59 protein-coding genes (2 of these 59 cut by a window edge) are annotated in these 54,712 nt (G+C 63.2%); 37 read left to right on the top strand and 22 right to left on the bottom strand.

The window, feature by feature from the left end:
- On the bottom strand, positions 1-123 hold the start of the coding sequence (locus E4662_RS09870) for an adenosylcobinamide-GDP ribazoletransferase (RefSeq protein WP_136441369.1). It extends 645 nt beyond the left edge of the window; only the first 123 of its 768 coding nucleotides appear in the window; it begins with the start codon at positions 121-123; its stop codon lies beyond the left edge, outside the window.
- Entirely contained in the window at positions 120-1,121 is a 1,002-nt protein-coding gene (cobT, locus tag E4662_RS09865; RefSeq protein WP_136441368.1) for a nicotinate-nucleotide--dimethylbenzimidazole phosphoribosyltransferase, read from the bottom strand. Before cobT ends, E4662_RS09870 begins: the two co-directional genes overlap by 4 nt.
- Positions 1,122-1,248: 127 nt before the next feature.
- Here cobT and alr point away from each other — a divergent pair, with 127 nt between their 5' ends.
- From alr to E4662_RS09825, 8 genes are all read left to right on the top strand, one after another.
- Complete coding sequence (alr, locus tag E4662_RS09860) at positions 1,249-2,286, top strand: alanine racemase (protein WP_136441367.1); 1,038 nt, start codon at positions 1,249-1,251, stop codon at positions 2,284-2,286.
- Positions 2,283-3,065 (top strand): MlaE family ABC transporter permease, encoded by a 783-nt coding sequence (locus tag E4662_RS09855; protein WP_136441366.1) that lies wholly within the window; start codon positions 2,283-2,285, stop codon positions 3,063-3,065. Before alr ends, E4662_RS09855 begins: the two co-directional genes overlap by 4 nt.
- Positions 3,066-3,126: 61 nt before the next feature.
- Positions 3,127-3,873, top strand: coding sequence for an ABC transporter ATP-binding protein (locus E4662_RS09850; protein ID WP_136441365.1), 747 nt, complete (start codon positions 3,127-3,129; stop codon positions 3,871-3,873).
- The gene (locus E4662_RS09845) at positions 3,870-4,253 is read left to right on the top strand and encodes a hypothetical protein (protein ID WP_136441364.1); all 384 of its coding nucleotides are present in this window, start codon (positions 3,870-3,872) and stop codon (positions 4,251-4,253) included. The genes E4662_RS09850 and E4662_RS09845 overlap by 4 nt, the downstream gene beginning before the upstream one ends.
- Complete coding sequence (locus tag E4662_RS09840; protein WP_136441363.1) at positions 4,250-4,720, top strand: paraquat-inducible protein A; 471 nt, start codon at positions 4,250-4,252, stop codon at positions 4,718-4,720. Before E4662_RS09845 ends, E4662_RS09840 begins: the two co-directional genes overlap by 4 nt.
- Before the next feature lie 96 nt (positions 4,721-4,816).
- Positions 4,817-5,629 (top strand): DNA repair protein, encoded by an 813-nt coding sequence (locus tag E4662_RS09835; RefSeq protein ID WP_206080282.1) that lies wholly within the window; start codon positions 4,817-4,819, stop codon positions 5,627-5,629.
- A 68-nt stretch (positions 5,630-5,697) separates the two neighbouring features.
- On the top strand, positions 5,698-7,062 hold the full coding sequence (gene radA / locus E4662_RS09830; protein ID WP_136441362.1) for a DNA repair protein RadA: 1,365 nt from the start codon (positions 5,698-5,700) through the stop codon (positions 7,060-7,062).
- Positions 7,063-7,120: 58 nt separating this feature from the next.
- Positions 7,121-7,714, top strand: a complete 594-nt coding sequence (locus tag E4662_RS09825; protein WP_136441361.1) for a CvpA family protein — start codon at positions 7,121-7,123, stop codon at positions 7,712-7,714.
- Between the two features lie 5 nt (positions 7,715-7,719).
- On the opposite strand, the gene E4662_RS09820 is transcribed toward E4662_RS09825, so the two are convergent.
- Positions 7,720-9,057: a methyl-accepting chemotaxis protein gene (locus E4662_RS09820; RefSeq protein ID WP_168797949.1), complete on the bottom strand. Its 1,338-nt coding sequence runs from the start codon at positions 9,055-9,057 to the stop codon at positions 7,720-7,722.
- Positions 9,058-9,234: 177 nt separating this feature from the next.
- On the opposite strand from E4662_RS09820, the gene purF reads away from it, so the two are divergent.
- The 7 genes from purF to E4662_RS09785 all read left to right on the top strand — a co-directional run bounded on the left by purF (position 9,235) and on the right by E4662_RS09785 (position 15,647).
- Positions 9,235-10,719, top strand: coding sequence for an amidophosphoribosyltransferase (gene purF, locus E4662_RS09815; protein ID WP_136441359.1), 1,485 nt, complete (start codon positions 9,235-9,237; stop codon positions 10,717-10,719).
- Positions 10,720-10,891: 172 nt separating this feature from the next.
- Entirely contained in the window at positions 10,892-11,215 is a 324-nt protein-coding gene (locus tag E4662_RS09810) for a hypothetical protein (RefSeq protein ID WP_136441358.1), read from the top strand.
- A gap of 123 nt (positions 11,216-11,338) precedes the next feature.
- The gene (locus tag E4662_RS09805; protein ID WP_136441357.1) at positions 11,339-11,800 is read left to right on the top strand and encodes a YHS domain-containing (seleno)protein; all 462 of its coding nucleotides are present in this window, start codon (positions 11,339-11,341) and stop codon (positions 11,798-11,800) included.
- 155 nt (positions 11,801-11,955) lie between these two features.
- Entirely contained in the window at positions 11,956-12,618 is a 663-nt protein-coding gene (locus E4662_RS09800) for an SDR family NAD(P)-dependent oxidoreductase (RefSeq protein WP_136441356.1), read from the top strand.
- A 377-nt stretch (positions 12,619-12,995) separates the two neighbouring features.
- Positions 12,996-13,781 carry a 5'/3'-nucleotidase SurE gene (surE, locus tag E4662_RS09795; protein WP_136441355.1) on the top strand — a complete coding sequence of 262 codons (786 nt, stop codon included), beginning with the start codon at positions 12,996-12,998 and terminating at the stop codon, positions 13,779-13,781.
- Positions 13,778-14,419 (top strand): protein-L-isoaspartate(D-aspartate) O-methyltransferase, encoded by a 642-nt coding sequence (locus E4662_RS09790; RefSeq protein WP_136441354.1) that lies wholly within the window; start codon positions 13,778-13,780, stop codon positions 14,417-14,419. Before surE ends, E4662_RS09790 begins: the two co-directional genes overlap by 4 nt.
- A gap of 58 nt (positions 14,420-14,477) precedes the next feature.
- Positions 14,478-15,647 carry a LysM peptidoglycan-binding domain-containing M23 family metallopeptidase gene (locus E4662_RS09785; RefSeq protein WP_136441353.1) on the top strand — a complete coding sequence of 390 codons (1,170 nt, stop codon included), beginning with the start codon at positions 14,478-14,480 and terminating at the stop codon, positions 15,645-15,647.
- 137 nt (positions 15,648-15,784) lie between these two features.
- Here the strand turns inward: E4662_RS09785 and E4662_RS09780 are convergent, their stop codons facing one another.
- Positions 15,785-16,705 (bottom strand): LysR substrate-binding domain-containing protein, encoded by a 921-nt coding sequence (locus E4662_RS09780; protein WP_136441352.1) that lies wholly within the window; start codon positions 16,703-16,705, stop codon positions 15,785-15,787.
- Between the two features lie 103 nt (positions 16,706-16,808).
- Positions 16,809-17,927, bottom strand: a complete 1,119-nt coding sequence (locus tag E4662_RS09775; protein WP_136441351.1) for a DUF6456 domain-containing protein — start codon at positions 17,925-17,927, stop codon at positions 16,809-16,811.
- Between the two features lie 232 nt (positions 17,928-18,159).
- On the opposite strand from E4662_RS09775, the gene E4662_RS09770 reads away from it, so the two are divergent.
- On the top strand, positions 18,160-18,453 hold the full coding sequence (locus E4662_RS09770; protein ID WP_136441350.1) for a DUF6477 family protein: 294 nt from the start codon (positions 18,160-18,162) through the stop codon (positions 18,451-18,453).
- Between the two features lie 82 nt (positions 18,454-18,535).
- Here E4662_RS09770 and E4662_RS09765 read toward each other — a convergent pair whose 3' ends face one another.
- Positions 18,536-20,080: a trimethylamine methyltransferase family protein gene (locus E4662_RS09765; protein WP_136441349.1), complete on the bottom strand. Its 1,545-nt coding sequence runs from the start codon at positions 20,078-20,080 to the stop codon at positions 18,536-18,538.
- Between the two features lie 268 nt (positions 20,081-20,348).
- On the opposite strand from E4662_RS09765, the gene E4662_RS09760 reads away from it, so the two are divergent.
- From E4662_RS09760 to E4662_RS09735, 6 genes are all read left to right on the top strand, one after another.
- Positions 20,349-21,038, top strand: coding sequence for an outer membrane protein (locus tag E4662_RS09760; protein ID WP_136441348.1), 690 nt, complete (start codon positions 20,349-20,351; stop codon positions 21,036-21,038).
- Positions 21,039-21,129: 91 nt separating this feature from the next.
- Positions 21,130-22,689, top strand: coding sequence for a glutamine-hydrolyzing GMP synthase (gene guaA / locus E4662_RS09755; RefSeq protein ID WP_136441347.1), 1,560 nt, complete (start codon positions 21,130-21,132; stop codon positions 22,687-22,689).
- A 222-nt stretch (positions 22,690-22,911) separates the two neighbouring features.
- Positions 22,912-23,790, top strand: coding sequence for a sulfotransferase family 2 domain-containing protein (locus E4662_RS09750; RefSeq protein WP_136441346.1), 879 nt, complete (start codon positions 22,912-22,914; stop codon positions 23,788-23,790).
- Between the two features lie 4 nt (positions 23,791-23,794).
- The gene (locus E4662_RS09745) at positions 23,795-24,076 is read left to right on the top strand and encodes a putative quinol monooxygenase (protein ID WP_136441345.1); all 282 of its coding nucleotides are present in this window, start codon (positions 23,795-23,797) and stop codon (positions 24,074-24,076) included.
- A gap of 168 nt (positions 24,077-24,244) precedes the next feature.
- Complete coding sequence (gene bmt, locus E4662_RS09740) at positions 24,245-25,258, top strand: betaine--homocysteine S-methyltransferase (RefSeq protein ID WP_136441344.1); 1,014 nt, start codon at positions 24,245-24,247, stop codon at positions 25,256-25,258.
- Positions 25,259-25,298: 40 nt separating this feature from the next.
- Positions 25,299-25,589, top strand: coding sequence for an N-(5'-phosphoribosyl)anthranilate isomerase (locus E4662_RS09735; protein ID WP_136441343.1), 291 nt, complete (start codon positions 25,299-25,301; stop codon positions 25,587-25,589).
- 10 nt (positions 25,590-25,599) lie between these two features.
- On the opposite strand, the gene E4662_RS09730 is transcribed toward E4662_RS09735, so the two are convergent.
- Complete coding sequence (locus E4662_RS09730) at positions 25,600-26,685, bottom strand: PA0069 family radical SAM protein (RefSeq protein ID WP_136441342.1); 1,086 nt, start codon at positions 26,683-26,685, stop codon at positions 25,600-25,602.
- Positions 26,686-26,859: 174 nt separating this feature from the next.
- Here E4662_RS09730 and E4662_RS09725 point away from each other — a divergent pair, with 174 nt between their 5' ends.
- From E4662_RS09725 to E4662_RS09720, 3 genes are all read left to right on the top strand, one after another.
- Positions 26,860-27,564, top strand: coding sequence for a corrinoid protein (locus E4662_RS09725; protein WP_136441341.1), 705 nt, complete (start codon positions 26,860-26,862; stop codon positions 27,562-27,564).
- Positions 27,565-27,691: 127 nt separating this feature from the next.
- A complete protein-coding gene (locus E4662_RS24065; RefSeq protein ID WP_168797948.1) occupies positions 27,692-27,865 on the top strand; it encodes a hypothetical protein in 174 nt (57 codons plus the stop codon).
- On the top strand, positions 27,846-28,493 hold the full coding sequence (locus E4662_RS09720; RefSeq protein WP_136441340.1) for a DUF1638 domain-containing protein: 648 nt from the start codon (positions 27,846-27,848) through the stop codon (positions 28,491-28,493). Before E4662_RS24065 ends, E4662_RS09720 begins: the two co-directional genes overlap by 20 nt.
- 109 nt (positions 28,494-28,602) lie before the next feature.
- Here the strand turns inward: E4662_RS09720 and E4662_RS09715 are convergent, their stop codons facing one another.
- The gene (locus E4662_RS09715) at positions 28,603-30,423 is read right to left on the bottom strand and encodes an ABCB family ABC transporter ATP-binding protein/permease (protein WP_136441339.1); all 1,821 of its coding nucleotides are present in this window, start codon (positions 30,421-30,423) and stop codon (positions 28,603-28,605) included.
- A gap of 59 nt (positions 30,424-30,482) precedes the next feature.
- On the bottom strand, positions 30,483-31,895 hold the full coding sequence (locus tag E4662_RS09710; protein ID WP_168797947.1) for a LysM peptidoglycan-binding domain-containing protein: 1,413 nt from the start codon (positions 31,893-31,895) through the stop codon (positions 30,483-30,485).
- 148 nt (positions 31,896-32,043) lie between these two features.
- On the opposite strand from E4662_RS09710, the gene E4662_RS09705 reads away from it, so the two are divergent.
- Positions 32,044-32,595, top strand: coding sequence for an LOG family protein (locus tag E4662_RS09705; RefSeq protein WP_136441337.1), 552 nt, complete (start codon positions 32,044-32,046; stop codon positions 32,593-32,595).
- On the opposite strand, the gene rarD is transcribed toward E4662_RS09705, so the two are convergent.
- From rarD to E4662_RS09665, 8 genes are all read right to left on the bottom strand, one after another.
- The gene (rarD, locus tag E4662_RS09700) at positions 32,538-33,452 is read right to left on the bottom strand and encodes an EamA family transporter RarD (protein WP_136441336.1); all 915 of its coding nucleotides are present in this window, start codon (positions 33,450-33,452) and stop codon (positions 32,538-32,540) included. The two genes, E4662_RS09705 and rarD, sit on opposite strands and share 58 nt — an antisense overlap.
- Positions 33,453-33,577: 125 nt before the next feature.
- Positions 33,578-34,177 carry a superoxide dismutase gene (locus E4662_RS09695; RefSeq protein ID WP_136441335.1) on the bottom strand — a complete coding sequence of 200 codons (600 nt, stop codon included), beginning with the start codon at positions 34,175-34,177 and terminating at the stop codon, positions 33,578-33,580.
- Positions 34,178-34,296: 119 nt separating this feature from the next.
- Positions 34,297-34,719 (bottom strand): PH domain-containing protein, encoded by a 423-nt coding sequence (locus E4662_RS09690; RefSeq protein WP_136441334.1) that lies wholly within the window; start codon positions 34,717-34,719, stop codon positions 34,297-34,299.
- A 131-nt stretch (positions 34,720-34,850) separates the two neighbouring features.
- Positions 34,851-35,417, bottom strand: a complete 567-nt coding sequence (locus tag E4662_RS09685) for a sarcosine oxidase subunit gamma (RefSeq protein WP_136441333.1) — start codon at positions 35,415-35,417, stop codon at positions 34,851-34,853.
- Positions 35,410-38,436, bottom strand: coding sequence for a sarcosine oxidase subunit alpha family protein (locus E4662_RS09680; RefSeq protein ID WP_136441332.1), 3,027 nt, complete (start codon positions 38,434-38,436; stop codon positions 35,410-35,412). The genes E4662_RS09685 and E4662_RS09680 overlap by 8 nt, the downstream gene beginning before the upstream one ends.
- A gap of 79 nt (positions 38,437-38,515) precedes the next feature.
- Entirely contained in the window at positions 38,516-38,845 is a 330-nt protein-coding gene (locus tag E4662_RS09675) for a sarcosine oxidase subunit delta (RefSeq protein WP_136441331.1), read from the bottom strand.
- Positions 38,839-39,561: a hypothetical protein gene (locus E4662_RS09670; RefSeq protein WP_136441330.1), complete on the bottom strand. Its 723-nt coding sequence runs from the start codon at positions 39,559-39,561 to the stop codon at positions 38,839-38,841. The genes E4662_RS09675 and E4662_RS09670 overlap by 7 nt, the downstream gene beginning before the upstream one ends.
- A complete protein-coding gene (locus E4662_RS09665) occupies positions 39,561-40,826 on the bottom strand; it encodes a sarcosine oxidase subunit beta family protein (RefSeq protein ID WP_136441329.1) in 1,266 nt (421 codons plus the stop codon). The genes E4662_RS09670 and E4662_RS09665 overlap by 1 nt, the downstream gene beginning before the upstream one ends.
- Positions 40,827-41,007: 181 nt before the next feature.
- On the opposite strand from E4662_RS09665, the gene ccmI reads away from it, so the two are divergent.
- The 3 genes from ccmI to E4662_RS09650 are packed head-to-tail and all read left to right on the top strand — an operon-like array spanning position 41,008 to position 42,942.
- Entirely contained in the window at positions 41,008-42,225 is a 1,218-nt protein-coding gene (gene ccmI / locus E4662_RS09660) for a c-type cytochrome biogenesis protein CcmI (protein WP_136441328.1), read from the top strand.
- The gene (gene ruvX, locus E4662_RS09655) at positions 42,222-42,686 is read left to right on the top strand and encodes a Holliday junction resolvase RuvX (protein ID WP_136441327.1); all 465 of its coding nucleotides are present in this window, start codon (positions 42,222-42,224) and stop codon (positions 42,684-42,686) included. Before ccmI ends, ruvX begins: the two co-directional genes overlap by 4 nt.
- A gap of 13 nt (positions 42,687-42,699) precedes the next feature.
- Positions 42,700-42,942, top strand: a complete 243-nt coding sequence (locus tag E4662_RS09650) for a DUF1289 domain-containing protein (RefSeq protein WP_136441326.1) — start codon at positions 42,700-42,702, stop codon at positions 42,940-42,942.
- A 5-nt stretch (positions 42,943-42,947) separates the two neighbouring features.
- Here E4662_RS09650 and E4662_RS09645 read toward each other — a convergent pair whose 3' ends face one another.
- The 3 genes from E4662_RS09645 to dusA all read right to left on the bottom strand — a co-directional run bounded on the left by E4662_RS09645 (position 42,948) and on the right by dusA (position 46,100).
- A complete protein-coding gene (locus tag E4662_RS09645) occupies positions 42,948-44,108 on the bottom strand; it encodes a calcium-binding protein (protein WP_168797946.1) in 1,161 nt (386 codons plus the stop codon).
- Positions 44,109-44,277: 169 nt separating this feature from the next.
- Complete coding sequence (locus E4662_RS09640) at positions 44,278-45,099, bottom strand: sulfite exporter TauE/SafE family protein (RefSeq protein WP_136441324.1); 822 nt, start codon at positions 45,097-45,099, stop codon at positions 44,278-44,280.
- Positions 45,096-46,100, bottom strand: coding sequence for a tRNA dihydrouridine(20/20a) synthase DusA (gene dusA, locus E4662_RS09635; RefSeq protein WP_276606303.1), 1,005 nt, complete (start codon positions 46,098-46,100; stop codon positions 45,096-45,098). The genes E4662_RS09640 and dusA overlap by 4 nt, the downstream gene beginning before the upstream one ends.
- A gap of 57 nt (positions 46,101-46,157) precedes the next feature.
- Between dusA and E4662_RS09630 the strand changes: the two genes are divergently transcribed.
- Both E4662_RS09630 and E4662_RS09625 read left to right on the top strand, forming a co-directional pair.
- Positions 46,158-47,042 (top strand): phosphodiesterase, encoded by an 885-nt coding sequence (locus E4662_RS09630; protein ID WP_240705162.1) that lies wholly within the window; start codon positions 46,158-46,160, stop codon positions 47,040-47,042.
- A gap of 67 nt (positions 47,043-47,109) precedes the next feature.
- Positions 47,110-48,042 (top strand): aldo/keto reductase, encoded by a 933-nt coding sequence (locus E4662_RS09625; protein WP_136441322.1) that lies wholly within the window; start codon positions 47,110-47,112, stop codon positions 48,040-48,042.
- 119 nt (positions 48,043-48,161) lie between these two features.
- On the opposite strand, the gene E4662_RS09620 is transcribed toward E4662_RS09625, so the two are convergent.
- Positions 48,162-48,455 (bottom strand): hypothetical protein, encoded by a 294-nt coding sequence (locus E4662_RS09620; RefSeq protein WP_136441321.1) that lies wholly within the window; start codon positions 48,453-48,455, stop codon positions 48,162-48,164.
- 163 nt (positions 48,456-48,618) lie between these two features.
- Here E4662_RS09620 and phnC point away from each other — a divergent pair, with 163 nt between their 5' ends.
- From phnC to E4662_RS09590, 6 genes are all read left to right on the top strand, one after another.
- Positions 48,619-49,428: a phosphonate ABC transporter ATP-binding protein gene (gene phnC, locus E4662_RS09615; protein WP_136441320.1), complete on the top strand. Its 810-nt coding sequence runs from the start codon at positions 48,619-48,621 to the stop codon at positions 49,426-49,428.
- Positions 49,429-49,524: 96 nt separating this feature from the next.
- Positions 49,525-50,436 carry a phosphonate ABC transporter substrate-binding protein gene (phnD, locus tag E4662_RS09610; protein WP_136441319.1) on the top strand — a complete coding sequence of 304 codons (912 nt, stop codon included), beginning with the start codon at positions 49,525-49,527 and terminating at the stop codon, positions 50,434-50,436.
- Positions 50,437-50,557: 121 nt separating this feature from the next.
- Complete coding sequence (gene phnE / locus E4662_RS09605; RefSeq protein WP_136441318.1) at positions 50,558-51,433, top strand: phosphonate ABC transporter, permease protein PhnE; 876 nt, start codon at positions 50,558-50,560, stop codon at positions 51,431-51,433.
- The gene (gene phnE, locus E4662_RS09600) at positions 51,430-52,743 is read left to right on the top strand and encodes a phosphonate ABC transporter, permease protein PhnE (protein ID WP_136441317.1); all 1,314 of its coding nucleotides are present in this window, start codon (positions 51,430-51,432) and stop codon (positions 52,741-52,743) included. The genes phnE (E4662_RS09605) and phnE (E4662_RS09600) overlap by 4 nt, the downstream gene beginning before the upstream one ends.
- A gap of 15 nt (positions 52,744-52,758) precedes the next feature.
- Positions 52,759-53,400, top strand: a complete 642-nt coding sequence (locus E4662_RS09595; RefSeq protein ID WP_136441316.1) for an SDR family NAD(P)-dependent oxidoreductase — start codon at positions 52,759-52,761, stop codon at positions 53,398-53,400.
- Between the two features lie 2 nt (positions 53,401-53,402).
- Entirely contained in the window at positions 53,403-54,020 is a 618-nt protein-coding gene (locus tag E4662_RS09590) for an LbetaH domain-containing protein (RefSeq protein ID WP_136441315.1), read from the top strand.
- Positions 54,021-54,119: 99 nt separating this feature from the next.
- Here E4662_RS09590 and E4662_RS09585 read toward each other — a convergent pair whose 3' ends face one another.
- Positions 54,120-54,712: the 3' portion of an NAD(P)/FAD-dependent oxidoreductase gene (locus tag E4662_RS09585; RefSeq protein WP_136441314.1), read on the bottom strand. It continues 634 nt past the right edge of the window; the window shows 593 of its 1,227 coding nt (coding positions 635-1,227); the start codon falls outside the window, past its right edge; it ends in the stop codon at positions 54,120-54,122.

The following is a 54,712-nucleotide window of genomic DNA, read 5'->3' as shown; positions in this document are numbered from 1 at the left end:
ATACTTCGTCGCCCGGATCAGAAGATCGTCGGAAAACTCCAGATCGCGCGGCACCGGCAGGCGGGTCAGAAACTGGACCGCCAACAGGAACAGGGTTTTCTCCAGTCGAAGATCGAGCCTCATTCCGCCTCCGACACCCCGGCCTCCGCAAAGGACGCCATGTCGTTCAGCATGGCGACAGACGCCCGCACCAAGGGCCAGGCCAGCGCCGCACCGGTGCCCTCACCCAGCCGCATATCCAATTGCAACAAGGGCTTGGCCCCCATCGTATCAAGCACAACCCGATGCCCCGGCTCGCCGGACAAATGGCAGAAAACCATGGCGTCGCGGGCCTTCGGCTCGATCCGCGCGGCCGCCAGCGCCGCAACCGAGGCGATATAGCCGTCGACCAGCACCATGCGCTGCGCCTCCGCCGCGCCAAGCATCGCCCCCGCCATCATGGCAATCTCGAAGCCGCCGAACTCCGCCAAGGCCTCCATCGGGCCAAGCTGGGCAGAAACCCGCGCGCTGGCGCGGCTGAGTGTCTCGTGTTTGCGGATCAGCCCATCGTCATCCATACCGGTGCCGCGCCCGACCAGCGATGTCAGCGGCGCTTCGGTCAGCCGGTGCGCGACCAGAGCCGCCGCCGAGGTATTGCCGATGCCCATCTCGCCAAAGGCGCAGGCGTTCCAGTCGCCTTCCGCCCCGATCTCGCGCCCGATAGACAAGGCCTTTTCACATGTGTCCACGCGCATGGCCGGGCCAATCAGGCTGTTTCCGGTGCCCTCGCCCAACGGCTCATCGCGCACCTGCGGCATATCAAACCGTCCGCCCACGACCCCGGCATTGACCACCGTCAGATCAAGCCCGTTTGTCCGGGCAAACACATTGGCCGCCGCCCCGCCACCCGCGAAGTTCAGCACCATCTGCCGCGTCACTTCGACCGGATAAGCCGAGACGCCAGAGCGGGCAATGCCATGATCACCGGCGAAAATCACCAGCCGCGCACGCTCCATCACCGGATCCAGCCGCCCCTGCAGACGGGCCACCTTGGCCGCGAGGATCTCGATCTGGCCCAAGGCCCCCAAGGGCTTGGTTTTGCCGTCAATCTTGGCGCTGAGCTGCTGTTCAAACTCTGTCATGCCCAATCCCTAACGCCGGGCAAAGGTGCCCACAAGAGAGCATAAAGCCCCGGACTGACGATTTCGCAGAAGCACCCGGCGCATTTCCCCCTTGACGCGGCGGCGCTCCATGACAAACAGGGAGGCCATGGCACAAGCACGTCTTACAATCGATCTCGGCGCCCTGTGCGCCAACTGGAGCGCCCTTGCGGGCAAAAGCCGCGCGGAGACCGGCGCGGTGGTCAAGGCCAACGCCTACGGACTGGGTATCGACGCCATCGCCCCGGCGCTGGCACAGGCCGGCGCGCGGCGGTTCTTTGTGGCCGTGGCCGAAGAAGGCGCGGCCCTGCGCCGTGTGCTTGGTCCCGGCCCCGAGATCAACGTCTTTTCCGGCCATATGGCAGGCGATGCGGCGCTGATCCGCGAGGCCGGTCTGACCCCGATGATCAACTCCATCGACCAGATGCTGCGCCATGTGGAAAGCCTTCCGGGCCATCCGTTCGGCATTCAGCTTGACAGCGGCATGAACCGGCTCGGCATGGAACCCGCCGAATGGAGCGCCCTGCGTGACATCGCGCTGGCGCAAAACCCGACGCTGCTGATGAGCCATCTGGCCTGCGCCGATGAGCCAACCCACGCGATGAACCCGCGGCAATTGGGGGCATTCCGCGCCATGACCGATGGTCTTGATGTGCCGCGCGCACTCTCGGCGACCGGCGGCATTCTGCTGGGGCCGGAGTATCACTTCGACGTCACCCGCCCCGGCATCGGCCTCTATGGCGGGCTGCCCTTTGTTGATGCGCGCCCCGTCGTCACCCTTTCGATCCCCGTCATCCAGGTGCGCGAGATCGAGCCGGGCGAAACCGTTGGCTATGGCAACAGCTTCACTGCGCCTGCCCCAATGCGCGTTGCCACCATCGCCAGCGGCTATGCGGACGGCATCTTGCGCGCCATGGGGCCCAACGCGCAGCTCTGGGCGGGCGAGACCCGCTGCAAGGTTCTGGGCCGCATTTCCATGGACCTGATCGGCGTCGATGTGACAGCCCTCGATCATGAACCGGACGCGCTGGAACTGCTGGGCCAGCACCAATCTGTCGACACGGTCGCGGAGTGGGCCGGAACCATCGGCTACGAAATCCTGACCTCGCTTGGCAACCGCTACGCCCGCGAGTACGTGGGCGCATGATCCTGCTCTCGCCCCTTGGTGCATTGGGCCGCACCAGCCTCGGCTTTCTGGCCAGCATCGGCCGTGTCGCGCTCTTTGCGCTCGCCACCCTGCGCCACATGGTCAGCCCGCCCTTCTATGGCCGCGAATTTGCCGTTGCTCTTCTGAACATCGGCTGGCTCTCCCTGCCCGTGGTCGGCCTCACCGCCATCTTCACCGGCGCGGCGCTCGCCTTGCAGATCTACGCCGGCGGCGCGCGCTTCAACGCCGAAGCGGTGGTGCCACAGATCGTCGCCATCGGCATGGTGCGCGAACTTGGACCCGTCCTCGTCGGCCTGATGATCGCGGCCCGCGTGACCTCCTCGATCGCCGCCGAGATCGCCACCATGAAGGTGACCGAGCAGATCGACGCGCTTGTCACCCTCTCCACAAACCCGATGAAATACCTCACCGCACCGCGTGTTCTGGCCGCGCTTCTCGTGGTGCCCTGCCTCGTGGGCGTGGGTGATATCATCGGCATCTTCGGCGGCTATGCCGTCGCCACCGGCTCGCTCGGCTTCAACGCTGCCGCCTATATCAAGAACACCGTGGATTTCCTCGAGCCGCTCGACATCATCTCAAGCCTCGTCAAAGGCTGCGTCTTCGGCGGCATCGCGGCGCTCATGGGCTGCTACTACGGCATGAACTCGGGCCGCGGCGCGCAAGGCGTGGGCCGCGCCACCAAAGGCTCGGTCGAAGCCGCCGCCGTCCTCATCCTCGCCGCCAACTTCCTGCTGACAGGGATATTCTTCTCGCTATGACCCCCTGTTTCTTCTCTGTCCAAATATCCATGTCTCCGGCTGCCCCGGGCGAGGCGCTAACATGATCGCGCTTTCGGACGTCCATAAAACCTTCGGCAGCAACGCCGTACTCAAAGGCGTGAACCTGACGATTGAATCGGGCACCTCCATGGTGATCATCGGCGGCTCCGGCACCGGCAAATCCGTGCTGCTGAAGTCCGTCCTTGGCCTTGTTCATCCGGATTCAGGCCTGATCACCCTTGACGGCAAAGACGTGACCAAAGGGGACCGGGACGCGTTCCTCGCCCGCTTTGGCATGCTCTTTCAGGGCGGCGCGCTGTTTGACTCGCTGACCGTCTGGCAAAATGTCGCCTTTCGTCTTTTGCGCGGCTCGCTCAAGCGCCCCAAATCCGAGGCGCGCGAGATTGCCATCGAAAAACTGCGCCGCGTCGGCCTCAAACCCGATGTGGCGGACCGTTTCCCGGCGGAATTGTCGGGCGGCATGCAAAAACGCGTCGGCCTTGCCCGTGCCATCGCCGCCGAGCCCGAAATCATATTCTTTGATGAGCCGACAACCGGGCTTGACCCGATCATGTCCGGTGTCATCAATGATCTGATCCGGGAAATCGTTGTTGAGATGGGCGCAACCGCCATGACCATCACCCATGACATGACCTCCGTGCGCGCCATCGCCGATCACGTGGCCATGCTGCACGGTGGCGTGATCCAATGGACTGGCCCCGTGAAAGACATGGACCAATCCGGCGATCCCTATCTCGACCAATTCATCGCAGGCCGCGCGGAAGGCCCGATCGAGGCCGTCAGATGAGTTTTCTTGAACCCGATCCCGTGCTCCTTTGGGCGATCTTCTTCAACAAGTTCGTCTATCTGGAAATCCTCGCAGGGCTCGCTTTGGTGCGCGTGATCCTCGGCCATGGACCCGGCCGATGGCCCGCCCTCATCGCGCTCCTTCTGGCGCTTGCCGCGCTGGCGACGATCTTTGCCCCGGCTGTCGGCCTCAACTCCGGCCCGCTTTACGTGCAGGCCGACAGTCTGATGCGCCACGGCGGCGGGTTGACCGCGCTGCTTGTGCCTTCGGCTTTCCTGGCCCTTTCCGGGTTCATCAAGACGGCCAAGACCCATTGGCTCGACGCCATTCACTTCCTCATGCTTGCCGTTCTGTTTGGATTGACCTGGTACGCCGCATGATCCGCTGGGCGAACCTCGCGCTGCTGATCCTCTATCCCATCGCCTGGGTCGCGCCGCTCCTGCGCGCGGGACTGCTGCCGCTGTTTTCCCTGAGCGAGATTTCCGTCCTCTCCGGCCTTCAAAGCCTGTGGGAAAGCGACATTTTCCTTGCGCTGGTAGTCACCGTTTTTGCGCTGTTTGCGCCCATGTTGAAAACACTGGGCCTTGCCCTGATCCAGTTTCACCTGCTGGACCGCCGCGCACTCTGGGCCGTCAATCTGCTGGGAAAGTTTGCCATGGCGGACATCTTTTTGATCGCCGTCTACATCACCTTGGCCAAGGGCATGGGTGTCGGGCGGGTCGAAACAGCCTGGGGCCTCTACCTCTTTACGGGCTGCATCCTCGCCTCTGTTTTGCTGGGTGTTCTGGAGAGCCGCAAGGGTGCCAATCCCGAGCAAATGAGCCCGCCTCAAACACCTTTGGGGTGAAAACCGCGCCACAATTCCCTTTGTGAATCCTTAACGTCGGCATAAACTTGCCGATGCGACAATTTTTATATTGGATTTTACAGGAGTTAGCCAGCCATGCCCCAACAGCTCCGGGACATCGCGATTGTGATTCGCATGGTCCTGCAACGGCTGGCTTTCGCTCTGATCGTCGCCGCCGCCCTCGGCCTGCTTGGCTATACCGCTGCCGCCGCGATGAACTATGCCCCCTGGCTCACGCTCTCGCTGACCTTTGGCGAGGCCTCCTACCCGCAGGCCGGGATGATGGTGCAGATCGGCCTCACCGCTCTGGCGGTGCTGCTTTGCTTCTTCCTGCCGTCCAACGCCCGGATCATGGCGCTCGAAAACTCGCATCGCCAGTTCTTCATGAACCAGAAAGACGTGGCCCGCGCCTATGCACTGGCCCATCGCAAGGACCGCGAAGAGACCTTTCAGATGAAAGGCGAGTTCGATTCCATCCGGGAGCGCATCGCCTTCCTGCGCGACCACCCGGATCTGGCCGATCTTGAGCCGTCGATCCTAGAACTGGCCTCCCAGATGAGCCATGTCAGCCACGAACTGGCGGAAACCTATTCGGATCGCAACCTCACCCGCGCCCGCGATTTCCTGATCGCGCGCCAGCAGGAGATCGACCTTTTCAACCAGCGCATCGACCGCGCCAAGGCCATGGCGGTCGACATTCGCCGCTGGACCGAGCAGGTCGAAATGGAAGAGAGCATCGCCAAGGCGCAGCTCGAACGGTTGCGCGACGAGTTGCACGGATTGCTGCCGGAACTCAGTGCTGACGACCCGGAACCGATGGCCAATGCCCCCGGCGAAGACGCGCCCGCCACGTCCGGGCCAAACTCGCCGGAGAACACCGTGACCTATTGGGACCGCGCAGCGGAGTAGCCCCATTGGCCTTGCCCGCGCTTTGCGGCATAACGCTCTGACGTCTCGCTCAGAACTCCGGATCCCCCATGGCCAAACCGACCCTGACCTTTGTCTGCCAATCCTGTGGCGCAGCCTTCTCCAAATGGTCGGGCCGCTGCGATTCCTGCGGCGAATGGAACACCATTCAGGAAGAGAAACCGCTCTCCGAAGGGCCGGGCAAACAGAGCCTGTCCGCGCGCGGCCGGGCCGTTCCCCTGACCGATTTGGCCACACAGGAAGCCCCGCCGCCGCGCACCGCCTCGACGCTCTCCGAACTGGATCGCGTGCTGGGCGGCGGGCTTGTCCCGGCAAGCGCCGTGCTGGTCGGCGGCGATCCGGGCATCGGCAAATCGACGCTTCTTTTGCAGGCCGCAGCCGCCTTCGCCAAAGCCGGGCTCAAGGTCATCTATATCTCCGGCGAAGAGGCCAGCGCTCAGGTCCGTTTGCGCGCACAGCGCCTTGGCCTCGCCCAGGCCAGTGTCAAACTCGCGGCCGAGACCAACCTGCGCGACATCCTCACCACGCTTGATCAGGAGCGCCCGGACCTTGCCATTGTCGACTCGATCCAGACCATGTGGTCCGACACGGTCGGCAGCGCCCCCGGCTCCGTCAGCCAGGTCCGAGCCGCCGCCCATGAGCTCACGTCGTTTGCCAAGAAACGCGGCAGCGCGGTGATCATGGTCGGCCATGTGACCAAGGATGGACAGATCGCCGGGCCTCGGGTTGTCGAACATATGGTCGACACCGTGCTCTATTTCGAAGGCGAGCGAGGCCATCAGTTCCGCATCCTGCGCTCGGTCAAGAACCGCTTTGGTCCCGCTGACGAGATCGGCGTGTTCGAGATGACTGGCTCCGGCCTTGCGGAGGTGGTGAACCCCTCCGCCCTCTTCCTATCTGAGCGCGGCACCCCTGCCCCCGGCTCCGTCGTGTTCTCCGGCATCGAAGGCACGCGACCCGTTCTTGTCGAACTGCAGGCGCTTGTCGCGCCTTCCCCGCACAGCCAGCCCCGACGCAGTGTCGTGGGCTGGGATGGTTCGCGTCTGGCGATGATTCTCGCCGTGCTCGAATCGCGCTGCGGCATCCCGTTTGCCGGGCTGGACGTCTATCTTAACGTAGCGGGAGGCATGAAAATCAGCGAACCGGCTGCGGATCTGGCTGTGGCCGCTGCGCTACTATCCGCCCGCGAAGACACCGCTTTGCCCGCAGAAACCGTGGTTTTTGGCGAAATCAGCCTCTCCGGCGCGCTCCGGCCGGTGGGTCAAACCGAAAACAGGTTGAAAGAAGCCCAAAAACTTGGTTTCTCCACGGCGATCTTGCCCAAAGGCGGCAAGGCGGCCTCGAACAAGGCGATGACCCTGTCCCGCATGGAGGACCTCACCACATTTGTCGGCGAGGTCTTCGGCGCCGGGTGATCCCACGTCGCGCCGCGTGTGGTAACAACGAACAAGAGCAAAGGGACGGGCAGAGGATATGGAAGGTTTCACGATCATCGACGGCGCGGTCGCCGGCATCATCGTCCTGTCGGCCCTCTTGGCCTATTCACGCGGGCTGGTGCGCGAGACCATGGCGATTGCCGGCTGGGTTGTTGCAGCGATCCTCGCCTTCATGTTCGCGGCGCAGGTTCAGCCTCTGGTCAAAGAAGCGCCGGTCATCGGCGAATTCCTCTCCGGAAACGGAGGTTGCGAATTGTCTGTGGTCGTAGCCTTTGCCGCCGTGTTCACCGTGGCACTGGTCATCACCTCGCTGTTCACGCCGCTGTTTTCCTCGCTGATCCAGCGCTCCGCACTGGGCGGGCTGGATCAGGCGCTCGGCTTCTTCTTTGGCGTGGCCCGCGGCATCCTGCTCGTGGCGATTGCCTTCTTCGTTTATGAAACCGTGATCACCGCTCAGGACATCCCGATGATCGACGACTCGCGCTCTGCGGCGGTTTTCTCCCGCTTCACCGACCGCGTCGAAGACCAGAACCCGGAGCAGGCGCTTGGCTGGATCACCGGCCAGTACGAGCAGCTCGTGGGCGTCTGCGCCGCGCCCGATGGCACGGACACCGCCGGCTCCGATACCTGATCAGCTTATCCGGCCCGTTTCTCCGTCTCGGGTTGGTCGGATGTTGTAAACGCTCCAACCATGGACCGAATATCGTCCGTGACCTCCCGAAGACGCTTGGCCGCCTCCTTGGACAACTCTGTCTGGTTGCTTGTCCGGTCCGCCGAATCCGACAGGCTCCGAACCAGACCGGCCAGAACCGCCTGGGCCTGTGACAGCTCTTTGGCCTGACGGTCCGTGATGTCGGTCACGCCAGAGATTTGCCGGGACGCCGAGCCGAGGCTTTCGGACAGATCCTTGAGCCGCTTGTCACCGCGTTCGACGCAGGCGACCACCTCTTTGACCCGGTCCGCCATGCCGGAAATCCGGCCCGCGATTTCACCGGAGGCTTCGGCCGCCTGACTGGCCAGACCGCGAATTTCCGCGGCAACAACAGAGAACCCCGCCCCCGCAGGCCCGGCGCGCGCCGCCTCGATCCCGGCGTTGAGCGCCAGCAGGGATGTCTGGAACGAGACGGAATCGATCAACCGGTTCACCTCGATCATCGCCTCTGCCTGATCGTGCATGGACAGCGCCGCCTCGCTGGCGCGGCGCATTTCGACAGTGCCCTCCTCCGCCAGCGTTGTGCTGCGGGAAATCATGTCCAGATTGTCGCGCATTTCAGAGGCAATTTCCGCCTGGGCGCTGTCCGCATCCATCATTTCCTGACGTGCGGTTTCGCATGTTTCCACCTGCTTGCGCATATCCTTGGTCAGCCGGTCGTTGCGCAAAATGGATTCGCGCGCGTCATCGCCGAGGTAGTCCATCGTACCCAGCGTGCCGCGCGCCACGTTCGAAAGCGCCGCCATCGCATCGTTGAACGATCCGGCGATCCCTTCGAATCCTTCCACGTCCGGCAAATCGAGCGTCTGATCCAGCCGCCCCTGCCCCAATCCAACAAGGGCCGCGCGCATCCTGTCGTTGGCGATCTTGCTTTGCGTCACGTCACGGGAAATCTGCATGAACCGCTGCGTCTGCCCGTCCTTGTTCAACACCGGCGCAATGGTCGAGGTGAGCCAGCGAATCTCGCCGCCCTTGGTCTTGAGCTTCAGAACCCCCGAGAACGTCTGATCCTCTTCGAGGATCTTCCACGGTTGCCCGGCCTCACGGCCATCATCACCTTCTGCGCCTTCGCAGACGAGGCCCCGGTCCTGTCCGCTGAGTTCCTCAAGCGTATAACCCGACACCGCAAGGAAGTTGGCATTGGCCCAGTTGATCTTGCCCTCGGGGCTGAACTCGACCCGGCACATGGTTGTATCGATCATCCGCATGATCGCGCCAAAGTTTTGCGGTCCTTCAGGAATTTCGCGCTTACGGAGAAACATCGCACCCTCACTGCTCATTTGTTCCCCTGCGTAGGGCAAAAATCTTTCGAAAAGCTTGGCAGGACAGCACGGATTTCCGACAAATTGTGATCGTTTCGTGACAGTCGCGCTCTGAGGCTTTATGTGGGGGCCAACCCGCACAAACAGGATTCGGAGCGCCACTTGTCCGACCGCTTTATGCCCCCCGCCCATCCCTTTGATTTCGATTACGCACGCGATGATGATTGCGGCGACACGCTGCATGAAGAATGCGGTGTGTTCGGTGTTGTCGGGGTCACGGATGCCGCGAATTTTGTCGCCCTTGGCCTGCACGCCTTGCAGCACCGTGGACAAGAGGCTGGCGGCATTGTCTGCCACCACCCCGATCACGGTTTCAACTCCGCCCGCCGCTTTGGCTACGTGCGCGACAACTTCACCAAGCAGTCCCTGATGGAAACCCTGCCCGGCCCGCTCGCCATCGGGCATGTGCGCTACTCCACCGCCGGCTCCAAAGGCCAGACCGCGATCCGTGACGTGCAGCCGTTCTTCGGCGAGTTCTCCATGGGCGGCGCGGCGATTGCGCACAACGGCAACATCACCAACGCTGATGCCCTGCGCAAGGAACTGATCGAGCGCGGCTCGATCTTCCAGTCTTCCTCGGACAGCGAATGTATCATCCACCTGATGGCCCGCTCGCTGCAACGCACCATTCCCGAACGCATGGAAGATGCCCTGCGCCGGGTCGAAGGCGCGTTCTCCGTGGTCGCCATGACCCGCACCAAGCTGATCGGTGTGCGTGACCCGCTGGGCGTGCGCCCGCTGGTGCTTGGCAAGATCGGCGATGGCTATGCGCTGTCGTCCGAGACCTGTGCGCTCGACATCATCGGCGCGGAGTTTGTGCGCGAGATCGAACCGGGCGAGATGATCGTCATCACCGACAAGGGCGAGATCGAAAGCACCCAGCCCTTCCGCCCGCGCCCCTCGCGCTTCTGCATCTTTGAACACGTCTATTTCTCCCGCCCGGACAGCATCATCGGCGGGCGCTCCGTCTATGAAACCCGCCGTCAGATCGGTGTGGAACTGGCCCGTGAGACCCCGGTTGAGGCCGATCTGGTCTGTCCTGTGCCGGACAGCGGCACACCTGCGGCCATTGGCTACAGCCAGGAAAGCGGCATTCCCTATGCCATGGGGATCATCCGCAACCAGTACATGGGCCGGACTTTCATCGAGCCGACCGAGCAGATCCGCAACATGGGTGTGCGCCTAAAGCTCAACGTCAACCGCGCCCTGATCAGGGACAAGCGGGTGATCCTGGTGGACGACTCGGTGGTGCGCGGCACCACCTCGCGCAAGATCAAGGAGATGATCCTTGATGCGGGCGCGAAGGAAGTGCACTTCCGCATCGCCTCCCCGCCGACAGCCTGGCCCTGCTTTTACGGCGTCGACACGCCGCAGCGCGAAAAGCTTTTGGCGGCAACCATGTCCGAAGAGGAAATGCGCGAACATCTGGGCGTCGACTCGCTCAAGTTCATCTCTCTCGATGGCCTCTACCGCGCCGTGGGCGAAGCCGAAGGCCGCAAGGCCGACTGCCCGCAGTATTGTGATGCCTGTTTCTCGGGTGAATATCCGGTGGAACCGGCGGATATGATCGAGAAGGGCTTTGTGATGAAGGCGGCTGAGTAGCCACGACAGTCGCTCTGCGGATTTTCGCCGGGGCTTTGACCAAACAGGCAGAGGGGCGCTCACATCCGGGGGCCCCTCTTCTGCCTTTCGGCATGGCGCGGTAACAGCCCGCCGTCCTGCCGAGCACCAATGCCTCGGCCGATGTCCTTGTAACAGATCGGGCCGACCCCTCATGACCCTGACCAGATCCCTGCGCCCGAAGCCGCGCCCTGAAACGCCGTCTTTCAAGGCACAGCGCAGCCGCGTTGTCCCTTCCGCGCCAACGCCTCGAAGCGTGCGCAGCCATGCGACGCAGGAAACCACCTTGCCGCGCTTTGAACCTGTGCTGCTCGGGGTCTTTGGACAGGAAAACGCGCAGCGCGCGCTGGTCCGACTGCCGGATGGGCATGTCGCGGAGTTGATCGTGGGCAGCCGCCTCGGGGCGCAGCAGGTGATTGGCGTGATGCCGGATGCGCTGATCCTGTCAAACTCGACACGGCTGCATATGCCACGCTGATTCCGAAATGTTACAGAGCGCTCACGCGCGGCGCAGGTCCGGTCACGAGGCGGCGAGGCCGGGTTTCATGGCGGCGCGCCTTGTCCCATCTTCGGTCTATCACCACAGCCGGAGACTTGACCCATGACCACCCTCACCCGCCGCCACGCCCTTGGCCTCGCCCTCGCGGCCCCTGCCCTGATGCTGGCCGCGCGCCCTGTTTTGGCTGGCGAGCCGAAGACTTATCAGGAAAGCGGCGTCGCCATCGACGGCTCTGACGCCGTGGCCTATTTCGACAACAAGGGTCCGGTTGCGGGCAGCGCAGCCCACAGCGTGGACTGGAACGGAGCCACGTGGCATTTTGTCAGTGCCGAAAACGCCGCCCTGTTCAAGGCGAACCCGGAAGCCTACGCTCCGCAATTCGGCGGCTATTGCGCCTATGCGGCCTCGCTCGGCTATCTTGCCCCGACCCAGCCGGAGGCCTGGACGATCTACGAGGGTAAACTGTACCTCAACGCAAACCTGCGTGCCCGCGAGCTTTGGCTCAAGGACGTGCCGGGCAACATCGCCAAGGGCGAGGTGAACTGGCCGGGTATTCTCGGATAGGGCAAAGCCGGGCCGGGAAAATTTTTCGGTGAAAATTTTCTTTTGGGGCGCTGCCCCGCCGCAGCAGGGCTGCGTCCCCCCGAGGTATTTTCCTGCCCAAAGAAGCCAGGGCGGTAGCGCTTGACCTTGGCCGCGTTCCGCCGCAAAGGAAGGGCATGACCAAGCTTGCTCTTATCACTGGCGCTTCGCGCGGCCTTGGCTTTGCCCTCGCCGAGGCGCTTGCGCCCGATTATCACATCATCGCCGTTGCCCGCACCGTTGGCGGTCTTGAGGATCTGGATGACCGGATCAAGGCAAAAGGCGGCGAGGCGACCCTCGCCCCCATGGACATCACCAATCGCGACGCCATGGCGCATCTGTGCCGGTCGATCCATGACCGCTGGGGGCCGGGCGATGAGGCGGGTGGTGTTCTGGCGCTCTGGGCGCATACCGCCATTCATGCTGCCCCGCTGACTCCCGCCGATCACATGGATCCGAAGGACTGGCAGAAGTCCTTGTCGATCAACGTTGATGCCATGGGGCATATGATCCCATTTGTTGCGCCTTTGCTCGGGACCGATGGGCAGGCGCTGTTTTTTGACGACCCGCATGGCGGCGAGAAGTTCTTTGGCCATTACGGGACGACTAAGGCGGCGCAGATCGCGCTGGCGCGTAGCTGGCAGGCGGAGACGGTTACGACCGGACCGAAGGTTCAGGTGCTTGAGCCACGCCCGCTGGCCACTGCTACTCGCGCACGGTTTCACCCCGGAGAGGATCGGGAGCCGCTGATCAAACCGGCGGATGAGGCGGCGCGGTTGTTGGGTCGCCTTGGGGTGTAGTGGCGCGAGGCCTGTTTTGGCCTTGATCAGTCATTGAGTTCACCCCGTCCCTGACTTGATCAGGAACCTCAGGGTTAGAGCACAAGCCGCGCCATCATGCTGGAAGCATGTCTCCGACATGACGGGCCGTGGTCCGGCGATCCAACCGTTGATCCTCTCGATTTATTCCTGTCACTGGTGCGCTAGGCCGGTGCAGTTCCCAGCATCAACCCAATCGCCGTGCCGTGGGGACGGCCCGTCGATAGGCGCGGCGGCCTGCGGCCTTGATTCCGCGCCTGGGGTGAGAGGAACGGCCGCTTAGGGCCAAACGCTCCCGGCACCTTGCCCGCCCTCCGCCCTTCGCCTATTGAGGAAGAAAGGCAAGGACAGGCACCCTCATGCGCATTCTCATCACCAATGACGACGGTATCAACGCCCCCGGACTGGCAATTCTCGAAGCCATTGCGCAGGACATCGCCGGCGCGGATGGCGAGGTTTGGGTCGTAGCCCCCGCTTTTGAACAATCGGGCGTCGCGCATTGCATTTCCTACACGCACCCCACGATGATCGCCAAGATGGGCGAACGCCGTTATGCCGCCGAAGGCAGCCCGGCCGATTGTGTCATGGCCGGGGTGCATGACGTTCTGAAAGAGACGCCGCCGGACCTCATCCTTTCGGGTGTGAACCGGGGCAACAACTCCGCCGAAAACGCGCTGTATTCCGGCACGTTGGGCGGCGCCATGGAAGGCGCGCTGCAGGGCATCCGATCTATTGCGCTGTCGCAATACCTCGGGCCGGAAACCATGGGTCTTGATAACCCTTTTGAGGCGGCGGCCACCTATGGCGCGGATGTTGTTCGCCGGATCCTGTCCACCAATGCCTCTGACGATCAACCCTATACGCTCTTCTGGAACGTCAACTTCCCGCCCGTACCCGCCGATGCCGTCAAGGGCGTCAAACTCGCCCCGCAAGGCATTCGCCCGAACACCAATTTCTCGGTCGAGCCGCATGTCTCCCCCTCCGGGCGGCGCTTTCTCTGGGCCAAGGGCGGCAACCAGCGCATCGGAACAGCGCCGGGCACCGACGCTGCCGTCAACCTCGACGGTTATGTCTCTGTCACACCGATGCGTGCGGACCTGACCGATCACGCCATGCTGGACGCGCTGAAAGACAGCTTTGCATGACCTTCGACGCCGAAGCCAAGATGCAGTTCCTCTTTGCACTGCGCTCCAAAGGCGTGACCGACAGCGCCGTGCTGCAAGCCATGGAACGTGTGGATCGCGGGGATTATATACAAGGCTACTTCACCGAACGCGCCTACGAGGACATGCCGCTGCCCATCGCCTGCGGCCAGACCATTTCGCAGCCTTCGGTGGTTGGCACCATGACGCAGGCTCTACAGGTCGGCCCGCGTGACAAGGTTCTGGAAGTCGGCACGGGTTCCGGCTATCAGGCCGCGATCCTCAGCCAACTGGCACGGCGGGTCTACACGGTGGATCGCCACCGCCGCCTTGTGCGCGCCGCGCGGACCGTTTTTGAGGCGCAGGGTATCAACAATATCACCGTTTTCACTGCCGATGGCTCTCACGGATTGCCCGATCAGGCCCCGTTTGATCGCATTTTGGTGACTGCCGCAGCGGAAGACCCCCCCGGCCCGCTCTTGGCCCAGCTGAAAATTGGCGGTATCATGGTTGTACCGGTGGGGCAGTCCGATGCGGTGCAACGGCTGATCCGGGTGACACGGCACGAAGGCGGGTTCGACTACGAGGAACTGCGCCCGGTGCGGTTTGTTCCGCTGGTAGAAGGTTTGGGCAAGGACTAAAGGCCCTGTTTTATTTGCTGACCTCCGGGGACACGGAGGCACGCGCGAGGACATCGAGATGACGTTTTCCGGACTTACCCGACTGAGCTCCGCCGTGGCGGTCTGTGCGCTGCTGAGCGCCTGCTCCGATACGCTGGATTTTGACCTGCGCGGCAAGATGGGCGGCAGCCTGGACACCTCCGGGGCGGCGCAGAGCGCCCGCGCCGAGAACCGGCCCAGCCCGGACACGCGCGGGGTGCTGTCTTACCCGAATTACCAGGTCGCCATCGCGCGACGCGGCGACACGCTGGCCGATGTGGCGGCACGTGTTGGCCTGCCCGCGGATGAGCTGGCCCGCTACAACGGCATCAAGACAACCGATCCGCTGCGTCGGGGCGAGATTGTTGCCCTGCCCCGCCGGGTTTCCGAATCCGAAAGCGGTGTGATCCGTCCGGCTGCGGACGTCGATGTGGCCACGCTGGCGGGCAATGCCATTGACCGAGCCGAGCCGACAACACCCGCCGCACAGACAGGCGCGTCCGGGGTCGAACCCGTCCGCCACCAGGTGGCGCGCGGCGAGACGGCCTTTACCATCGCACGGCTCTACAATGTCTCGCCCCGGTCGCTGGCCGAATGGAACGGGCTGGACCAGCAATTCTCCGTCCGGGAAGGCCAGTTCCTGCTGATCCCGGTCACCCGCGATGCAGAACCCGTGCGCGAGACCGCAGCCGTGACCGAACCGGGCGAAGGCTCACCCACTCCGGTGCCGCCCTCCGCAGCCAAACCGCTGCCAACGGAAACCCTGCCCCCGGCACAAACCACAACCACCGCCGCCACCACGCCGAAGCCGGAAAAACCCGTGGCGGAAATCGGGCAATCGCAGGCCAAACCGGCCTCGACCGCCGCCATGGTCATGCCGGTCTCGGGCAGCATCATCCGCGACTACGCCAAAGGCCGGAACGAAGGCATCGACATCGCCGCATCCGCAGGCAGCCCGGTCAAAGCCGCCGCCTCGGGCAAGGTCGCCTCGATCAGCACAACAGCCGAAGGGGTAAAGTTCCTGCTCATCCGCCACCCGGATGATGTGATCACCGTCTACACGCACCTTGATGATATCACGGTGAAAAAAGGCGATGCGGTCAGCAAGGGACAACCGCTCGGCAAGGTCCGCGCCGGCGATCCGGCCTTCCTGCACTTCGAGGTGCGCAAGGGGTTCGACAGCACGGACCCGATGCCCTACCTACGGTAAACCCCGCATACCTTCCTGCCCCACCCTAGCCCTCCCCAAGGGGAGGGAACAGGCGCGCAATCCCCTCCCCTTGGGGAGGGTTAGGGTGGGGCAAAAAAGGTATGGGTGGGGTAAAGAAGGTACGGGTGGTGGAAAACCTATACCGCCCGCCGCGCGTCTTCCATCAAGGCACAGCCCACGGTCTCCAGCGTGTCCGCAAGCGCGCCAAACCACTCCGTCGGCTGGCGCGTGGCCCGACGCACGAGGCCAATGGCGCGGAACGGTTCAGGGTCATCGAAGCGCCGCAGCCGCAGCCCCGGCGCAAGCGCCATCTCCGAGCGGGCCGCCAATTCCGGCATCAGCGTCAGTCCGAAACCCGCCTCCACCAGGCGCGTCAGCGTCGGCAAGGACGAGGCCCCCATGTGAATGCGCGGATGTCCCCGGCCCCGCCCGCACACCGCAAGCGCCTGATCAGTCAGGCAGTGCCCGTCTTCCAAAAGCAGGATCTGACGTTCGCTGAGCGCATCGGGCCGGATATGCGTCTCCATCGCCTCCATCCGCGCCGCGCTGCCTGCGAGCAGGAAGCGGTCCTCGAAAAGCGGCCGCTCCTCCAGGCCATCCCGTTCCGTCGGCAGCGCGAGTATACAGGCATCCAGCGCCCCTTCCGTCAGTTGGTCCAGAACGCGGTCGGTCTTACCTTCCGTGATCTGCACATCGAGTGAGATATCCGAAGCGCGCAGCGCCGCAAGGGCGTCCGGCAACAGGTACGGCGCGATCGTCGGGATCACCCCAAGCCGCAAAACCCCGCCTAGGCCCTGCCGGTTCTGCGCGCTGTGCTCCAGCGCCGCAACCTCCGAGAGCACCCGGTGCGCGGTTTCCAGAACCTCGCGCCCGAGCGGAGTCAATACGATGCGGCGGGCATGGCGTTCCACCAAAGCACCACCAAGGCTGCGTTCAAGCTCTTGAATTTGTACGGAAAGCGCCGGTTGGCTGACAAAGCATGTCTCGGCAGCGCGGCGGAAATTGCCCTGCTCGGCGAGCGCTTTGAAGTAGGTGAGTTGTTTGAGCGTAATGGTCATGCGGCTTGTCTTATCGCAAACCGAATACCTGTAAAGGAAATCTTATGAGGGCAGCCCCCGCGCCCTGTCGTTCGATGGTTCGGCGAACCGCGCCGACCCTGCCTTATCCGACGAGATCACCGCCCCGAGCGCTGCGCTCTTCGTAATGGCGGCGCAATCGCTGCAACGCGATACGCAACACGACCTTGCCCGAACGCGCCGACCAGCCAAGATGCTTTTCAGCGGTCTCCAGCCCTTCGAGGTAGCAGCAGCAGCGCAAGGCCACATCGCCCAAGCCCGGCCCGAGATCCTTAAGTGCCGCTTCAAGCCGCGCCCGCGCCGCCCCCGCACCATGATCCTCCGCTCCACCAGGCGCGCTCTGAACGCCGGCGGTCAGGAACTGGTCCCAGTTTTGCGTGGTGCGCGGGCCCATCTGGGCCAGTTCGAAGTCTTCGCGCAGACGCTCACCCGCGGTGATCAGCACGTCGCTCAGGAACGGCTTGCCTTCCTTGTCCTTGCGCCGGGCCAGAGCGGTCAGCGGGCTGTCCACCAGCATGAACCGCCCCTTGCGGGCCCGCGGATCCCGGTCGATTTCGTCCAGGGCCACGTCCGCTGCGCGCCCGGTATCGAATCCCGCCTGCGCTTCAGCAAAACCGCGCACGCGGTTCTCCTGCTCCGCCATCAGCTTGTTGAGCGCCGCGCGCCCGGCAGAGGTGATGTGATAGCGTGAGATGCGGCCCGGTTCGTCGCAGGCAATCCACTCTTTCAAAGCCATGGCCTGCGCAATGGCGCTATCGACCACGGCAGTGCGCGTGCTGCCGCCTTCGCCCATGTCCCGCACAACCACGGCCTTGTCCATTTCCGCCGCCACGGCCAGAACCGCGCCGTTTTCGCACAATCGCCGCAAAACCCGCCGCGCTTCGCGCGACAGCGTTTTTTCATCCGGCTGGGCGGGCATATCGTTAAAAGCAGTCATGACGTCAAAGTCCCCTTTTGACTGTATTGCGTCCCGGGTGGCACGGACACGGCCAAGCTGGCGCAAGGCTGCATCAATCAAAGGGTCATCACGCCGTGTCTCGATCCGTCGCACCTGCCGCAGAACGGTGGAGGCATGACACCCCGCCCGCCGCGCCAACTCGCGGATCGAAAAGCCTTCTTCGGTATGCGCAAGGTACACGCGCGCCGCATCAGGCACCCATTTCGGCAGCAAGGCCGTCATATCGCTGTCTCTGGCCTCGATCATGTTTCCCCTTCCCCGGGCGATCGGTTATCCACAAAAATATCCCCATGGACAATTCGCAACCTAGGCGTGTGTGTGTTACTCCAAAGTTAAAATCCGGGTGGTGACACAAGATTTAACTTAATTTCTAAACAGTCCGGTAACCCATCGTTCGCGTCTGGGCATCAATGCGCAACACCGCCGGTGGTTGTGTCACCTTCTGCGACAGGGGCACAAACCACCGGAGACAAGATCGATGAAAGATATCCTTGGCATGTTGAGCGAACTGCATCGTCCACGCCTGCTGATTCGGGCCGCACGGATCGCCGCGCAGGACTATAATCGCACCGCGCATCTCGGCCGGTTGCTCGGCGGCGGAGCGCCCGCACGGCACGGATCGGCGTTAATGAAGCTTATCGAATTGGAAACGGACATCGATGACAGCCGCCGCCGCAAGGAAGCCGGCTACAGCATCTCGCGTCACGTCGAGGTTCTCTCGGCGCTCATGGGCGAGGCCCGGCTTCTGCGCCAGAGCCAGGCCGGGATTTGATCCGCCGGTTCAGGGCGGACCAAATTTCTTCAAAGAAATTTGCAAAATCCATCAATGGATTTTGCTGCGCCCCATGGCACGGTCAGAGGAAGCTGTCCGACATCGACGCCTTCTTGTTCGCAACATATCCGGCAAGCGCTTCGGCAATGGCCGGGTCCATCTGCGGCTGAACATAGGTATCGATCAGCTTTTGCACCCGCGCCGCAGCCAGCGTCGCCGTATCGCGCGCGCCTTCTTCGGACCAGGTCTCGAACGGCTTGTAATCCAGCATTTCGGAGCGCCAGAACGCCGTCTTGAAGTTCGCCTGTGTATGCGCGCAGCCCAAGAAGTGTCCGCCCGGCCCGACCTCGCGGAGCGCATCCATGGCCTGACCGTTGTCATCCATCGACACACCTTTGGCAAAGTGGTGCAGCGCGCCAAGCTGGTCGGCGTCCATCACGAACTTCTCGAAGCTGGAGACAAGCCCGCCTTCGAGCCAGCCGCAGGCGTGCAGCATGAAGTTCACACCGGCCTGCAAACCCATGTTCAGCGTGTTCGCCGTCTCGTAAGCCGCCTGCGCGTCGGGCAGTTTCGAGCCGCAGAACGAGCCGGCGGAGCGGAACGGCAGGCCCAGACGTCGCGCCAACTGGCCCGCACCATAGGTCACATGCGCCGCTTCCGGCGTGCCGAAGGTCGGCGCGCCCGAGTTCATGTCGATCGAGGTCACAAAGGCCCCCATGATCACCGGCGCCCCTTTGCGGATCAGCTGGCTGTAGGCCACGCCCGCCAGAACTTCGGCCAGAACCTGCGTCAGCGTGCCCGCAACCGTCACCGGCGACATGGCCCCGCCCACGATGAACGGCGAGATGATCGCAGCCTGATTGTTGGCGGCATAGACCTCCAACGCGCCCATCATCACATCGTCAAAGGTCAGCGGCGAGTTGATGTTGATCAGCGAGACCATCACCGTGTTGTCCTGCACGAACTCCTTGCCAAAGAGGATCTCGCACATCTCCACCGAATCCTGCGCCCGGCTCGGCTCGGTGACGGACCCCATGAAAGGCTTGTCGGACAGGGTCATATGGGCGTGAATCATGTCCAGGTGACGCTTGTTCACCGGAATGTCTGTCGGCTCGCAGACGGTGCCGCCCGAATGGTGCAGCCACTTCGACATCTGTCCCAGCTTCACGAATTTGCGGAAATCTTCCATCGTGGCATAGCGGCGGCCGCCTTCCAGATCGCGCACGAAAGGCGGGCCATAGACCGGTGCAAGGACGAGGTTGCGCCCGCCGATCTCGACGTTCTTGGCCGGGTTGCGCGCGTGCTGGGTGAACTGGCTCGGAGCCGTCTTGCACAGCTCCCGCGCCAGCCCGCGCGGGATGCGCACCCGCTCGCCATCAATATCCGCGCCCGCTTCGCGCCAGCGCTCCAGCGCGGCGGGGTTGTTGACGAAGTTGACGCCGATCTCTTCGAGCACCGTTTCGGCGTTGTGCTCGATGACCTGCAGCGCCTCTTCGTTCAGCACTTCGAAATTGGGAATATTGCGTTCGATGAAACGCGCGGTCTCCACGACAACGGACGTCCGTTCCGCCCGCCGCGCGGCCCCGCCGCCACCCCGAGCCCGTCTGCGCGTACCTGCCTCAGCCATGGTCAATCATCCCTTCCGTATCAGCCAAAGGGCCTTCCCGCCCCGCGTTGGCAAAAGATGTAGCCCGCTCCGCGCATGGGCCGTACGCGGTTTCCGGCGATTGAGGGGGGAAAACGACATATGCAGGCGGTTTTTAGGGCGCGCCGCCAGCAACGGCGACACAGGGCAACACGAAAGCCACACAAAGACAAAAGCGAGTGATCCAACCATGGCTCTCCCTCCGCATGAGGCAGATACTTCGTTCGTATAGTTTTTCGAGGGAACCACCATGTTTCAGCAAACCACTTTCGCCCTGACCACACTGGCCTGCCTTGGCCTCGCCGCCACCGCACAGGCCGACGGGCCGCCCGAAGATCCGCAGCCCCTGCCCCCCGTTGTTGTCGCCCATGATTGGTCCGGCGCCTATGCCGGCCTGAGCCTGTCCGCCAACACCGGCGATTTCGGCAACGGCGGCAACTTTCCCGGTGACGGCGAAGGCGATCTGAGCGGCAGCGGCTACGGCCTCCTGCTTGGCTACAACATCCAGAACGGCAAATGGGTGTACGGTGCCGAACTGGCCCTGTCCGGCGCGGATATCAATGGCCACGAAGACTGTTCGAACACGGTCTATGAGTGCGGCGCAAAGATCGACCGCTTCGGCTCGCTCCGCGCCAAGCTCGGCTATACCGTCGGTCCGCAGACGCTGGTCTTCGGTCTTGCCGGTTTTGCCGCCGCCGACGTCTATGCCTACACCGATGATGACGGTGTGTTCGGGCGCGGCCGCAATGGTGAGACCCAGCGGGTCAATGGTTATGTCTTTGGTCTCGGCCTTGAGCACATGGTGTCCAAGAACGTCGCCCTGCGTGGCGCGATCATCCACCATTCCTTCAACGATGCCGATTATATGACCGACGTGCCTTACAGCGACATCGACGCGGATTTCACCTCGATCGAAATCGGCGTGACGTACCAATTCTAAGCTGTTTTGTCGGCGCGGGCCTCTCTCGCGCCGACATTCCACGCCTTGCGCCCCATGGCCTCTTGCGCAACGGAGGCCAGCCGCCTAAAGCGTGGCCATGACCCAGCATGACACCCTCCTCATCATCGATTTCGGATCGCAGGTCACGCAGCTGATCGCGCGCCGTTTGCGCGAACTTAGCGTCTACTGCGAAATTCGCCCCTATCAGACCGTGACCATGGATGTGGTCCGCGAACTGGCCCCCAAGGCGATCATCTTCTCCGGCGGCCCGGACAGCGTCACCCGCGAGGGAAGCCCGCGCGCCCCGCAGGAAATCTTTGACTACGGCGTGCCGATCCTCGGTATCTGCTATGGCCAGCAAGTGATGATGCAGCAGTTGGGCGGCCGCGTTGAGAGCGGCCACGGCACCGCCGAATTTGGACGCGCCTTTGTCACCCCCAAAGCCCCGCTGGATCTGCTCGACGGCTGGTTCGAGGACGACAAGGAACAGGTCTGGATGAGCCACGGCGATCACGTCGCCGAAATCGCACCGGGCTTTGAAGTTTACGGCACCTCCCCCGGCGCGCCGTTTGCCATCACCGCCGATGCCTCGCGTCATTTCTATGCGGTGCAGTTCCACCCCGAAGTGCACCACACGCCCAAGGGCGCCAAGCTCTATGAGAACTTCGTGCGTCTCGCGGGGTTCAAAGGCGACTGGACCATGGGGGCCTATCGCGAAGAGGCCGTGGCCAAGATCCGCGAGCAGGTAGGCGACAAAAAGGTCATCTGCGCCCTCTCCGGCGGCGTCGACAGCTCCGTTGCGGCGGCGCTCATCCATGAAGCCATCGGTGATCAGCTGACCTGTGTGTTCGTGGATCACGGCCTGCTGCGCCTGAACGAAGCCGAAGAGGTCGTGGGCATGTTCCGCGATCACATGAACCTCTCGGTGATCCACGCGCAGGAGCAGGAATTGTTCCTCGGCGAGCTCGACGGCGTGTCCGACCCGGAAACCAAGCGCAAGATCATCGGCAAACTCTTCATCGACGTCTTCCAGAAATACGCGGGCGAGATCGACGGCGCGGAGTTCCTCGCCCAGGGCACCCTGTATCCGGACGTTATTGAATCGGTGTCCTTCAGCGGCGGCCCGTCCGTGACGATCAAATCGCACCACAACGTCGGCGGCCTGCCGGAAAAGATGGGCCTCAAGCTGGTCGAACCGCTGCGCGAGTTGTTCAAGGACGAGGTCCGCGCTCTGGGCCGCGAATTTGGCCTGCCCGACCACTTCATCGGCCGCCACCCCTTCCCCGGCCCCGGCCTCGCCATCCGCTGCCCCGGCGAGATCACCCGCGAGAAGCTGGAAATCCTGCGCAAGGCGGATGCGGTCTATATCGACCAGATCCGCAAACACGGTCTCTATGACGAGATCTGGCAAGCCTTCGTGGCAATCCTGCCGGTCCGCACTGTGGGTGTGATGGGTGACGGGCGCACCTATGATTATGCCTGCGCTTTGCGCGCGGTGACATCCGTCGACGGCATGACAGCGGATTACTACCCGTTCAGCCATGACTTCCTCGGCGAGACCGCAACGCGGATCATCAACGAAGTCAAAGGCATCAACCGCGTGACCTATGACGTGACCTCGAAGCCTCCGGGCACCATCGAGTGGGAATGATCCCCTTGTTTGCCAGGCGTTGCCCGGTTTTGCAGCAATCCCGCTGCAAGGCGGCAAAGTCCGGCGGACAGGCTTGACCCCAAGGCAGAGGCCGCAAAAGATGTGCGCGGCCTTGCCACTGGATTTCAAGAAGACCGACTTTGGAGCATACCTTTGCCAATTGACCGGAAAGACGCCCCGACGGCGCCCCCTCCAAAGGCAACGCTGGCCGTCTGGATCCGCATGTTGGCCCGCATTGCCAACAACACGGCCCGCTCGCTCAAAGGCTCTGCATCCCTTGCGCTGAAACCCAAAGGCGCCAAGGCACCCTGCCCCCCGGTTCACCTGTCAGACCTGCCCGAAGACAAGCGTACCTTTCATCACTGGAACGAAAGCTTCCCGATGACGCACGGGCTGGAGCCCGTCACGCTGGTCCATATCGGCAAATGCGGCGGCACCTCGATCCGGCGCTCCTTTGTCGAGGCGGGCATCGACGTGCACGAGTTGCACATGCGCAAAGCCCCTCTCGATGCGGCGCGCCGCTACGTGGTCTGGGTGCGCGATCCGATCAAACGCTTCATCTCCGCCTTCAACCACTCCAAAAGCATCACACAATTTGACATCACGGGCATGGCCCCCGGCACCGCCACTTTGGAAAACTGTCCTGCGCCGATGCGGATCGAGACCAAGATCAAAACCGGTCACGCCTACCCCGGCGAATACGAATACCTCATGGCGCAGTTCGAGACTGCCAACGATCTGGCCGAAGCGCTCTATGGCCCAAGCCTGAAGCGCCGCCTTCTGGCGCATCTGCTCATGCGCATGCCGGACGAGCACATGAACAAAGGCATCGGCTGGCACCTGCACAACGGGGCCTGGGTTGACGTCTACAAGGACAACATCGCTGCCGTGGGCCGGGTCGAAACCTTTGACGCTGATTTTGCCGCGATGATCGAAGACATGCAACTTGGCAGGGATGTGCCGCTCAAACACACAAGAATGCACAAGGCCAATCTCGAAACAGCCCTGAGCGAGGCGGCCATCACCAACCTCAAACGCTTCTACCGCAACACCGACTACAAGGCGCTTGAAACCCTGAAACGCCACGGATTTCTGGAGTAAACCGATGCCGGTCTACCTCACCGGAACCATGACCTGCCCGCCCGAGCGTCTTGACGCTGTGCGCGCAGCGCTGCCTGCGCATATCGCCCTGACCCGTGCCGAGCCCGGCTGCACCCGCTTTGATGTCACCGAAGACGTCCACACACCGGGCCAGTTCCACGTCAGCGAAGAATTCACCAACCGCGCGGCGTTTGACGCCCACCAGATCCGCGGCGCATCCTCCGCTTGGGCCGATGTGACGCGCGGTCTGCCGCGTGACTATGCCATTCGCGACACAGGTGAATAGCACCGCGGAACCGCTTGTTTCTTCTCTGTAAAAATATCCAAAACACGGCACGGTGCACAAACCTGCGTTTGATCTTGAACGCGGCTCATAACGATCTTGCACATTATGCAATTGCCCAAGGCGGGCTTCCGTGAAAGACGGCGCAAATTACAGGTTCATGGAGGACAAATGTCCGACGCTCTCACAAAAATGCTCGAAACCCGCGATTGGATTCTGACCGATGGCGCGACGGGGACCAACCTCTTCAACATGGGTTTGCAGTCCGGCGATGCGCCGGAGTTCTGGAACGAGGATGAGCCGGACAAGATCCGCGCGCTCTATAACGGGGCCATCAACGCGGGCTCCGATCTGTTCCTGACCAACTCCTTCGGCGCCAACGCGTCGCGCCTGAAGCTACATGACGCCGGGAACCGGGCTTACGAGCTGTCGAAACTGGCGGCCGAGCTGGGCCGGGACTGCGCCGACAAGGCCGGGCGCGCGGTCATCGTCGCAGGCTCCGTCGGTCCCACCGGCGAGATTATGGGGGCAGCCGGCACGCTCGCCCACGAGACCGCCGTCGAGATGTTCGAAGAGACCGCCAAAGGCCTGATGGACGGCGGCGCAGACGTGCTCTGGGTCGAGACAATCTCGGCCCCCGAGGAGTTCAAAGCCGCAGCAGAAGCCTTTGGTAACATTGGCGCGCCCTGGTGCGGGACCATGTCCTTTGACACGGCAGGCCGCACCATGATGGGTGTGACATCGGCTTCCATGGTCAGCCTTGTCGAAGAGCTGCCCAACCCGCCCATCGCCTTCGGTGCAAACTGCGGTGTTGGTGCGTCGGACTTGCTGCGCACAGTGCTCGGCTTTGTCGCGCAGGGCACGGAACGGCCGATCATTGCCAAGGGCAACGCGGGCATTCCCAAGTATGTGCATGGCCATATCCACTACGACGGCACACCGGAGCTGATGGCCGATTACGCCTGTCTTGCCCGCGCCTCGGGTGCGCGGATCATCGGTGGCTGTTGCGGCACCCTGCCAGAGCATCTGCGCGCCATGCGCGAAGCCTTGGAGACCCGCCCCGTCGGCGAGCGCCCGACGTTGGAGCAAATCACGCAAGCCTTGGGCGGTTTCTCCTCAGAAAGCGACGGCACCGACGACAGCGGACCCACCCGCGCGCGCCGCAGCCGTCGCCGCCGGGCCTGAGTTCACCAAGGCTTAACCATGCGTGCCATAGCCTCAAGCCATGACACGAATCCCGGATCACCTGCGACCCGAAGACTGGATTCGAACGATTTTCTCTGCCCGCGCGGCGGCGGAAGGCGGCGTGATCCGGCGTAAAACGCGCGATATAGAACGCATTGTTGGCCGGGATCGCTTTGCCCATGAACTGGCGCGACGCGGGTTTTCAGCCATCGAAAACGGTGGCCAGACGGTGATCTTCTGCAACCGCGAACCTGTCCGGTTCTGGTCACTGCCAGAGCCAGAAGCGCAAATTCCATCAATGGAATTTGCAAAACCCGTGGACGGGTTTTGACCCGCCCCAATCAGAACAAGCGCATCTGATCCCCGGCCCGCAGCGGCACCTTGAACAGATCGCAGCGCAGCTCCGGCTGGCGTTGATCCAGCCCCAGGGCCCGCGCAGCCCGGTCAAACCGCCGCGCGATGATCTCGGCGTAGGGCCCCTCTCCGCGCATCCGGCTGAACCATTTGGCGGAGTAAACCTCCCCACCATGCATGTCCCGCAAATGCCCCATGATCCGCGCCGCACGATCCGGGTAATGCCCCTCAAGCCACTCCTGCCACAGCGTGGCCACCTCGCGCGGCAGCCGCAGCATGATCCAGCTCGCCGCGCTTGCCCCGGCGTCGCGCCCAGCCTCCAGAATCGCTTCAAGCTCAGGATCGGTCAAAGCCGGCACCAGCGGCGATGCCATGACACGCACCGGCACTCCCGCCTCCGCCAGCCGCCGGATCGTCTCCAACCGCCGCATCGGCGCAGGGCAGCGCGGCTCCATCTTGCGCGACAGCGCGGCATCAAGCGTCGTCACCGAAATCCCCACGCGGACAAGCCCAAGCGCCGCCATTTCTGACAACAGATCCAGATCCCGCTCGATCAGCGTGCCTTTGGTCACAATCGCCACCGGGTGCCGAAAATCGCGCAGCACTTCCAGGCAACGCCTCATGATTCCCCGTTCCGCTTCAATCGGTTGATAGGGATCGGTGTTGGTGCCGATCGCCAACGGGGCTACACGATATTTCTTTGCACGCAGTTCACGCTCCAGAACCTCCGGTGCCGAGGGCCGCGCGATCAGGCGCGTTTCAAAATCCAGCCCCGGCGACAGCCCAAGGTAGGCATGACTGGGCCGGGCAAAGCAGTAGATACAGCCGTGCTCGCAGCCGCGGTACGGGTTGATCGAGCGGTCAAACGGCAGGTCCGGCGATTTTTGATAGGTGATGACGCTGCGCGGCACCTCATCGCTGACCTGCGTGCGCAGCACCGCGCGCTCTTCCATCAGATCCCAGCCGTCATGCGTGTCTTCCCGTGCAAAACGCTCGAATCGGCCAACATCCCGGCTCTTTGCCCCGCGGCCGGGCCGGTTTTCTGCACGAACGGGTCTGAGGGCGCGGGTCATCGCCAAAAACTAGAACATTAAGCGAACATTCGCAATCCCCTGCCACAATCAAAACCTGCGGCGTCGGAGAAATGACGCTTCATGTCGGAATTCGCCAATCGCGCGGAAGCCTTTCGCCGCATTAGGGATTAATGGACAGGCCCCACCGCGGCCCGGCAGAAGGAAACGTGACCCATGTCCGATGAAGAAGACGACATCATCCTCTCCGAACTGAACGACGACGAACTCGTCGAACAGATGTGGGACGACCTTTACGATGGTCTCAAGGAAGAGATCGAGGAAGGTACCAACATCCTGCTTGAACGCGGATGGCAACCCTATGATGTGCTGACCAAATCTCTGGTTGCTGGCATGACCATCGTGGGCAAGGATTTCCGCGACGGGATCCTGTTTGTGCCGGAGGTTCTTCTGGCCGCCAACGCCATGAAGGCGGGCATGGCCATTCTCAAGCCGCTTCTGGCCGAAACCGGCGCACCGCGCATGGGCAAAATGGTCATTGGCACGGTCAAAGGCGACATTCACGACATCGGCAAGAACCTCGTTTCCATGATGATGGAAGGCGCAGGCTTTGAAGTGGTCGATCTGGGGATCAACAACCCGGTCGAGAACTACCTTGAGGCCGTGGCCAAGGAAGAGGCCGACATCCTCGGCATGTCCGCCCTGCTGACCACGACCATGCCTTATATGAAGGTGGTGATCGACGCGATGGTCGAGCAAGGCATCCGCGACGACTACATCGTTCTGGTTGGCGGCGCCCCGCTAAACGAAGAGTTCGGCAAGGCCATCGGGGCTGATGCCTACTGCCGTGATGCAGCCGTGGCCGTGGAGACGGCCAAGGAATTCATCGCCCGCAAACACAACCAGCTGGCGGCCGGGTGACGCGCATAAGCGCCGAAAATCGGCCAAATCGCGCTTAATTTCGCTTCGAAGGCCTCTTTGTGATCAAAGGGGCCTTTTTCTTTAACCTCTTATGGCTCATATTAAAGGCAAGAGAGAGGAGCTCTGCGTGCCTGTTACATCCTTTGTCATCCTGATCCTGTCCGTCATAGCCGCTGCGGGTTTGACGATATGGGCGGTGACGGCCTGGGGGATGTTGACGGTGCTGCCGCTGCTGATCTCTCTTGCGCTGATCGCCCGCTGGGCCATGGCGCATGTTCCCCATGACGACAACCACGCCTGATTCAAACACGCTGACAAACGACGGCCTGCCGCCTCAGGGCGACGGACGGGTGTTGCTGATTGCCTGCGGGGCGCTGGCCCGCGAAATTCTGGACCTGAAGGCGCGCAATGGCTGGGATCACCTCGATCTGACCTGCCTGCCCGCGATTTTGCACAACCACCCTGAACGTATCACCGATGCCGTGCGCGAGGCTGTCGCCAAACACCGGGCAGCGTATGCCGAGATTTTTGTCGTCTACGCGGATTGCGGCACCGGCGGCCTGCTCGAAGCGGCCTGTGCAGAGATGGGCGTCGAGATGATTGCGGGCCCGCATTGCTATGCGTTTTTTGACGGGGTGCAGGCTTTTGCGGAGCGCGACGAGTTCACCAGCTTCTTCCTGACCGATTTTCTGGTCCGCCAGTTCGAAGCCTTTGTCTGGAAACCGCTCGGTCTCGACCGCCATCCGGACCTGCGCGACATGTACTTCGGCCACTATGAGGCCTTGGTCTACCTCGCTCAGACCGACGATCCGGCTTTGACGACGCGGGCGCAGGAACAGGCCGCCCGGCTCGGATTGCGCTTTGAGCGGCGCTTGACCGGCTACGGAGACCTGGCGGAAACGTTGCAGGGCTGGGCGTCTCGCGGGTGACGGCTGGCCCCGGGGGCTGCAACCTACATCGCGGAACCCGTCCCGGAGCAAGTCCGGGACGCGCTTTGCTCAATGCCCGCTTAAACCCATCAATCCAGCCACGCGCCTGTTACGCCGCCTCTTCATCTTCCGCCCGCTGCCGTGCCCAGAGCGCGGCATAGCGGCCTTGCCGTGCCAGAAGTGTCTCGTGATCGCCCTCTTCGATCACCGCGCCGTCCTGCAAAACCACGATCCGGTCCGCATCGGCAATCGTCGACAGGCGGTGCGCGATGGTGATCACCGTGCGCCCTTCCCCGGCGCGGCGCAGCGCCTCCTGGATCGACGCCTCTGTTTCCGTGTCCAAAGCCGAGGTCGCCTCGTCGAGCAAAAGCAGCGGCGGGTTCTTGAGCAGCGTGCGCGCAATGCCCACCCGCTGTTTCTCGCCCCCCGAGAGCTTAAGGCCCCGCTCGCCAACGGCCGTGTCATACCCCTCGGGCAAAGACGCGATGAAGTCGTGGATCTGCGCGGCCTTCGCCGCCTCGATGATCTCTTCCTCGCTTGCGCCGTCCCGCCCATAGGCGATGTTGTAGCGAATGGTATCGTTGAACAGCACCGTGTCCTGCGGCACCACGCCGATGGCCGAATGCAGGCTCACCTGCGTGACATCGCGCAGATCCTGCCCGTCGATCCGGATCGCCCCGCCGCCGACATCATAAAACCGGAACAACAGCCGCCCGATGGTGGACTTGCCGGACCCGGATGGGCCAACCAGCGCCACGGTCTGTCCCGCGCCCACGCTCAGCGACACGCCCTTGAGGATCGGCCGCTCTGGATCGTAGCCGAACTGCACATCGTCAAAACTCACAACCCCGCCCGAAACCGCCAGATCCGGCGCACCCGGCTTGTCCTGCACCTCCTGCGGCTGTTCCAGAAGACCGAACATTTCCCCCATATCCACAAGGCTTTGCCGGATCTCGCGATAAACCGTGCCAAGGAAGTTCAGCGGCATGGTGATCTGGATCATGTAGGCGTTGACCATGACGAAATCACCCACGGTCAGATCCCCCGCCTGCACCCCAAGTGCGGCCATGACCATAACGGCAACGAGGCCCGAGGTGATCAGGAAGCTCTGCCCAAAGTTGAGGAATGCCAGCGACGTCGCGGTCCGGATCGCCGCCGACTCATAACCTTTCATGGCCTGATCATAGCGCGCCGCCTCGCGCGCCTCGGCGCCGAAGTATTTGACCGTCTCGAAATTCAGCAGGCTGTCGATGGCCTTCTGGTTCGCCTCCGTGTCCTGCTCGTTCATCTTGCGGCGCAGTTTCACGCGCCATTCCGTGACCTTGAAGGTGAACCAGACATAGAGCGCAATGACCAGAACAACGACGGCCAAGTACCAGACATCAAAGAGGAAAAACAAAACGCCCGCGACGAGCAGCAGTTCCAGAACCAGCGGCCCCACGCTGAACAGCATGAAGCGCAACAGGAACTCCACGCCTTTCACCCCGCGCTCGATAATCCGCGACAGGCCGCCGGTTTTGCGGGTGATGTGATAGCGCAGGGAGAGGCGGTGAATGTGGGTGAAGGTCTCCAGCGCAAGCTGCCGCAGCGCCCGCTGTCCGACCTTGGCAAAGACCGCATCGCGCAACTGCTGAAACCCCACGGTCATCAGTCGCGCCATGCCGTAGGCCACCGTCAGCCCCACCGCGCCAAGCATCAGCTCGGACACCTCGCCCGAAAGCGTATCAACAGCCGTCTTGTAGAGGATCGGCGTGCCAACGGAGATCAGCTTGGCCAGAACAAGGAAAGACAGCGCAATGACCACACGCCGTTTGACCCAAGTCTTGTCCTCCGGCCAGAGATAGGGAATGACCTTGCGGATGGTGCGCCAGCCGGAACGGCGTTCGGCGGCGGCAATCTCGGCGTCTGATCTGTCGGTATCAGGGGGCATGGGGCGTCCTTTGCGTCAGGCTTTCTGACTTAGGTCGCCAAACCGGAAAAAACCAGCCCCTACTCCTGCGGCAAATCGAAGATCTGGCCCGGATAGATCAGGTCCGGATTGCGGATGCGGTCAGCGTTGGCCTTGTAAACCTTCACGTAATCCAGCCCCTCGCCGTAGCGATCCCGCGCGATGGCCCAGAGCGTGTGGCCCGGCTGCACGGTGATGGCCGTGATCGGCCCCGATTCCGCCGCCGCCGCCAGCGTCTCGGCGCTCTCACGCAGGAAAGGGCTTTCGACCCGCGCGGTCACATCACCTGCCTCGTCGATCTGATCGACGCGCAGCGTGTATGTGCCGGTGTCGACTTCCGGCAAGGTCACGCGCCAGCGCCCGTCCTCTTCGATGCGCGAGGTGGTGAGCGGTGCGTTGTCCAGATAGATACGGATAAAACTGTCCAGCTCGCCGCGCCCGGACACCAGCACCTCGCCCGCAGTGTCATAGCTGATGGCGTCCAAGGCCACGTCACCGGGCGCAAGCGGTGCGCTTTGCATGACCTCGATGCCGGACGGGCCGGAGATCAGCACAGCCGGGGCCTGCGGCTCCGGCGTGGTCTCCGGAGCCTTCGCGGTCTCAACCGGCTCTTCGGGCTCCGGCGCGGATTCCTGTTCAGCTTCAGCGGTCTGCAAAGGCTCGGCTGGCTGTTCAGCCTCAGCACCGGTCTTCGCTTCCGCCGTCTGTTCTGTTTCAGGCGCAGGCGCGGTCTCCGGCGCGGCAGCCACCTCCACGGTCTCCGTTGTCCCCTCGTCAGAGGCTTCCGCATCGGCGGTCTGCTCGGGCTCCGGCTGTGGCTCCGGCGCGGGCGCAGGAGTCGGGGCCAGGATAACCTCTTCGTTCGAAGCCATTTCCTCGCCGTCCGGCTGCTGCTGCAACAGGCTCAGAACCTGTGCCCGCTCGCTGGCGTCGATATCGAGGAAAATGACAAAACGGCCGTCCGCGCCGATTTTCGTATCCGCCAAACGCGCGCCATTGACCAGAACCGAAACGGTCGCCCCCGGTGCGCCCATACCTGCCACCAGCGTGCTGCCGCCGGGATCGGCGCGCACCAGATCAAAGCTCGGAGCGCCCGGCAGATCGGTTTCAACATCCGGCTCCGGCGCGGATTGCGTTGCAATGTCAGCCGCTTGCGCATCACTTCCGTCAATCGTCAGCGCCTCCGGGACAGTCTGGCGCGGCGCACCGTCGCTTTGCGGCAGGGCGGCAAGGTCCACACCCGGCTCGGCGGGCGCGGCGGGCTGATCACCAAGGGTAAAGCCCACCTGCGGAGCCTTGGCCTGCGCTTCGGGAGCGTTTTGCGTGACATCCGCAGGCGGCACATCACGACCAAACAGGCGATCCAGATCGAGCGCGCCCGTGGCCACGGCCACCGCCGTCACCGCTGCAACACCCGTGCCGCCCAAGGCGGATCCTAGCGCCAATTTGCTCATGATCTGTCCAAATTCCGTCGACATCCCCAACGCCGCGCTGGCAGGCACGGCTGAGCGTGTATATCAACGGCTCAACACAGCGTCAAAAGGGGTTTTGTGGCCTCCTGCGGGCTGTAACCCATTGTACACATGAGCCCGGAGGCCTCCCATGTCCAAGAAATCCATCTGCGTCTACTGCGGCTCGCGCTTTGGCAAGGAGCCGGGGTACACGGCGCAGGCCGAGGCCATGGGGCAAGCCATCGCCGCCGAAGGCTGGCGGCTGGTCTATGGCGCGGGGGATGTCGGGCTGATGGGGGCCGTGGCGCGGGCCACGCAGGACGCGGGCGGCGAGACCTTCGGCGTGATCCCGACGCACCTGCTGGAATGGGAGGTGGGCAAGCGCGATCTGACCACCTTCGTGATCACCGAGACGATGCATGAGCGCAAGAAAGTCATGCTGATGAACGCCGACGCGGTGGTGGTGATGCCCGGCGGCGCGGGATCTTTGGACGAGTTCTTTGAGGTGCTGACATGGCGCCAGCTCGGCCTGCACAACAAACCGATCATCCTTTTGGACGCGGGCGGGTTCTGGGCACCGCTCAAAGCGCTGCTGCGGCACACGGTCGATCAGGGCTTTGCCGAGGAGAGCTTACTCGATTTCGTTCAAAGCGGCGAGTCGGCAGCGGAGGTCATGGCGCTTTTGCGGCGGGCCCTCTCCTGAGCGAAACCCGATCCCGAATACAGCGCCAGCGCCGTCCAGATCAGGGCAAAGGCAATTGTGTGCCAAATCGTCAACGCCTCGCCAAACAGCACCACCGCGCAGAAGAACTGCAGCGTCGGGTTGACGTATTGAAGCAATCCCACGGTGGACATGCTGAGCTTTTGTGCCGCCGAGGAAAAGAGCACGAGTGGTAGGGCCGTCAACACGCCCGAAAAGATCAGCATACCCGCCGTCAGCGCATCGGTGCCGAAATGCCCTGCCCCATTGCCATGCACCCACAGCAGGTAACCCGCGGCGGGCAAAGCCAAAAGCGCGACCTCCCCGGTGACGGAAACCACCGGCCCGATCTTGAGATTGCGTTTCACCAGACCATAGAGGCCGAACGTGCCCGCGAGGATCAGTGAGATCCACGGCGCGGCCCCCAGCCCCCATGTCAGTTGCACCACTCCCAGCGTCGCCAGCGCTACGGCGATCCATTGCAACGCGGCCAGCCGCTCTTTCATGACGATGACACCCAGCAGCACGGACACCAGCGGGAACATGTAGTATCCCAGCGAGGTCTGCGTCACCTGCCCCGCCTGGATCGAGAAGATGAACAGAAACCAGTTGGCGGTGATCATCAGCGCGGAAAAGGCCAGAACCGGCAAGGCGCGCTTGTCCTTTAACGCCTGCCCCAATGCCGAAATCCGCCCCTGCACCATGAGCAACCCGGCAAACACCACCAGCGACCACAGCGTGCGATGCGCCAGCAGCTCCAGCGGCGGCACGTGGGCCAGAAGCTTGTAATAGATCGGCGACAGCCCCCAGACAGTGCAGGCCGCGATCATGGCAAGAAGGCCGCTTTTGCTGTGGGTCATGGCAAGGCTCCGGCGGATACCCAACCGCCTTACGCCTCCCGCACGCATTGGGCAAGCGCCCATGCACAAACGAAAAAGGCCCGCCAGAGGGCGAGCCTTTCAATGCTGTTTCCGAAGCCGTGCGATCAGAGGCGCGAGGCGACGTTTTCCCAGTTCACCAGGTTGTCGAGGAAGTTCGACAGGTAGGCCGGACGCTTGTTGCGGAAGTCGATGTAGTAGGAGTGTTCCCACACGTCACAGCCGAGCAGAGCGGTCTGGCCGAAGCACAGCGGGTTCACGCCATTTTCGGTCTTGGTCACTTTCAGGCCACCGTCGGTGTCCTTGACCAGCCAGCACCAGCCGGAGCCGAACTGACCCGCGCCCGCAGCGGCGAAATCATCCTTGAACTTCTCAACGGAGCCAAAGCTCTCCTTGATGGCCGCTTCCAGCTCGCCCGGCATGGCCGCGCCGCCCGGGCTCATCATTTCCCAGAACTGCATATGGTTCCAGTGCTGCGAGGCGTTGTTGAAGATGCCGTTCTGCGCAACAGCCGACGCATCATAGGTGCCGGTGATGATGTCTTCGAGCGACTTGCCCGCCCACTCGGTGCCTTCGATCAGCTTGTTGCCGTTCACAACATAGGCGTTGTGGTGGATGTCGTGGTGATATTCCATCGTCTCCTGGCTCATGCCTTTGGAGGCGAGCGCATCGTGAGCGTAGGGAAGGTCGGGAAGTTCGAATGCCATGGGACATTGCTCCTGTTGCTGCGTTGTGTTTGGGATATACCTGTCGCGCGACGCGGGAGAGGTCAAGGCCTATGAGGCGCGGAACACCCTGCAAAATCGCACGGTGCCCGCCCCCGCGATCACTTGAGAGGCTTTTTCTCGCACTTGCCTTTGCCCCGAAACGTGTCCGCATAGCCCAGCGGCAGCGCAGACAGGGTCATTTGCGCAGACTTCTTGAGATAGGTGGCGCGGTACTGGATCGTGCCGGTCTGGTTCATGCGGTTCTTGAAATCCAGCTCCCACGCAAAGGTCGTGCGCTTGGCATTGTCGGTCTTGATCCGCCCTTCCAGAGGCTGGCGATTGTTGAAATAGAGAATGACCGGATCAGAGACGACAACGGTCTTGCTCGCCTCGTCCACCCCGACAAACAGAACCTCCGGAATATAGCCCGAGGACCCGGCTTCGCGGATCTCGCATTCATAGGCGAACTGTCCCGCCAGGGCGGCACTCGCCGTGCCGATGCTCAAAGCTGCAGATGTGAAAAGGTTGAAAAGAAAGCGCATTTTTGCCTCACTGGTACGGATATTGCCGCACAACACTACGCTTTGCACAAGAGGGCGCAAGCGCATTGTCGCGCATGCGCGTCAGTATCTGAGCGCCGGGGCGCGTTTCTCGCCCCGGCCTCTTGTGTTGCTTAGAAAAAACCCACCGCGCTGGCCGGATGGGCGGCGGTTTTCAGCAGCCCCATCACGTAATCGGCCACCGAACGGAAGCAGATCACCGTCGCCTCTTCTTCGCTCTCCAGCCAGAACGCCGCCGGGACCTGCGCCATGCGCGTGCGCTTGACCTCGCCAAGCGGCAGCCCCTCGGGCGACAGATCCGCAGGCGAGAGCTTGGCCAGCACTTCGCGCACATTGGCCCCGGTCAGGCGGAACACCGCGCGGGCGTCCGAGACATTGGCCACAAGCGCGTGGGTCCCGACAAGCGCGTCGGTCATGGACTGCACCGTGCCGGGCACATCCGCATAGGCGCAGAGCACCAGCACCTCGTCGGGTGACATCCACAGGATGCCCTTGCCGTCCGCCGTGCTGGCCTCGCGCATCTGCGGCATCTCCACGCCCGTCGGCGCGGTTGCGGCGCGGCGCAGGTCGGTGGCGGCCAGATCCCCGCGCAGGGTGATCATGCCCATGGGGCCGATCTCTTCGATCGTCACGAGCCCCTCATAGCGGGCGTTCATCAGCGGGCTGACAGGTTCAGACATTCTGCTTCTCCCCTTCCGGGTCATAGAAAACCGGGCTGACAATCTTGGCCGCGACGAGCGTCTCGCCATCGTCCTTCATGAAGTGGATGATCTCCCCCATGCGCTCCGGCCCATCAAGAACCAGCCCCATGGCAATCCCGCGCTCCAGCATCGGCGAATGATAGGTCGAGGTCACGCGGCCCTGCGTGTTGCGCTGGTTGTTGGCGTTGCGGCCGTCCTTGATCGCATAGGCACCGTCGGGCAGCACCGATTTGTCCTCGGTCAGCAGGCCCACCAGCTTCCAGCGGGTCGGATCGGTCATGTGGCTGCGCTCTTGCGCGCGTTTTCCAAGGAAGTCTTCCTTCTTCTTGGAAATCGCCCAGTTCAGGCCGAGATCCTGCGGGATCACCGTCCCGTCAGTCTCGTCGCCGATCATGATAAAGCCCTTCTCGGCCCGCATGATGTGCAAACATTCCGTGCCATAAGGCGTGATGTTCCACTGCGCGCCGACCTGCATGCACAGGTCCCAGAAGGCCTGGCCAAAGCTCGCTGGCACGGCAATCTCGTAGCTCAGCTCGCCGGAGAAGGAGATGCGGTACGCGCGGGCCGGAATGCCGGCCAGTTCGCCGTCTTTCCACTCCATGAAGGCCAGCGCGTCCTTGGAGACATCCATGCCGCCAAGCGCTTCAAGCAGGTCCCGCGCATGGGGTCCAACCACGGCGATCTGGGCGTATTCCTCGGTGACATTGGCGGTGTAGACCTTCCAGTCCCACCACTCGCACTGCAGCCAGTCTTCCATATGGCCGTGGATATGCTCCGCGCCGCCGGTGGTGGTGTGGCAGAGGAACGTGTCCTCGTCGATCCGCGCCACCACGCCGTCATCCATCAGGAAGCCGTTCTCCGAACACATCAGGCCATAGCGGCATTTGCCGGGCTTCAGCGTGCTCATCATGTTGGTGTACATCATGTCGAGGAAACGCCCTGCATCGGGGCCCTTGACGATGATCTTGCCCAGCGTGGATGCGTCAAGCAAACCAAGGCTTTCGCGGGTGTTTTTCACCTCGCGCATCACCGCATCATGCTTGCTCTCGCCATCCTTGGGGAAGCAATACGGGCGACGCCAGTGGCCCACGGGTTCGAACGCCGCGCCGTTCTTTTCATGCCAGGCATGGATCGGCGTCTTGCGGATCGGCTGGAAGATTTCGCCGCGGGCTTCACCTGCAATCGCGCCCATGGAAATGGGGGTATAGGGCGGGCGGAAGGTGGTGGTGCCAACCTGCGGAATAGCTTCACCCAATGCGTTAGAAAGCGTGGCGAGACCGTTGATATTGCTCAGTTTACCCTGATCGGTTGCCATGCCGAGCGTGGTGTAGCGCTTGGTATGTTCAACACTCTCGTAGCCTTCGCGGGCCGCGAGTTGCACGTCCGAGACCTTCACGTCGTTCTGATAGTCGAGCCAGGCTTTCATCTTCAGCTCATAACCCGCGCCCTGCGGCATCAGCCAAACCGGCGTCATCGCCGCCTCGTCGGGCCCTTGCGCCTGCGGCACAACCGCGCCCGCCTCGGCTTTCCCACCTGCCCGCTCAAGCGCGATTTTCCCTGCGGAATGCGCATCTTGCAGCGCATCGTTCAGGTGCAGATGACCATTGGCCGTCCCGGCTGTCGTGACAAACGGCAGACCGTCCGCGCCGGTGGGCGCGCGGGAGGCATCGGGGCGGAAGAAGGCGTGCTCTTCGTCCCAGAGCAGCTTGCCACCGCAATGCGACCACAGGTGCACCACCGGAGACCAGCCGCCGGACATGGCGACGCAGTCACAGGCGATTTCCTCGACCATTGCACCTTCCCCGGCCTGGCTGCACACCGCCACGCCTTTGACGCGCTGGCCACCGACGACCTTGGCAATGCCCATGCCTTCCAGAACGCGGATCCCGGCGGCCTTGGCTTCGGCCACCAGCGGCGGCGCATGCACATGCACGCGCACATCGAGGATCGCAGGCACGGAAAGCCCGGCCTTTTTCAGCGTCAGCGCGGTGCGATACGCGTCGTCATTGTTGGTCACAACCACGGTGCGGTCTCCAATGGAGACGCCGTAATCAACCACGTAGTCGCGCACGGCAGAAGCCAGCATAACGCCGGGAATGTCGTTGCCTGAGAAGCTCAGCGGGCGTTCGATCGCGCCTGTCGCCGTGACCACCTGCTTGGTGCGAATGCGCCAGAGGCGATGACGCGGGCCGTCCGCCTCCGGCGCATGGTCGGTCAGCCGCTCATAGCCCAGCACATAGCCATGATCGTAAACACCCGAGCCCATGCAGCGGGTCCGCAGGGTGACATTCGGCATCACTTCAAGCGCGGCGACGGCCTCAGTGATCCAATCTTCGGCGGATTTACCGTCAATCTCGCCGCCATCAACCGGCGTGCGTCCGCCCCAGAAAGCGGTCTGTTCAATCAGCAGCACCTTCAGCCCGCTCTGCCCGGCGGTCAGCGCCGCCTGCAGGCCAGCCACACCGCCGCCGACCACCAGCACGTCCACATGGGCATAGAAATGCTCATAAGTGTCGGGATCGCGCGTTTCCGCGTCCGGCGCTTTGCCGAGGCCTGCGGAGTGGCGGATAAACGGCTCGTAGATGTGCTTCCAGAAGGGACGCGGGTGGATGAACATCTTGTAATAGAAGCCCGCCGGCAGGAAGCGCGCGAACTTCTGGTTGATCGCGCCCACGTCAAACTCAAGGCTCGGCCAGTGGTTCTGCGAGGTGGCCTTGAGCCCTTCGAACAATTCCGTGGTCGTGGCGCGGGCGTTCGGCTCATGCGTCACCCCTTCGCCAAGGTTCACCAGGGCGTTCGGCTCTTCCGCGCCGGAAGCCACCACGCCGCGCGGGCGATGGTATTTGAAGCTGCGGCCCATAAGCATCTGGTCATTGGCCAGAAGCGCAGAGGCCAGCGTATCCCCGGCATGACCGGTGAACCGTTTGCCGTTGAAGGTGAACGCGACCTGTTTGGAGCGGTCAATCAGACGGCCGGATGTGGCAAGACGTGTGCTCATGATTGGGAGCCTTCATTCTTGGCGGATCGCCGGGGACGCTGCCCCCGGACCCCCGGGATATTTGACGCACAAAGAAACATCAGGCGAACTCGCGCCATGACCAGCCGGGGTGTTTGGCGGTGATGGCCTCTTTGATGTGTTCGGGCGGCTCTGTCGTCTGAGCCGAATAGGTTCCGTAAACCTCGAGCGTGACCGTGTCGCGCGCCGCGAGGAACCACTTGCCGCAACCATTGGCATGGCGCCAGCGCTCGAAATGCACGCCGCGCGGGTTTTCCCGCATGAAAAGGTAGCCTTCGAAATCGTCATCGGTGGAGCCGGGACCGTAGCGCTTGAGGTGCGCTTCGCCGCCCGGGGCGAGTTCGGTTTCGTCGGCCTGCACGCCGCAGCAGGGGCAAAGGAGGGTCAGCATTTTTCGTCTCGTTCCAGTTTAAAGACAGGGAACATCCCTTCGAAGTATTCTTCCGCTGTTTGTTTGAATGCTAGCAAGACGCGCCAAGCCTCTTCAGTATCTGTTTCCAACCCATCCATAAGTTGCCCCAAGAGGTTTTGGAGTTGCTTCTGACGCATGTCTGCAACAAATGCGGCCTTTCCAGAAAACGACCCCGATACTCTTAGTCCGTCCTCGGGCTGACCGTCTTGATGATGCTCTTCCATGAACTTCACCAGTTCCGCTCTCAAAGCGTTGTATTTCTTGGACGCAGCCAAAAGATGCCAAACTCTTCTCTGAATCAAATGAACGTCATTCATCAATTCGGCTCGTTTCGCATCAATTAGGAAAGCAGTTTCAGAGACTGAAATCGCTTCTTCTTTGTAATCATCCGCGACAATTTCGACCACTTTAGCCCATGGCTCCAAGTCGCCCGCCCCTTCTTCATTGGCTGCTACAAATTGCCGGTTTATCGCGCGCCTCAGATTTTCAGAGGTCTCCAATACGGATTGAAGTTTATGCATGCACGCAAACGCTCTGTTTGAAGCTTCTCGTCGCGCTCTGTCGTTTTCCCGAGCGATCTCGAGTTCATGCTGTTTTCTCAAGGCAACTAAGGACGCCATTATGGCCATCCCGCCACCGATTGCCGCCGAGATCAACGGAATCCATACCGTTTGCCACTGTTGCGCATCGGCCATCAGTGAGCCACCCCCGCCGCCACGCTTTCATCAATGAACTTGCCTTCGCGGAAGCGGAACATGGAGAATTCGTCGGTCAGCGGCGACTGGCCGCGCGCCATAAGCTCTGCAAAGCCCCAGCCGGAACCCGGGATGGCCTTGAAGCCGCCGGTGCCCCAGCCGCAGTTGATGAAACAGCCCTCCAGAGGGGTTTTCGACAGGATGGGCGAGCGATCGCCTGTCATGTCCACGATGCCGCCCCACTGGCGCAGCATCTTCAGGCGGGACACCATCGGGAAGGTCTCGACCAAAGCCCGCACAGTTTCCTCGATGTGGTGGAACGAGCCGCGCTGGGTGTAGTTGTTGTAGCCGTCCGCTCCGCCGCCAATGACCATCTCCCCCTTGTCGGACTGGGACATGTAGCCGTGCACGGTGTTGGCCATGACCACGCAGTCCATGACCGGCTTGATCGGCTCGGAGACCAGCGCCTGTAGCGCCACGCTCTCAACCGGCAGACGGAAACCTGCCATATCGGCCAGCACACCGGAGTGCCCCGCCACCACGATGCCGAGCTTGTCGCAATCAATGGGACCAAGCGTGGTGTCGACGCCGCGCACCTCGCCGCCGAACTGGCGAATGCCCGTGACTTCGCACTTCTGGATGATGTCCATGCCCATGTCGGAACAGGCACGGGCATAACCCCAGGCCACCGCATCGTGGCGGGCGGTGCCGCCGCGCGCTTGCCACAGGCCCCCAAGGACAGGGTAACGCGGACCATCAAGATTGATGATCGGCACGATTTCCTTGACCCGCTGGGGCGAGATGAACTCGGTGGTGACGCCCTGCAAGGCGTTCGCATGGGCAGTGCGCTTGTAGCCGCGCACCTCATGTTCGGTCTGGGCCAGCATGATCACGCCGCGCGGGCTGAACATGACGTTGTAGTTCAGATCCTGAGACATGGTCTCATAAAGACCGCGCGCCTTCTCATAGATCGCCGCCGAGGGATCCTGAAGGTAGTTCGAGCGGATGATCGTGGTGTTCCGGCCCGTGTTGCCGCCGCCGAGCCAGCCTTTTTCGATCACCGCCACATTGGTGATGCCGAAGTTGCGCCCGAGGTAATAGGCGGTGGCCAGCCCGTGCCCGCCCGCGCCGACGATCACCACGTCATAACGTTTCTTCGGCTGCGGCTTGCGCCAGGCCCGCCCCCAACCGGTGTGATAGCGCGCGGCCTCACGGGCAACGGCGAAAACCGAGTAGCGTTTTTTCGGTGAAGTATTCAGGGACATGGCATCGAATCCGGCAATGGCGTCTTGATGGGATGACTACCGGACATAGCCCGCTAACCGGCGCGCACAACCGTCACAATTTCTTGCAGTTGCGACATGGGGGCGCTGCGGGCGACATTTGCACTTTTTTCCAGCGCTCTCCTGCCCTAGATGCAAGAAAGGGAATGAGAAAGACGATCGTATGACCTTCTGGATTATCGCATTGCTGCTCGGCCTTGTGGTCACTGCGCTTCTGGCGCGTGGCGTGATGCGTGCGCGCGAGGCGGCGACGCCGGCTGCGGCCTTTGATCTGCAGGTCTATCGCGATCAGCTGAGCGAGATCGAACGCGACGCGGCGCGCGGCGTGATCCCCAGCGAAGAGGCCGAACGCCTGCGCACCGAAGTCTCGCGCCGCATTCTGGCCGCCGATGCCAAAGCCCGCGCCGCAGGAGCCAATACCGGCAGCAAAGGCAGCAACGCCGTGCTGGCCGGGCTTATGGCGGTGATCGTACTGGGCGGCGGCTTTGGCACCTATCAGATGCTCGGCGCGCCGGGCTATCCGGACCTGCCGCTCGCTGGCCGCATCGCGGCCGCCAAGGAAGCGCGGGAGAACCGTCCGACACAGGCGCAGGCCGAGGCGGACCTGCCGCCCTCCCCGGCAGCAGAGGCCACGGAGGAATACGCCACGCTTGTCGAAAAGCTGCGCGAGGCCGTGGCGCAGCGCCCCGATGATCTGCGCGGTCACATCCTGCTGGCCCGCTCCGAGGCGGCGCTTGGCAACTATGCGCAGGCCTACGCCTCGCTGGCCCGCATTGCGGAACTGAAGGGCGAGGACGCCACCGCCAAGGATTACGCCGATCTGGCCGACATGATGGTGATTGCGGCAGGCGGCTATGTCTCGCCCGAAGCGCAAAAGGCGCTCGAAGAGGCCCTCGCCCGCGATCCGCGCAACGGCGTGGCGCGTTACTACGGCGGGTTGATGATGGCCCAGACCGGACGGCCCGACGTGGCTTTCCGCATGTGGGATCAGCTTCTGCGCGAGAGCGAGCCAACCGCGCCATGGCTCGATCCGATCCGCGCGCAGATCGAGGAGCTGGCCTTCCGCGCCGGGATCTCCGGCTATGAGCTGCCCGAAGCGCCGCGCGGCCCGACACAAGGCGACATTGCCGCCGCACAGGACATGTCCGCCGAAGACCGCATGGAGATGATCCGCGGCATGGTCGGCCAACTGTCCGACCGGCTCGCCAATGTAGGCGGAACGCCGCAGGAATGGGCGCGGCTGATTTCCTCTCTCATGGTGCTGGACGAGGTCGATCAGGCCCGGGCGATCTGGGCCGAGGCGCAGGAGCGTTTTGCCGAAACTCCCGAGGCGCTGGCCACCATTCGCGGCGCAGCCGAACGGGCGGGCATCCTCGAATGATCCACGATGAGATTGCCGATTTCGCCGCCGCCCTGCCGCCCATGACCGCGCTGGCCGGGCTCGACCTTGGGACCAAGACCATTGGCGTGGCGGTTTCTGACGGCCTCAGAACCATCGCAACCCCGCTTGAGACGATCAAACGCAAGAAGTTCACGCAGGACGCCGAGGCCCTGCTGGCGATCCTCAGCGCGCGCCAGATCACCGGCATCGTGCTTGGCCTGCCCCGCAACATGGACGGCTCCGAAGGGCCGCGCTGTCAGTCGACCCGCGCCTTTGCCCGCAACATCGCCCGGCTCTGGGACGGGCAGATCACCTTCTGGGATGAACGGCTCAGCACCGTGGCCGCCGAACGGGCGCTTCTGGAGGCGGATACGTCCCGCAAACGTCGCTCCGAGGTCATCGACCACGTGGCGGCCGGGTATATCCTGCAAGGGGCGCTCGACCGCCTGCGGCATCTGTGAGGACTGACTGACCATGAGCGATGACGTCTGGAAACGCGACGAGGTTGAAAGCCCCTGCACCAAGGTTTGCGTCATCCACCCCGAGACGCGGCTGTGCACCGGGTGCTACCGCTCGATTGACGAGATCACCGGCTGGGGCCGCAGAACCGCCGAAGAGCGCCGCGCCATCATGGCAGAGCTGCCGGGGCGCGCCTCGCTGCTGACAAAACGCCGTGGCGGACGGGCGGCCCGGATCAAGCGCCGCGCCGAAGGGTAGAGTGCCTAAACCGCCACCACATCCACAAAAGCGCTGGTGAAACTCGCCGCGCCATTGGTGATCCGGGCAACATCATAGGTGATGCCATCTGCGGTCACCTGCACCAGCGCGTCATTGCCCTGCGCCGTGACAGAAACCGCCGCATCGTCATAAGCCTCATCCGGGATCTCGATGACAATCATGTCCTGATCGGCGCCGGTATAGTCGAAGTCGGTGATCTCCGCCGGGCTCGCTCCGCCAGCCGCGTCTTGTGTCCCGAACACAAAGAAATCGCCCCCTTCGCCGCCCGTGACCTCGGTTGCGCCCGCGAGATAGATCAGATCCTGCCCGGCTCCACCAAAGGCCGTCTCAGCAGCGATAATGTCATTCCCGGCCCCACCGTCGGCACTGTCATCCCCCTGATAGCCGAAAATGACATCATCCCCGTCACCGCCATCAAGAAGGTCGTCATATAGCCCGCCGTAGAGCGTGTCGTTGCCATTGCCGCCGATCAGCGTGTCGCCATCGCCGCCCGCGCCATAGCGGTTGATCTCCAACAGATCGTTGCCGTCCCCGCCTTCCAGCCGATTTGTGCCAAACTCGCCGCGCAGGTAATCATCGCCGGCCCCGCCGATCAGCGTATCGTCCCCCGATTGCCCATAGATCGTGTCATTGTCTGCGCCGCCGTCGAGCACATCGTCGCCCGGACCGCCGTAAATCGAATCCGCACCCAGACCGCCGCTGGCTTCATCGTTGCCCAGACCGCCGAAAATCTTGTCGTTGCCGTCCTGACCGATCAGCGTGTCGTCTCCCGCCTCGCCGATCAGCTTGTCCGCACCGGTTCCGCCGTCCAGAGTGTCCGCGCCCGGACCGCCGACGATCTTGTCATCCCCCAAGCCCCCGCTCAGGCTGTCATCGCCCTCTTCGCCGCGCAGGGTGTCGTCGCCTTCGTTGCCGTCAACGGTGTCGTTCCCCTCGCCCGCATAGATCAGATCGTTGCCCTGCAGCGCCTGAAACTGGCTGTCGCCGGCCCCCAGATCTTCGTCATCATCGCCATCGGTGCCCAGCGTCCGAACCGGATCGCCGGTGTCATCCTCATCGCCTGAGTCCGAACCGGACCCGGATCCACCGAAATCCACCAGCGTTCCAAGCAGCAGCAGCGGCAGCAAAATCGTTAACAGCCCCATCACACATCTCCCCATGGCAATGGGTTAACAATTGCTTAACAGGCCAGTTTTGCCAAGTATTTTTCGCCACTTAGCGTCAACGGGAAACAATGCCGCAATTCCCGAACGATTGTTTCCAACTACGAGGCCAACCCCGATGTTTTCCCTAATCAAGTCCGGGACGCGGGCCTCACCCCATCAAAGCCTTGCGCAGCATGTTCGCCGCCACGATCAGGATGAACACCGCAAAGATGCGGCGCAGGGTCAGCGCGGGCAAGGCATGGGCCAGCTTCGCGCCCCAGGGCGTGGTGATCAACGTCATCGACACCGCGATCAGGAAGGCCGGGACATTGACCGCGCCAATGGTATAGGGCGGCGCGTCCGGCACGCTCAGCAGCAAAAAGCCGATCACCGAAGGCACCGCGATCAGAAGGCCAAAGCCCGCCGCCGTCGCCACCGCGCGGTGCATCGGCATGTTGTAGAGCGTCATAAGCGGCACGCCAAAGCTGCCGCCGCCGATCCCCATGAGCACTGACAAAAAGCCTACCACCGGCGACAGGATCGCGCGGGTCAGCCCGGTGGGCATCTCCTGCGCCAGCCGCCAATGCGCCTTGCCAAAGGCCATGTAGAGCCCGACCAGCCCGGCCAGCACGCCAAAGATCACCGCCAGCGCCGCCGAACGCAGCCCCGCGGCGATCAGCATGCCTATCACCGCCCCGATGACGATCCCTGGCGCCCATGTTTTCAGCACGTCCCAGTCCACCGCGCCTTTCTTGTTGTGCGAATGCACGGAGCGGATGGAGGTGACGATGATCGACGCCAGAGAGGTCGCAAGGCAGACCTGCATCAGCATCGCCCCGCCATAGCCCAGCCCACTGAAGACAAAGAAGAAAACCGGCACAAGCACAATGCCGCCGCCAACCCCGAAGAGCCCCGCCAGCACGCCCGCAAAGGCCGAGGAGGCCATCATCAAGGCGATCAGCGGCAATAAGGTGGAAATGTCATAGCTCATGCGGCCTGCCCTTGCTCAACCTGCGCCAGCGCCTCTTCAACGAGCGCCGGACCCGCGCCCTTGCGCGTCGCCCCTTCAGAGAGCACCCGCCGCCATTGCCGCGCGCCCGGGCGTCCCGCGAACAGGCCCAGCATATGGCGCGAAACCTGATGCAACTTGCCGCCCGAGGTCAAGTGCGCCTCGATATAGGGCAGCATGGCGCGCGCCGCGTCCTCTGCGGTCAGCCCCGTGGGCGCGGACCCGTAAACCTTCGCATCCGCCCCGCCCAGGATGTCCCACGGGCGGTGATAAGCCGCCCGTCCGATCATCACGCCATCCAGCCCCGCGGCCAAAAATTCTTCCGCCTGATCAAGGCTTTCGATCCCACCGTTCACGCTCAGATGCAGTTCGGGGAAGGCCCCGCGCATGGCCTTGACGAGATCGTAATCCAAGGGGGGAATATCCCGGTTCTCCTTGGGCGACAGCCCTTGCAGCCAGGCTTTACGCGCATGGATCTGAATGCGCCGCGCTCCCGCCTCGGACACCTGCTCGATGAAATCGGGCAGCACCGCCTCGGGGTCCTGATCATCGACGCCAATCCGGCATTTCACCGTGATTTCCGTCTCCACCGCATCGCGCATCGCCTTCACGCAATCGGCCACAAGTCCCGGCGAGCGCATCAGCACCGCGCCAAAGGTCCCCGATTGCACCCGGTCGCTGGGACAGCCGCAATTGAGGTTGATCTCATCATAACCCGCCTGCGCCCCCAGCTTCGCCGCCTCCGCCAGCTCTTTTGGGTCCGAGCCGCCCAGCTGCAACGCCACAGGATGCTCCTCGGCATTATACTCCAGCAAATGCACCGCCCCGCCCCGCACCAACGCCGGCGCCGTCACCATCTCGGTATAGAGCAGCGTCTGCCGGGAGATCAGACGATGGAAATACCGACAATGGCGGTCAGTCCAGTCCATCATCGGAGCCACGGACAGGCGTGCGGCGCGGGTCAAGGAAGGGTTCGGGGTCAAAACGAATCTCTGGTTTGGGGGTCTGCGGTTAACTGCACCATATAAGGACGAATTGAAATGCGGCCAGCCTCGGCGGGCAGCTCCGCCAAACAAGGCCCCTTGCCCGAAGCCGCCCCGCCTGCTCTGGTAACACCACAGAAAAGCCATGGCGGAGATCAGGCCGTGAAGATCATCCATCTGACAGACACCCACCTGGTCGGCTTTGGCACGGTGCACGGGGCGGATCCCGCCGCGCGTCTCGCCGGGGCGGTGGCCTCGATCAACGCAGAGCACGGCGATGCCGCCCATGTGATCGTGACCGGCGATCTGACGGAAAACGGCGAGGCGGCGGCCTACGCCCGCTTTGCCGAAGAAATCGCCAAGCTGACCATGCCGGTGCATCTCATGCTCGGCAACCATGACAATCCGGACGCTTTCAGGCAAATCTTCCCGACCGCCCCATGCGATGACACCGGCTTCACCCAAAGCGCCATAGACACGCCGCAGGGGCGGCTCCTGCTGCTCGACACGCATTTGCCCGGCAGCCACGCGGGCCGCTATTGCGAAGCCCGCAGGGATTGGCTCGCACGGCAGCTCGCCCGCCCCGGCCCTGTCATGGTGTTCATGCACCACCCGCCGTTCGACATCGGCATCCCCTCCTTGGACGCCATCAAACTGCAGGAAGCCGAGGCCTTCCATGCGGTGCTCGCCCCGCACAAATCCCGCATCCGTCACCTGTTCTTTGGCCATGTGCACCGAGCACTCTGGGGCACGTGGCGGGGCATCCCCTATTCCGCCATGCGCGGGTTGAACCATCAGGTTGGCCTGAACCTGACCGGCCCCGCTGATCGGATGCTCGGTAACTTCGAACCGCCCGCCTACGGCGTCGCGCTCATCACAGATGATCAGGTCACCGTGCATCTGCACGACTATGCCGATCCGTCCCCGGACATCCTTTTGTAACCCTGTCACATCCCGGTCATCTGTCGCCACTATCAGACACCACCGCCGAACCATCCAGGAGCCCCCCATGACCGACCTCACCGCACCAAACGGCAGCCAGGCCACGCGGCTGTGTTACGGCTGCATGCAGTTCGGTGGCACAGCCGATGCAAACGCCAGCCGGGCCATGTTCGACGCCTGCCGCGCGGCGGGGATCAACAGCTTTGACACCGCGCATTTGTACACCGGCGGGGCCTCCGAGACGCTTCTGGGCGGCTTTATCAAATCCGAACGCGAGGCGCTGATCATCGCGAGTAAGGTCGGCTATACCGGCGGCGCGGGGCGCGAGACGATCCTGACACAGTTCGACGAGAGCCGCCGCCGACTGGACCTTGATACGGTGGATATTCTCTACCTGCACCGCTGGGATCCGGACACGGCGCTCGAAGAAAGCTTCGAGACGCTCTGCACCCTGCAACAGAGCGGCAGGATCCGCTACATCGGCCTGTCCAACTTTGCCGCCTGGCAAGTGATGAAAGCAGCCTGCGTGGCGGCGCGGTTCGGGACAGGCATCGACGTGCTGCAACCCATGTACTCGCTGGTCAAACGGCAGGCGGAGGTCGAGCTGCTGCCCATGGCGCTCTCCGAGGGTATCTCCGTCATGCCCTATTCGCCTTTGGGCAGCGGGCTTCTGACCGGCAAATACCAGTCAGGCGGCACCGGGCGGCTGTCGGATGATCCGCGCTATGCGGCGCGCTACGATCAGGCGTGGATGCGCCAGACGGCCGAGGCTCTGTCAGATATGGCCCGGGATATGGAAACCTCTCCTGCCACGCTGGCCGTCGCATGGGCGGCACAGCACCCTGCGGTGACCGCGCCGATCATCAGCGCGCGCAATTGCACCCAGCTCCAGCCTTCGCTGGACGCCATGCGCCTGACCCTGAGCGCGGATCAATACGCCGCCATCGAGGCCCTCTCCCAGCGCCCTGCCCCGGCGACGGACCGTCTCGAAGAGGGTTAGAGCTCTGGAACGGTAACCCGTCGGGTAGTTGTGTTTGAGCGCCCGGTCCCGCCCCTCAGGGCGGGCACGAACCAGCGCGCTCTGCGACATCCTTCGGTGAAATCCTCAGGCAAAGGCCCTCAAACCGGCCCCGCCAGATCCCCTTCCCAAAACTCGCCCATGGCGATGATACAGGACGTGCCGTTGGAATAGCTCTGCACGATCAGCCAATCGCCGGTCCGGCGCTCCACCCAGACCTCCAGCATGGTCTCCGGGTCGCGCAGCCCCATGCCCTGCCGCTCCGCCCCAAGCCGCTCTGTCAGCCGCGCCGTCATGCGCGCGCTGTCATCACAGCTTATGTCCGCCATTCGGGCCTGACCAAAGGTCGGCAGAGCAAGACACAGGGCGAGCGCGGGCAGAAAACGGATCATCATGACCAACCCTAGGCCGTTCCTTCGCAAAGTGTAACAGTTTCATGACGCCAAGCCCCGACCACCCCGTCACAATTTCTTTGCGCAATCGCCAAAAAACTGAATCGAAACTGTCACGGACCTGTCGCCTGCCCCCCCTAATCCGCTTCTCAAACACGGGGGCGACATGCTGACAATCGACGCTTTGACAAAACGGTTCGGGGACAAGACGGCAGTGGATGCGGCAAACATCCTTGTTGATAAACCGGCCATGATCGGGATCATCGGCCGTTCCGGCGCGGGCAAGTCCACGCTTTTGCGCATGCTCAACTGCCTGAGCGAGGCCTCCTCCGGGACCATCACTTTTGACGGCGAAGAGATCACCGGCCTGCGCGGCGCGGCCCGGAGAAACTGGCAGTCCCGCTGCGCGATGATCTTTCAGCAGTTCAACCTCGTCCCGCGCATGGATGTGGTCTCGAACGTGCTGCACGGCACGCTGAACCGGCGCTCTACCTTCGCGACCATGTTCAACCTCTACCCGCAATCGGACATTCACACGGCCATCGAAATCCTCGACCGTCTGGGCATCGCCGAACAGGCGCCGAAACGCGCCGAGGCGCTCTCGGGCGGTCAGCAACAGCGCGTCGCCATCGCCCGCGCCCTGATGCAGGACCCGAAAATCATCCTTGCCGATGAGCCGATTGCCTCGCTTGATCCGATGAACGCGCAGGTTGTCATGCAAAGCCTGCGCGCCATCCACGAAGAGGACGGGCGCACTGTCATCGCCAACCTGCACACGCTGGATACAGCCCGCCGCTACTGCGACCGGGTGATCGGGATGCGCGATGGCCGGATCGTCTTTGACGGCACACCCACGCAGCTCACCACCGGCGTGGCGCGCGACATTTACGGTGCAGGCGCGGACTTCTCCGAAGCCGCCACCTCCACCGAGATTGAAACACTGGACAGGCCGAAACGGGAAAAAGCCTACGCCTGAGCCAGCTGTCCCCCCGCGCGCCGCGCGGGCCACCTTCATCCAAACCGGCCCAAGACCACGCCAAACGGCAACAGGGCCATTCACCCGGAGAATACGATGAAAAAGACCCTCGCACTGGCGTTTGCCGCCACCACGGCCCTGAGCACCGCGGCTTTGGCCGAAGAGATCACCGAATTCCGCATCGGCCTTCTGGGCGGCGAAAACGCGCAGGACCGCGTGAACAGCTACCAGTGCCTTGCCGATTACGCCTCCGAAGCGCTTGGCGTTCCGGTCAAGATCTTCACCCCAGCCGACTACAACGGCGTGATCCAGGGCCTGCTGGGCGGCACGCTCGACATGTCCTGGCTCGGCGCGTCTTCCTATGCTGCCACCTACCTGCAGGACCCCGAAGCGGTTGAGCCGGTTCTGGTCAAGGTCAACATGGACGGCTCCATCGGCTACCACTCCATCGGCTTTGCCCGCAAGGACAGCGGCGTGACCTCGCTCGACGACATGGAAGGCAAGGTCTTTGGCTTCGGCGATCCGAACTCCACCTCCGGCTACCTGATCCCCTCCATCGAGATCCCCCAGTACAAGGCGGGCATCACCATGGAATCCGGCGAGTACTTCGGTGAAGTCAAGTTCACCGGCGGCCATGAGCAGACCATTGTCGCGGTCAACAACGGCGACATCGACGGCGGCGTGACCTGGGCCGACGGTCAGGGCAACTGGGAAGACGGCTACAACTCCGGCGCGCTGCGCAAGGCCGTGGACGCGGGCCTGATCGACATGAACGAGCTGGTGCAGATATGGAAATCCGACGTCATCCCCGAAGGCCCGGTTGTCCTGCGCAAGGCCCTGCCCGCCGACGTCAAAGCCAAGATCACCGATCTGGTCGACAACCTCTATGAAACCGACCGCGATTGCACCTACGGCGTCTTCGCCGGTGAAAACCTCGGCGCGCAGCCGGTGACCCACGAGACCTACATCTCCGTCATCGAAGCCCGCAAAGCCAAGATCGGCGGCTAACGGCGCGCTTTGCGCGACGGGTGGCGGCAGGGGCTTTTCGTAGAAAAGCGCCCGAGAGCCACCCCCTATCCATTCTGGGTGCCCCGCCCGTCGGGGCACTCGTTTCTTTCCCGGGGGCGGAATGGCAGACTTTTCTCTCAGCGGCGCGCCGCACAGCGTGGACGACATCCAATCAAGCTACATGGCCCAGGTGCAGCGGCGCAGGCTCTACGGCGGGCTGACGCTGCTGATCTTCGTGGTCCTGATGGTCTCCGGCTTCAACGTAGCTGACGCACGCAACGCGGGCGGGTTCTGGGACGGGCTGCGCCGCATCTTCGACTATCCCGCCGATGTGCTCTCCGAAGCCTGGGAGAAACGCGCGGACCTGCCCGGCCTCATGGCCAAATACTTCCCCGCCCTTGTGGAAACCCTCAACATCGCCGCCGTCTCGACGCTGATCGGCGCGCTTGGCGGGTTGATCCTGTCGCTCCTCGGCACGCGCGGGCTGGCCAAATGGCCGCGCCTGATCCCCGTGTTCCGCCGCACCTCTGACATCATGCGCGCGGTGCCGGAGATCGTCATCGCCCTGATGCTGATCTTTGTGCTCGGCGGCGGGCCGGTGCCCGCGATGATCGCCATCGCCATCCACACCGCAGGCGCTCTGGGCAAAATGTTCTCCGAGGTTGCCGAAAACGCCGATCTCAAACCACTCGAAGGGCTCGCCTCCACCGGGGCCACATGGGCCCAGCGCATGTGGCTCGGCATCCTGCCGCAGGTCGCGCCCAACTATCTCAGCTACGCGCTCCTGCGCTTTGAAATCAACATTCGCGCCTCTGCCATCCTCGGCTTTGTCGGCGCGGGCGGGCTTGGCTATGAGCTGCGCAACGCCATGGCCTGGGGGCCGGGCCGCTTTGACGAGGCCGCCGCGATCTTCATCCTGCTGTTCGGCACAATCGTCTTCTTTGACCAGCTTTCCAGCCGCTACCGCAACCGCCTGACCGAAGGACAGGGCCAATGACCAGCGCAGACCTCAGCTTTGCCAAACATCAGGCGGACACTTTGTTCCGGCGTAAACGCCTGATCGGCTTTGGCGTCCCGGCGGTGATCCTCGCCTATTTCGCCTATATCGTCTTTGCCTTCGACCTGCCCGGCCTTGCCCAGCGCGCCAATCTCGACAACGCCGTCACGCTGGCCTCTGACAGCTGGTCGCACAAGGTCCACGTCACTCGTGACAACCGCTCCGGCGCGATCACCTATGCCTTTGAGGGCGAGCGCAAAGGCACCTACCCCGACGGCCAGCGCCCCGATTGGGTCAGCGGCGATGAGGTGATCACCATCAACCTCGGCGCGGGCCATCTCGTGCGCTACCTGCCCGGCAACCGTACAGAAATCGACGTGCCGGGCTTCCCGCTGATCAAGGTACAGGCCGAGGGGCGCAGCCTGACCAGCAACCTGCCCGAAGACCTGCCCAAATGGATTTCCGCCTCAAACCGCCGCATTGCCGTCAACACACCCGAAGGGCGCATCACCCTGACCGGCGCGCGTTCGGAGGTGTTCAAATACTTCCCCGGATGGGAGCTGTTCTGGTTCACGCTGGACAGCCCTTACCACGGCCAGAGCCTGACGCAGATCCTCTTTGGCGCGCAGATTGACCCCGCACGCGGCAACATCACCGGCGCTCTGTCCGATTTCTGGAACAACCCCATGTGGCGGCACAAGGACGTGGCCTGGGCCATTGGCGAGACCATCCTGATGGCGTTCCTCGGCACCATGGGTGCGGCCATGATCGCCCTGCCTCTCGCCTTCCTTGCCGCCAAACGCTTTTCGCCGATCATGCTGCTGCGCGGGACCACGCGGCGTCTGTTCGACTTCCTGCGCGGCGTCGATGCGCTGATCTGGACGGTTGTCCTTGCCCGCGCCTTTGGCCCCGGCCCGCTGACCGGCGCGCTCGCCATCCTGATCACAGACACCGGCACCTTCGGCAAGATCTTCTCCGAAGCGCTGGAGAACGTGGATCAGAAACAGATCGAAGGCGTCGTCTCCACCGGGGCCAAGCCGCTGCAACGCTACCGCTTTGGCGTGATCCCGCAGGTGGTGCCGGTGCTGCTCGCGCAGATCCTTTACTTCCTCGAATCCAACACGCGGTCTGCCACCATCATCGGGGCAATCACCGGCGGCGGCATTGGCCTGATGCTGACACAGGCGATCCAGACCCAGAAGGATTGGGAAGAAGTCGCCTATTACATCACCCTGATTGTTGTCATGGTCATGTTCATGGACTGGGCCTCGGGCTGGCTGCGCGGCAAGCTGATCGGGCGCAAGGACTGACAGGACAGGAACGCCATGAGCCGCATCCTGATCACCGGAAGCAATCGCGGCATTGGCGCGGCGCTCATGGCCGCCGCCCGCGCCGCAGGGCACGCCCCCATCGGCACCACCCGCGATGGCCGCAATGGCACCCATGCGCTGGTGCTCGATGACCCCGGCACAATCCCCGCGCAACTGGCGGGTGTCGGCCCGGTGGACATTCTGATCAACAATGCGGGCATCATTGGCCCGGACCGGCAGTCGCCGCTCGACATGGACTTCCCCGGCTTTTCCCACACGCTCACCGTCAACGCCATCGCCCCTCTGGCCGTCGCGCAAGCCCTCCTGCCCCAGCTGCGCGCCTCTGCTGCGCCGAAAATCCTGACGGTCAGCTCGCAGATGGCCTTCATGGGCTACCGCAAAGCCGACCGCATTGCCTATCGCGCCTCCAAGGCCGCCGTGAACAAGGCCATGCAGGGGCTCGCCACCGCGCTGGAACCCGAAGGCATCCCCGTGGCCCTCGTCGATCCCGGCTGGGTCCGCACCGACATGGGCGGCGCGGAGGCCGAGGAAGACCCGGCGCAGGTCGCGCGCGGCATCCTCACCATCGCCTCGCGGCTGACCCTCAAGGACACCGGCAAGTTTTTCCGCTTCACCGGCGAAGAAAGAGACTTCTGACCATGCCCCGCCTCTCCCCGACCAAAGCCTTCATCCATCCCGAATGCGAGATCACCGCCAGCCGCTTTGGCGCCTATGTGGAGATCGGCAAAGGCAGCCGTCTCAACAACGCGCATTTCGGCGATTACAGCTATTGCGACCGCTACGCCGACATCGCCAACGCCCGCATCGGCAAGTTCTCCAACATCGCCGCCTTCTCGCGCATCGGGGCCACGGATCACCCGCTGGACACCGCTGCCTGCCACCATTTTCTCTATCGCTCGGATGACTACTGGGACGATGCTGTGCGCGACGAGGCCTTCTTTGACCGCCGCGCTTCGCGCACCGCGTATATCGGCCATGACACATGGATCGGCGCGGGCGCGATGATCAAACCGGAGGTCACCCTGGGCCATGGCGCGGTTGTCGCCTCCGGCGCTGTCGTGACCAGGGACGTGGATCCCTACACCATCGTCGCAGGCACCCCCGCCAAACCTCTACGCCTGCGCCAGCCGCGCCCCATCGCGGACCGGCTCATGGCCCTCGCGTGGTGGGACTGGCCGCATGACGCGCTGCGCCAGGCCCTCGAAGACTTCCGCGCCCTCTCAGCCGAAGCCTTCCTCGAACGCTACGGCGGCTGAGCGGCTGGCCAGCCTCGCGCGCCGCAACACGAAGGGTCAGGACAAGCAACTCGTGGCGGGACAACCGAAAGGACGCCACCAGTCGCACCATTACCAAGCCTAGATCGCATCCGGCAGCTCATACCCGCGCGCATAGACATCCCGGATCGCCGCCAACGCCGCCGCCCGGTCCATGCCCTTTCCAAATCGGTCCGCGTGGATCGCGGACAACCCCTGCGGCGGCTGGCCGGTTGTCATCCATCTGGCGAGGATCTCGGCCGAACCGCCCCCCGTCCCGATACCGACGTTGAAGCCCGCCGCCAGCCATAGCCCCTCGCGATCGGGCACCGGGCCGATCAGGGGCAATCCGTCCGGGGTCAGGCACATCGGTCCGTTGTTGACCACCTTGATCCCGGCTTGGGCAAACAGCGGCATCCGCGTCATCAGCCGTTCAAGATGCGGCATGAGCGGGTCCATGTTTGGCGGCAGCAGCTCTTCCTTGAAGTCCGGCGGGATCCCATCCAGCGCCCAGAACTCCGGCGCCTTCTCGTAGATGCCAATCAGCAGGCCATCACGCTCCTGCCGGACGTTGCACGACACCCAGCTGTCGCGCATGGCGGGCAGCTCTCGATCCAGCGCCGCGATCTGCGGCAGGGCCTGCGTGATGATTTCGTGATGCTGCGTCGGATAAAGCGGCAGTCTCAGGCCGAGCG

The sequence above is a fragment of the Pacificoceanicola onchidii genome, assembly GCF_004804335.1.
Lineage (GTDB): Bacteria > Pseudomonadota > Alphaproteobacteria > Rhodobacterales > Rhodobacteraceae > Pacificoceanicola > Pacificoceanicola onchidii.
The sequence above is the reverse complement of the archived record's forward strand: the minus strand, read 5'-3'. Positions and strand labels throughout refer to the sequence as shown.

Excerpts from the sequence above, each read along its gene's own strand:
- cobT (WP_136441368.1), bottom strand. The coding sequence starts at position 1,121 with ATGACAGAGTTTGAACAGCAGCTCAGCGCCAAGATTGACGGCAAAACC.
- alr (WP_136441367.1), top strand. The coding sequence starts at position 1,249 with ATGGCACAAGCACGTCTTACAATCGATCTCGGCGCCCTGTGCGCCAAC.
- E4662_RS09855 (WP_136441366.1), top strand. The coding sequence starts at position 2,283 with ATGATCCTGCTCTCGCCCCTTGGTGCATTGGGCCGCACCAGCCTCGGC.
- E4662_RS09850 (WP_136441365.1), top strand. The coding sequence starts at position 3,127 with ATGATCGCGCTTTCGGACGTCCATAAAACCTTCGGCAGCAACGCCGTA.
- E4662_RS09845 (WP_136441364.1), top strand. The coding sequence starts at position 3,870 with ATGAGTTTTCTTGAACCCGATCCCGTGCTCCTTTGGGCGATCTTCTTC.
- E4662_RS09840 (WP_136441363.1), top strand. The coding sequence starts at position 4,250 with ATGATCCGCTGGGCGAACCTCGCGCTGCTGATCCTCTATCCCATCGCC.
- E4662_RS09835 (WP_206080282.1), top strand. The coding sequence starts at position 4,817 with ATGCCCCAACAGCTCCGGGACATCGCGATTGTGATTCGCATGGTCCTG.
- radA (WP_136441362.1), top strand. The coding sequence starts at position 5,698 with ATGGCCAAACCGACCCTGACCTTTGTCTGCCAATCCTGTGGCGCAGCC.
- E4662_RS09825 (WP_136441361.1), top strand. The coding sequence starts at position 7,121 with ATGGAAGGTTTCACGATCATCGACGGCGCGGTCGCCGGCATCATCGTC.
- E4662_RS09820 (WP_168797949.1), bottom strand. The coding sequence starts at position 9,057 with ATGTTTCTCCGTAAGCGCGAAATTCCTGAAGGACCGCAAAACTTTGGC.
- purF (WP_136441359.1), top strand. The coding sequence starts at position 9,235 with ATGCCCCCCGCCCATCCCTTTGATTTCGATTACGCACGCGATGATGAT.
- E4662_RS09810 (WP_136441358.1), top strand. The coding sequence starts at position 10,892 with ATGACCCTGACCAGATCCCTGCGCCCGAAGCCGCGCCCTGAAACGCCG.
- E4662_RS09805 (WP_136441357.1), top strand. The coding sequence starts at position 11,339 with ATGACCACCCTCACCCGCCGCCACGCCCTTGGCCTCGCCCTCGCGGCC.
- E4662_RS09800 (WP_136441356.1), top strand. The coding sequence starts at position 11,956 with ATGACCAAGCTTGCTCTTATCACTGGCGCTTCGCGCGGCCTTGGCTTT.
- surE (WP_136441355.1), top strand. The coding sequence starts at position 12,996 with ATGCGCATTCTCATCACCAATGACGACGGTATCAACGCCCCCGGACTG.
- E4662_RS09790 (WP_136441354.1), top strand. The coding sequence starts at position 13,778 with ATGACCTTCGACGCCGAAGCCAAGATGCAGTTCCTCTTTGCACTGCGC.
- E4662_RS09785 (WP_136441353.1), top strand. The coding sequence starts at position 14,478 with ATGACGTTTTCCGGACTTACCCGACTGAGCTCCGCCGTGGCGGTCTGT.
- E4662_RS09780 (WP_136441352.1), bottom strand. The coding sequence starts at position 16,705 with ATGACCATTACGCTCAAACAACTCACCTACTTCAAAGCGCTCGCCGAG.
- E4662_RS09775 (WP_136441351.1), bottom strand. The coding sequence starts at position 17,927 with ATGATCGAGGCCAGAGACAGCGATATGACGGCCTTGCTGCCGAAATGG.
- E4662_RS09770 (WP_136441350.1), top strand. The coding sequence starts at position 18,160 with ATGAAAGATATCCTTGGCATGTTGAGCGAACTGCATCGTCCACGCCTG.
- E4662_RS09765 (WP_136441349.1), bottom strand. The coding sequence starts at position 20,080 with ATGGCTGAGGCAGGTACGCGCAGACGGGCTCGGGGTGGCGGCGGGGCC.
- E4662_RS09760 (WP_136441348.1), top strand. The coding sequence starts at position 20,349 with ATGTTTCAGCAAACCACTTTCGCCCTGACCACACTGGCCTGCCTTGGC.
- E4662_RS09750 (WP_136441346.1), top strand. The coding sequence starts at position 22,912 with ATGTTGGCCCGCATTGCCAACAACACGGCCCGCTCGCTCAAAGGCTCT.
- E4662_RS09745 (WP_136441345.1), top strand. The coding sequence starts at position 23,795 with ATGCCGGTCTACCTCACCGGAACCATGACCTGCCCGCCCGAGCGTCTT.
- bmt (WP_136441344.1), top strand. The coding sequence starts at position 24,245 with ATGTCCGACGCTCTCACAAAAATGCTCGAAACCCGCGATTGGATTCTG.
- E4662_RS09735 (WP_136441343.1), top strand. The coding sequence starts at position 25,299 with ATGACACGAATCCCGGATCACCTGCGACCCGAAGACTGGATTCGAACG.
- E4662_RS09730 (WP_136441342.1), bottom strand. The coding sequence starts at position 26,685 with ATGACCCGCGCCCTCAGACCCGTTCGTGCAGAAAACCGGCCCGGCCGC.
- E4662_RS09725 (WP_136441341.1), top strand. The coding sequence starts at position 26,860 with ATGTCCGATGAAGAAGACGACATCATCCTCTCCGAACTGAACGACGAC.
- E4662_RS09720 (WP_136441340.1), top strand. The coding sequence starts at position 27,846 with ATGACGACAACCACGCCTGATTCAAACACGCTGACAAACGACGGCCTG.
- E4662_RS09715 (WP_136441339.1), bottom strand. The coding sequence starts at position 30,423 with ATGCCCCCTGATACCGACAGATCAGACGCCGAGATTGCCGCCGCCGAA.
- E4662_RS09710 (WP_168797947.1), bottom strand. The coding sequence starts at position 31,895 with ATGAGCAAATTGGCGCTAGGATCCGCCTTGGGCGGCACGGGTGTTGCA.
- E4662_RS09705 (WP_136441337.1), top strand. The coding sequence starts at position 32,044 with ATGTCCAAGAAATCCATCTGCGTCTACTGCGGCTCGCGCTTTGGCAAG.
- rarD (WP_136441336.1), bottom strand. The coding sequence starts at position 33,452 with ATGACCCACAGCAAAAGCGGCCTTCTTGCCATGATCGCGGCCTGCACT.
- E4662_RS09695 (WP_136441335.1), bottom strand. The coding sequence starts at position 34,177 with ATGGCATTCGAACTTCCCGACCTTCCCTACGCTCACGATGCGCTCGCC.
- E4662_RS09690 (WP_136441334.1), bottom strand. The coding sequence starts at position 34,719 with ATGCGCTTTCTTTTCAACCTTTTCACATCTGCAGCTTTGAGCATCGGC.
- E4662_RS09685 (WP_136441333.1), bottom strand. The coding sequence starts at position 35,417 with ATGTCTGAACCTGTCAGCCCGCTGATGAACGCCCGCTATGAGGGGCTC.
- E4662_RS09680 (WP_136441332.1), bottom strand. The coding sequence starts at position 38,436 with ATGAGCACACGTCTTGCCACATCCGGCCGTCTGATTGACCGCTCCAAA.
- E4662_RS09675 (WP_136441331.1), bottom strand. The coding sequence starts at position 38,845 with ATGCTGACCCTCCTTTGCCCCTGCTGCGGCGTGCAGGCCGACGAAACC.
- E4662_RS09670 (WP_136441330.1), bottom strand. The coding sequence starts at position 39,561 with ATGGCCGATGCGCAACAGTGGCAAACGGTATGGATTCCGTTGATCTCG.
- E4662_RS09665 (WP_136441329.1), bottom strand. The coding sequence starts at position 40,826 with ATGTCCCTGAATACTTCACCGAAAAAACGCTACTCGGTTTTCGCCGTT.
- ccmI (WP_136441328.1), top strand. The coding sequence starts at position 41,008 with ATGACCTTCTGGATTATCGCATTGCTGCTCGGCCTTGTGGTCACTGCG.
- ruvX (WP_136441327.1), top strand. The coding sequence starts at position 42,222 with ATGATCCACGATGAGATTGCCGATTTCGCCGCCGCCCTGCCGCCCATG.
- E4662_RS09650 (WP_136441326.1), top strand. The coding sequence starts at position 42,700 with ATGAGCGATGACGTCTGGAAACGCGACGAGGTTGAAAGCCCCTGCACC.
- E4662_RS09645 (WP_168797946.1), bottom strand. The coding sequence starts at position 44,108 with ATGGGGCTGTTAACGATTTTGCTGCCGCTGCTGCTGCTTGGAACGCTG.
- E4662_RS09640 (WP_136441324.1), bottom strand. The coding sequence starts at position 45,099 with ATGAGCTATGACATTTCCACCTTATTGCCGCTGATCGCCTTGATGATG.
- E4662_RS09630 (WP_240705162.1), top strand. The coding sequence starts at position 46,158 with ATGCGGCCAGCCTCGGCGGGCAGCTCCGCCAAACAAGGCCCCTTGCCC.
- E4662_RS09625 (WP_136441322.1), top strand. The coding sequence starts at position 47,110 with ATGACCGACCTCACCGCACCAAACGGCAGCCAGGCCACGCGGCTGTGT.
- E4662_RS09620 (WP_136441321.1), bottom strand. The coding sequence starts at position 48,455 with ATGATGATCCGTTTTCTGCCCGCGCTCGCCCTGTGTCTTGCTCTGCCG.
- phnC (WP_136441320.1), top strand. The coding sequence starts at position 48,619 with ATGCTGACAATCGACGCTTTGACAAAACGGTTCGGGGACAAGACGGCA.
- phnD (WP_136441319.1), top strand. The coding sequence starts at position 49,525 with ATGAAAAAGACCCTCGCACTGGCGTTTGCCGCCACCACGGCCCTGAGC.
- phnE (WP_136441318.1), top strand. The coding sequence starts at position 50,558 with ATGGCAGACTTTTCTCTCAGCGGCGCGCCGCACAGCGTGGACGACATC.
- phnE (WP_136441317.1), top strand. The coding sequence starts at position 51,430 with ATGACCAGCGCAGACCTCAGCTTTGCCAAACATCAGGCGGACACTTTG.
- E4662_RS09595 (WP_136441316.1), top strand. The coding sequence starts at position 52,759 with ATGAGCCGCATCCTGATCACCGGAAGCAATCGCGGCATTGGCGCGGCG.
- E4662_RS09590 (WP_136441315.1), top strand. The coding sequence starts at position 53,403 with ATGCCCCGCCTCTCCCCGACCAAAGCCTTCATCCATCCCGAATGCGAG.